Here is a 56159-nt window from a genome sequence, read left to right on the forward strand (position 1 = left end):
TTTCCGTTCGACTTGCATGTGTTAAGCACGCCGCCAGCGTTCGTCCTGAGCCAGGATCAAACTCTCCAAACAAAAACCTCGGGACAAACCCGACAGAATCCAGTTCAGAACAATCTGACCTAAACAAAAGACACCAAAAACTGGCATCAAAAAAACAACCACACCCCACAAACGGGAAAACACGAGGCATGGTCAAAAACAACAAACAAAAACCACCAAACACACTATTGAGTTCTCAAACAACACGCCCGGCCTGACCGCGCAACAAACCCGCGGCTAAAAGCCGCGGTCCGTAGTGCGGGCAGTGAGGAACTCCCAACTTAATGGGTGTTACTCTCGGATTTGGTCTTCGCTCTCCGGCGCTTGTCCGTGTCGCTCTGACCTGGAATAAGTTACGGCAGGGCTAACAGCGAGTCAAATCGCCAGGTCAGCGGAGCGTTTCCCCTGGTCAGAGGGGCCGTCATCCTTGGCCGGACCCGCCAACCCGCCGTACCCCGGCGATGTGGCGCTTGCCACGCCGCAACACCAGCCAGCGTTCACCGAGAAAGTCCGTCGGCTGTGGTACCCACTCGTCGCTTTCGACGCGCGCGTTGTTCACGTAGACGCCGCCTTCTGCCACCGTCCGGCGCGCTTCCCCACGACTCTTGGACAGCCCCGTCGCAACCAACAGGTCGGTGATCCCATCGGGACCACCTGGCGTCAGCTCGGCGACCTGGCCATTGCTGGCCTCGGTCAGCGCTGCCGAGAGCGTCGACTCGTCGAGATCCGCGAGCTCGGCGCGTCCGAACAGCGCCTGACTGGCCAGTTCGACGGCGTCGGTCGCCGCCTGGCCGTGCACCAACGTGGTCAATTCCCGGGCCAGCCGGCGTTGCGCCGCGCGCTCGTGGGGCCGCTCCGCGGTGGCGGTCGCGAGTTCACCGAGCTCATCGGCGGACAGGAAGGTGAACCAGCGCAGGTAGCCCACGACATCGGCGTCGGCCGCGTTCACGAAGTACTGGTACCAGGCATAGGGGCTGGTCAGCTCGGGGTCGAGCCACAGATTGCCGCCGCCGGTCGACTTGCCGAACTTCTTGCCGTCGGCCGAGGTGACCAGCGGAACCGTCAGCGCATGCGCGGTCGCACCCAGTTTCTGGCGCACCAGCCGGACGCCCGCGATGATGTTCCCCCACTGGTCAGAACCACCGACCTGCAGGCTGCAGCCGTGCTTCTTGTACAGCTCCACGAAGTCATTGGCCTGCAGGAGCATGTAGCTGAACTCGGTGTACGAGATCCCGTCGCCTTCGAGGCGCCGCTTGATGGTGTCGCGATCGAGCATGACGTTGACCGAGAAGTGTTTGCCCAGGTCACGAAGGAATTCGATGGCCGACATCGGCCCGGTCCAGGACAGGTTGTTCTCGACGATCGCACCATTGCCCGAATCGTTGAACTCGACGAACCGCTCGAGCTGGCCGCGGATACGTTCGGCCCAGTCCGCCACGGTGTCGGCGGTGTTCATCGTCCGCTCACCGTTGTCGCGGGGATCGCCGATCATGCCGGTGGCACCACCGGCCAGCACGATCGGCCGGTGTCCGGCCTGCTGGAATCGCCGCAGCGTGAGCAGCGGAACCAGGTGTCCCGCGTGCAGGCTGGGTGCGGTCGGGTCGAAGCCGGCATAGAGAGTGAGCGGTCCATCGGTGGTCGCGGCGGCGAGCGCTTCGCGGTCGGTCGATTGCGCGATCAGGCCGCGCCAGTCCAGTTCATCGAGAATGCCAGTACTCACGACGTCGATCTTCCCCTATCGCAGGTCACCGACCGTCATCAGTCGCTCTCCCCCGGTGCGGGCGCCCGGGGACTGCGCCGGTAGTTCGACACCTCGGGGGTACCCGGCAACCAGAATCGCCAGGCCCGGTCGGCGGCCTGACTAACCCCCACGCGCGGCCCGGCGCTGCCCTCCTGTGGCGGGTTGAGTTCGATCCGGACCGGCGATTGCCGATCAAACAGGTCAATACCGATGTCCGCCAACGTGATTCCGAGCGCCTCGCACAGGTTGCCCGGGCCCCGGGCGTATGCGAGGGGCATGATGCCGGCGCGCCGCCGGCCCGCGGCGACACCACAACCGTCGACCACGCGGGCCGCACGGAGCAACACGGCACCCGCCACCCCGTCGGTGCAACACACGACGTTGGCGCACACATGGATTCCGTGACTGCGGTACGTGTACAAGTACCCGGCCGGCCCGAACATCACCGCACTCCGGGGCGTCGGCCCGCGGTACGAGTGCGCAGCCGCATCCGGCCAGGGCCCCGACGGCGGGCCGCCATAGGCCTCGACTTCCACCACGGTGGCGACCACGTCCCGGCCGTACAACGTGGCACCGAGCAGCCGCCGAGCCGCGGTGACCGGATCGACGGCGAGTGACTCGGCGCTCATGGCCTGCCATTCTGCCCCGTCCGGCGCCGGCCATTGACATGCCCACGCCACGAGCGGATTATTCACCATATGATGAGTTCATCGAATGGTGAATTACTCGATCAGCGCTCTGACGTGGCGATTCGGATCGAGAACCTGACCGTCGTCCGCGGTAATCGGCGCGCGATCGACGACGTATCCCTGCAGGTTCGGCGCGGCAGCATCACGGGATTGCTCGGTCCGTCCGGCTGCGGCAAGACCACCCTGATGCGTGCCATCGTCGGCACCCAGATCATCACGAGCGGCACGGTCACGGTCCTCGGGAAGCCGGGCGGATCGGCAGATCTGCGTCGGCGCGTGGGATATGTGACCCAGGAGCCGACGGTGTACAACGATCTGCGCGTCATCGACAACGTGCGGTATTTCGCGGCGCTGACAGGCTCGAGCAAGACCGCGGCCGACGAGGCGATCGCTGCCGTCGGCCTGCAAGATCATCGAACGGCGTTGTGCGGCAACATGTCCGGCGGGCAGCGGACGCGCGCCTCACTGGCCTGCGCATTGGTGTCCAAACCTGACCTGCTGGTGCTCGACGAACCGACGGTCGGCCTGGACCCGGTCCTGCGGGTCGACCTCTGGGACCAGTTCGACCGACTGGCCCGCGGCGGCACCACCCTGCTGGTGTCCAGCCACGTGATGGACGAGGCCGATCACTGCGGCGAACTGCTGCTGATGCGCGACGGCCGCTTGCTCGCTCACACCACGCCCACCCAACTACGAGAGGACACCGGATGTTCATCGCTGGAGGAAGCGTTCCTGACCATCATCCGGCGCAGCACCGCGGCCAGAGCCGGTTGACGCTGCAGCCCTACCTGGCCACGACGGCCCGCATCCTGCGTCAGCTCGCCGCCGATCATCGCAGCATGGCGATGATCCTGGTGGTGCCGAGCGCCGTCATCACCTTGATGTACTTCATGTTCGACGATCTGCCGCACCGTCCTGGCACGCTGTCGCCGTTCAACAACGCCTGTCTGATCCTGCTCGGCGTCTTCCCGCTGATCGTGATGTTCCTGATCACCTCGATAACCATGCAGCGCGAAAGGGTTTCGGGCACATTGGAACGGATCCTCACCACTCCCCTGCGCCGGCTGGATCTGCTGGCCGCCTACGGATCGGCATTCTCGGTGGCCGCCGCCGCCCAGGCGACGCTGGCCTGCCTGGTGTCGTTCTGGTTCCTCGGGTTCGACACCGCGGGCAGCCCCGCCCTGGTCTTCCTGATCGCGATCATCAACGCGGTGCTGGGCGTCGGTCTGGGTCTGCTGTGCAGTGCCTTCGCACGCACCGAGTTCCAGGCCGTGCAGTTCATGCCGGTGGTGATCGTCCCGCAGTTGCTGTTGTGCGGCATCATCGTTCCCCGCGAAATGCTGCCCGACTGGTTACGGTGGATCAGTGACGCACTGCCCGCGACCTACGCGCTCGAGGCCCTCCAACAGGTGGCCGACCACGCCGACATCACCAGCACCACGATGCGCGACATCGTCATCGTGATCGCGTTCGCAGTCGTCACCATGTGCCTGGCCGCCGCGACCCTGCGCCGCCGGACCCCATGACCGCGACACAGCCGCGGCCGCGCCGCAAGCCGCCAGGCCGGCCCAGCGGAACGTCGGACACCAAGGAGACGATCCTGGCGTGTGCGCGGGACCTGTTCGCCCGCAACGGTTTCAACAACACATCGGTGCGGGCGATCGCGTCCGCCGCCGGTGTCGACGCGGCGCTGGTGCATCACTATTTCGGAACGAAGCAGCAGCTCTTCGCCGCGGCGGTGCACATTCCCATCGACCCGCAGATGGTGCTCGGTCCGTTGCGGGACACCCCTGTCGACGAACTCGGCCGCACCTTGCCGTCGCTGTTGTTCCCGATCTGGGACTCCGAGCTCGGCGTCGGGTTCATCGCGGCGCTGCGCTCGATGCTCGCGGGCGACGATGTCAACCTGATCCGCATCTTCCTGGAAGACGTCATCACCGCCGAAGTCGGTGCGCGCGTTGACAATCCACCCGGCACGGGACGAATCCGCGTGCAGTTCGTCGCTTCCCAGTTGATCGGCGTCGTGATGGCCCGCTACATCCTGCAGCTGGAACCGTTCAGATCGCTTCCGGTGCACCAGATCGCGGAGACGATCGCGCCGAACCTGCAGCGCTACCTCACCGGCGAGCTGCCGGCGCTGGACTAACGCTGGGCGGCGGCGAGCAGTCGCTGGTGCTCGGCGTCGTCAGTGACGTCAACTGCCTCGTCGATGAGCAGCACCGGTACCCCGCCGTCGATGCGGTACGCCCTGCGCAACCGCGGGTTGTACAGGCATTCGTCTCCGACCAGCAGCAACTCACCGCGGTCCTGCGGGCACACCAAAATCGCGCGCAATGCCTCGTCGATCACCGCGCGTCAGCCACCCAACGGAATCTGCGAGCCACCGGTACCCGGCACCAGGCCGGGCGGCAGGCCACCCGGGCCACCGATGACGATGGGGTTCTGCGGCTTCGCGCCGGCGGCGCGGGCCTGATTGCGCTTCTGGAACTTCACCGTGTCCTGCAGCGCGTGGATCAGCGGCACCTGGTTGGGACGCTGGTCGAGCGCCGCCTCGATATCGGCGAGGTTGCCCCGCGACGGCCCGAAGCCCTGGGCACGCAGCTTGAGCGACGTGTGCAGCAGCTTCGCGAGGTCGCCGCCACTGGCGCCGATGTCGTACTCGGCGTCGAGGTCGTCGAGGATGTCGGCGTGTGCCGCGGCAGGAGTGAGCAGCATCCCGGCAGCCACGGCTCCCGCCAGAATCGCGCCGGCAACACCACGCCGCCCGCGGCTGGTGTGTGACGTCATGCGTTCTCCATTCGATATCTGCGCCCGACGGCGTGAACCCCGACTGACAAACTGCAGCCTAACAGCGACGACCGGTACCGGCAGGCTGTCACGACAGACTGCTCGCTCCGGTCAGCTCGGCATGGGCAGCCTCGGTGAACGGCACAAACGCGTCGCTGTCGACGTCGAACTGCCACGAGTTGTCCGTCGATTCCGGCACGCCGGCGGCACGCAACTCGGCGAGCACCGGCCGGTACGAGGCGTTCAGCTTCAGCTCCGGCACCACATGGATGAGGTCCGGCTCCACCCCGACCGGCAGATCGGCCAACGCCTCACGGAGTTCGGCCGGCAGGACACTGCCACCCGGACGCAGGCTCAAGGCCGTCACCGCCAGCTCCCGATCACCGACCGGCACCCGGTAGGTGACGGCGATGTCGACGGCGTCGAGGCGGCCCAGCGCATTGCCGACCTCCTTGCCGAACACGGCGCCGCGCGGGGTGCGGATGACCGAACGGCGGTTGTCGACCATCCAGTAGTCGCCGTCGTCGTCCCGGCGGAACAGGAACTCGGTGGACACCCAGGTGTCCCCCGGCGCGAAGACACCGCGCTTGACGGCGGCAGTCGGGTCGACGGGTCCACGCGGCTTGGCCAGCAGGACGCCCACCTCGTTGGGTTCGGCGCGCACCACGAAACCGTCGTCGCCCTCGAGGATCAGGTCGTCGTCGACGTCGTAGGCGGCCAACGCGATCTGACCGCCACCCGGCAGTGGCCGGCCCTCGCTGCCGATCTTGGCGCCAGACACGTTGGCCAGCACGGCCTGACCGTCGGTGGTGGTGAAGAACTCCAGGACGTGTGCGGGCTGGAACGCCTCTTCCACGCGGCGCCACAACCCGGCCGGCATACCCGAGCCGATGAACAGGCGCACGGGGTGCGTTCCGTTGATCACGAACGACGGGTCATCGATGACGTCGCGCAGCATCGCCCAGGTGTAGGACACCACGGTGACGCCGTACTGCCGCAGTTCGTGCACGAAGCGCTCGGGCCGCAGACCCCGGGACAGCGCGATGCGCGCACCGCCGACGACCGCGCCGCCGAGCGAGACCAGCAGGCCCGACTGGTGGTGCAGCGGGGTGAGGCAGTAGACGGTGTCGCCGCGGCCCAGGTTCGCTGCCGATGCGGTGCCGAATGCCGAGAGCGCCCAGCGGAAGTTGGTGATCTGCCGGGCCACCAGCTCGCCGCCGACGTTGGCGAACGCGACGTAGGCGAGGTCCTGCGCGTAACCCGGGTTGGGCCGGTACCAGCCGGGCAGCTCGACGACGTCGGGGTCGATCTGCTCCATGTCGATGACGTCGGCGTCGTCGGACACGTGCAGGTCACGGTTCTCGCCGCCGCCGAGCACCAGGACGCGGGTCCGCAGCTGTCGCGCGGCATCCAGGTTGGCCGGGTCGGAGATGATGTCGGTGACGCCGCCGAGGCGGGCCGCGACGGCCAGGTCGGCGTCGGGCGGCATCAGCACGGCCACTGCGCCGAGGCGCGACAGCGCCGCGATGGCGACGAGCGCGCTGGGGCGGGTCTCCATCAGCACGCCGACCCGAACGCCTTGTCGGACACCGACTTCGATCAGACCGCGCACGACGTTGTTGATGCGGCGGTCCACGGCCTCATAGGTGTGCACGCGGCCGTCGAACAGCAGGAACTCACCGTCCGGCGCGCCTTGGGCCTGCTCGCAGATGATGCGGCCCAACGAGATTCGCGTGTGGTCGTTGATCTGGCCGAGACGGGCCAGCCGCGGCAGGGTCCGGACGGTCTCGATGGCCAGCGCGCGCGTCGACTTGCCGGCCGTCACCACGGCGTCGGCCGCGGTGTTGGCCAGGCTGAATGCCATCTCCGTCGCGGCGGCGGCCCCGTGGGCCACGCGGATGGCCAACGGCACCGACTCGCGCGGCAGCTCGGACTGCAACGGCATCGGGACCACGTCGGCCGGCATCGGTCCGCCGGCGTCGAGCCACTTGACCCACGACGCGACCGTCGGCCAGCTCTGGCTGGCGGCCTTGGAACCCACGACGAGACCGAAATGCCCGACACGGATGAGGTATTCGTAGACGTCGGCCTCCGGTGCGGCGCGCTTGATGCCGCGCACCGCGGCGGGCTGACCGATGTCGTCGACCTCGCCGACCACGGCGAGGACCGGGCAGGTGATGTCGGACAGCGTCACCAGATTGCCGTGGATGGCGAACCCGCCGGTCATCATGCGGTTGTGCGCGATGAACTGCTTGAGCAGCTCTGCGATGGCCGGGCCGGACCAGGCGATCCAGCCCTCGCTGGCCAGGAACCGGCGCTGCTGCTCGCGCGGCAACAGCGCTTCACGATCATGCAGCTGGCGCAGGAAGTCGAGGCGCGACTGCGCGGTCTTGATCGGGTCCAGCATCTGGAAACCGTTGCGCGCCAACCACCCCGGGATGTTCAGTCGGCTGAAGACATGGTCGGCCATGAAGTCGGCGACGCCGGATGCCAGGTTGGCCGGCATGTTCATCGGCAGTGCGGCCAGGGTGTCCACGGGAGACCCGAACGCGATGATGCTGGCCAGATCACGGGACTGCCGGTACGCGGCGGTCTGGTAGGCGAACATGCCGCCCTGCGAATAGCCGGCCAGATGGACGTCTTTGCCCGTGGTCGCCTTGACGGTGTCGATGGCCGCGCTGAGCCCCACCACGTGGTCGGCGAGGTTGCGGTCCATGCCACCCTCGACCTGATCCGGCGAGCCGAAGTCGATGACCCACGGGTCCAGGCCCGCGGCGTGCAGGATGCCGACCGCGCCGTCGTCGCGCGTCACGTCCCACATGTCGGCGGACATCATCATCGGATGCACCATCAGTACCGGCGAGCCGGCCGGCGCCGCACCCGGACGGGCGTCGGGCGGGAAGTAGCGCCGCAGGCGGTACATCGGCACGCTCTCGACGATCTGGAACGGCGACGGCACGGCGCCGGTCTCCAGCCCGCCGTAGCGCAGCACTTCCAGGCCGTTTTGCGCGGTAGCTACCAACCGCTCCACCGGCCCGGTGATCACCGAAAAATCCACCACCGGGTACTCCCTTTTGGTCAAATAAGTACAAATCCCCCTGATTACGACGCCATCATGGCACAACGCGCTGGTTACCTCGTGGTTACGGCGTGGCAGGGGCACCCGCGACCGACGCCTAGAATCTGCGCCTGATGGCGCATCTATTGGGGGCCGAAGCCCTGCATCTGGAATTTCCGACCCGTGTGGTTTTCGATTCGCTGACGGTCGGGATCGAGGAGGGCGACCGAATCGGCATCGTCGGCCGTAACGGCGACGGCAAATCCAGTTTGCTGGCAATGCTGGGCGGCCGGCTCAAGCCCGACTCCGGGCGGGTGACGGTACGCGGCGGCGTCCGGATCGGGATGCTCGACCAGGCCGACACCCTCGACCACACCGACACCGTCGGGCACGCCGTCGTCGGCGACGTTCCCGAGCACGAGTGGGCGGGTGATCCCCGCGGCCGCGACGTCATCGCCGGGTTGCTCGGCGACCTCGACTGGAATGCGGTGATCGGCACGCTGTCGGGCGGACAGCGCCGCCGCGTGGCCCTGGCCCGTCTGCTCGCCGGCGACCACGACGTCCTGATCCTCGACGAGCCGACCAACCACCTCGACGTCGAGGCGATCACGTGGCTGGCGGCGCATCTGAAGAAGCGGTGGGCCGCCAACGCCGGCGGCCTGCTCGTCGTCACCCACGACCGGTGGTTCCTCGACGAGGTCTGCACGGCGACGTGGGAGGTGCACGACCGCATCGTCGAGCCGTTCGAGGGCGGCTACGCGGCGTACATCCTGCAGCGCGTCGAACGGGACCGGCAGGCGGCCGCCAGTGAGGCACGGCGGCAGAACCTGGCCCGCAAGGAGCTCGCGTGGCTGCGCCGCGGTGCACCCGCGCGGACGTCGAAGCCGAAGTTCCGCATCGACGCCGCCAACGCGCTGATCGCCGACGTGCCCGAGATCCGCGACAAGGTGGCGCTGCAGTCGCTGGCGGTGACCCGGCTGGGCAAGCAGGTCGTCGACATCCTGGACGCGTCGGTGACCTACGGCGACCGGCAGGTGCTGCAGGACGTCGAGTGGCGGATCGCCCCCGGCGAGCGCACGGGCATCCTCGGCGTCAACGGCGCCGGCAAGTCGACGCTGCTCGGATTGATCGACGGCTCGGTCGAGCCGACCGAGGGCCGGGTCAAGCACGGCAAGACGGTGCAGATCGCCACGCTGACCCAGGGTGTGGACAAGCTGGCCGAGCATCTCGACGAACCCGTACGTGTGGTGCTCAGTCGGCTGGCCACGACGTACACCTTCGGATCCGGTTCCAAGGCACAGGAACTCAGCCCGAGTCAGCTGCTGGAGCGCCTCGGCTTCGCCAGCGCGCAGCTGTCCACGCCGGTGCAGGATCTGTCCGGTGGGCAGCAGCGCCGGCTGCAGCTGCTCCTGATCCTGCTCGAACAGCCCAACGTGCTGATCCTCGACGAGCCGACCAACGACCTGGACACCGACATGCTGGCGGCCATGGAGGACCTGCTGGACTCGTGGCCCGGCACGCTGATCGTCGTCAGCCACGACCGGTACTTCCTCGAGCGCGTCACCGATCAGCAGTTCGGCATCCTCGGTGGCCGGTTGCGGCACCTGCCCGGCGGGGTCGACGAGTACCTGCGCCTGCGAGCGACGCACGCGGCCCAAACCGGTACCGCCGCAGCCAAACCGGCCGCGGCGGCGCCTGAGGGGCTGTCCGGTGCCGAGCTGCGCGCGGCGCAGAAGGAACTGTCCGCCATCGAACGGCGGCTGGAGAAGCTCGCCGGCCAGATCGACACCGCACACCAGCGTCTGGCCGAGCACGACCAGGGCGACTACGAAGGGCTGCAACGTCTTACCGGCTCGCTGCGCGAGCTCGAAGGCGAAGTGACCGAGCTGGAGGAACGCTGGATGGAACTCTCCGAGGAAGTTCAGTAGCTGAACGTGGTGGCCGGCTCGTCGCCGATCCACTGCCACAGCGGGACGGTGCCGCCGAGGTCGGCGTTGGTCAGAATATTCTCTGCGTCAAGGGCTTTGGCGTTGAAGCAGATCGGGCAGATGAGGAACCTGCCGCCGGCGGCTTCGTAACGGGCCATGAGATCCGGCAGCGGCGGGCAGCCGTCGCAGGCGACGCCGAGCGCGAATCCGGGCTGGCCCAGCCGCACGGCTTCCTTCGCCAGGAACATCATGGTCGGGTGTCCCTGTTCGGCCGCGCCGACCGCCATCAGCAGGGCGATGGTGACCTTCTCGGCGTCCTCGAGACCGGTGGTGAGGCTGATCGCCACTTTCGAGCTCATGAGCGGTTCTCCTTCGATTCGGACTGAAATCCTGAGCACAGCAAGTCGATTGAATGGATGCGGTCATCGGCGGCGGCGAACATGCGTTGCTCGACGATCTTGACGGCGGTCGGGTCTCCGGGCGGCGACGTAAGGACCCGCCAGCTCAGCGCGATGCGGTCGCCGACGCGGCCGACGGAAGCGTCGACCAGTTCGAAGGTTCCGGCACCGAACCAGTGCCGGAAGCGGCCGACGGTGTCGCCGGCCCCGGTCACGTCGACGAGGCCGGGCGGAATCAGGGCGCGGAAATGTACGTCGGGATCAAGGCATTCGGCCAGCGCGGTGAAATCCTGGCCGGCGAAGGCCTCCAGGAAGGCGCCCGCCACCGCCCATCCTGTGCCGGTGTCGTTGTTCATGTATCGGTTCTACGGCCCGCCGACACCCGGGCACATCGGGTGAATACCCGATCTATTCGGCCGCGCTGACCAGCCCGTGGCGCATGGCGAACATCGCGGCGGCGCCGCGGGTCGACACCCCGATCTTGGTGTAGATGTGTTCGACATGGGTGCCGACGGTGCGTGGGGTGATCGAAAGATGTTGGGCGATCTGCCGATTGGACGAACCACGGACCAGTAGCTCGAGGACTTCGAGTTCGCGGCCGGTCAGGCCGGCGACGAGTGGGGTACGGCGGCCGGGCCGGCAGCCCGCGGCGGTCAGCACCGCTCCGACCGCGGCGCCGTCGAGCCGCCCTGCGGTGACCTCCGCGCGCAGGGCCTCGGCGCGGTCGGCGAGTGCCAACGCGGTCCGGTGCGGGCGATCCTCGCCGAGTGCCTGGTAGACCGCCGCGGCAGCCAGCAGCCGGGCCGGCGCCGGGATCGCCGTGCCGGTGAGCCCGCGTGGGTACCCGCTGCCGTCCATGCGTTCGTGGCCGGCCGCGGCGACCGCGCCGATCTCGCACAGCCGCGGCTGCCGGCACAGCACCCGTTCGGTGAGATACGGGACGGTGCGAACGCGCTCGCGTTCGGCAATGGTCAAGGGACCCGGCTTGTTCCAGATGCCCGTCGAGACACCGATGGCCCCGATCCGGTGTACCAACGCCGCGCGCTCGGCGAGAGCGACGTCGTCGGTACTGAGTCCGGCAACTGTGGCCGCTGCCGTGGCGAGTTCGGCGACGCGGCGTGAATAGCCCAGGAACCAAGGCGATTTCAGGTCGGCGTAGTCGGCGAAGACCCGCAGCACCGCGGTCAATTCGGCGTCGGGGATGGTGCAATCGAGCGACGCACAGCCCCCGATCACCGAGCCCCAGGCGTCGACGGTGTCGAGTCCCCCGAAAATCTCGTCGGACCGGGCACAGCACACGTCCACCAGCTCGGGGTCGAACTCGGTCCCCTGGCGGCTGCGCAGCATCGCCAGCGCGCCGTCGACGCCGCCGCTGCGGTGGTGCACCTCGGCGTCGTCGGCGATGTGCACGACGCGCATCACCGGCTGGATCTGCGTACCCTGGGCCCGGCCCGGCACACCCTTGCCGTCCCAGCGCTCGAAGGCGTCGAGCAGTGCGTCGCGCACCTCGGGCGGCAGGTCCAAGCGGTCCGCGATGTCGCTGGCCGTCTGACAGTGGCTGACAAACAGTTTCGGCATATCGGCGACGCCCTGGGCCAGGAACCGGCCGACCATGGTGATGCGCTGCAACGCCGGCTGCCCTTGCGCGAGGTGTCCCAGCAGAAAGCGGGCCATGCCGGGTCCGGCCTTGTCCACCTGGTAGCTGTCGGCCCGCATCTGCAGGTCGTCACCGAACCAGTGCGCCAGCTCGTGCGAGTCGGCAACACATCCCATCCAGGCCAGTAGCGACACGTAGAAGGCAGCGGCCTGATGCTCGGGCGCCATGCCCGCGGCGGCGGCCAGGCGCGTCGCGAGGACCGTCTGGCGCAAAACATGCTCCTGCGGCTGTCCCAGACCGAGATCGGTGGCCAGCGAGAGCGAGGCGATGAGCTCCGCCAGGCGCACTTCGGGCGTCTGGGTACCGGCCATCGGCTCAGTATTGCGCCAGTTCCCTGGCGATGGTGGCCTTCCGGAGCAGAAACCCGCCCTCGTCCAACTTCTTTCGGCGCAACCAGCCGGTGACTTCGGCATTGCACTTGCTGGCGTTGCACGACCGGCACGCCGGCACCACATTGTCGAGCGTGTACCGCCCGCCGCGGGAGATGGGCTGCACGCAATCCTTCTGCAGGTCGGCGTCGTCGGCGCCGCAGTAGGCGCAGCCGCCCCAGATCTCTTGCAGGACAGCCCACTGCTGCGTCGTCAGGTCATGCTCGACCTTCGCCATCCGACGTTTGCGTCGTCTGGCGTAGACCGCGGCGCGGCTGCGAGCTGGCACCGCCCGAGCCTACGGCCGCCGACGGCCTCAGCCCTGCAGGCGGGCCCGCAGACGGCCGGCGGTGTCGGCTGCTTCAGCGGCTGGGCGCCGGCACCGTGAAGGTCGGTATGGGTGGCAATGGGCTGAACGTCGGCACCTGAATGTTGCCGGGTGACAACGGCCCCGGCTGATACGTGAAATCGACACTCGCTGCCCGGTGACCACACAACAGCACGAGCCACGCACAACCGGCGAGGAACAGCGCCGCCATGACATACCCCGACCATCGCAGACCCCGGCCGGCCAGGGCCACGACGTACTCCACACAGCGGACCCCGAACACGATCGGCAGCACCATCAGTGCAAACCACAGCGCGCCGGGCTGCGCCGCCAATCGGTAGCACGCCCATCCCAGGCCGACCGGCAGTCCCAAGCCGAGCAGCCACACCAACCAGTAGCCCGATTGCTCGGTCAGATGGTCGCCCAAGCTCACGTCGCGGTCGCTGCGAAGGCGCCCGATGGTCACCATGACGTGAGCGAGACCGGCCAGCAGGCACGCGACGATCAGTGCCTGATACCCGAGGCGTACACCATTTGGGCTCCATCCAACGATGATCAGCACAGGTGCGACCGTGGCGATGAATGCGGCCAATGCGGCCAACCCGATGCCGGCCAACGCAATCGGACCGCGCCACAGCCGCCGGGCCAGGTAACCGCGCGGAAGCTGCTTGCGCACTCGAGAGAAGGTGCGAATCCAGTGCACCAGCAGCGGCGCCATCAACACCGGGGCCAGATGACGCAACACCGACGGCGGCACCCACGCGGAGAAGAGGACCACCGCCAACGTGTAGATCCAGACGCCGCCGGCAAGCCGAGCGATGGTGCCCCACACGGTCTGCGCGAGAGTGTGCCGTGCTGCGCCGTGGGTGGGTTCGTCGACGAGAACCGCGGACAGACCCGCCACGCGCCCTCCGGCGAAAGGCCGAGCCGCGGCGGCCTCGGTCTGTAGATCAGCACTTGATGGATCGAGGCTCAATCCGGTGGCGATGAATTGCGCAGCGCGGTCGTCGCCACACCGGCGGGCCACGCGTGCTGCGGCCAAAAACAGCTCAGCGTCATGGGATTCGAGTTCCAACGCCCGATCCAGGGCCGTCCTCGCGGCACGTCGATCCGGCACCTCCGCCAGGCAGGTTGCGAGGAGCATGTGCGCGTCGGCGTCATGGGGATTCGCTTCTACAGCCTTACGGGCATATCGGACCGCGTCTGCGGTGCGGCTCGCCGAAAGGCTGACGCGCGCCAGCACCTGCAACGCCAACAGCGACGTGCCGTCTTGCGCTATCGCCGCATCTGCGGCGGCGCGCGCACGGTCCAGATCTCCGACGTTGTAGACCGCGACGGCGAATGCTTCGAGCAGCTGTCCCCCGTGCGGGTGCTCGGCAAGGGCGGACGACAGCAGGTCCGCGGCGGCTTGCCACTGGCCGACGTCGCCGAGCAGTTGGGCTCGCAGCACCACCGCCTCGACGTCCACCGGCGCCTACCCCAGCTGTGACCGCAGTTGCGCCGCCCGATCCCGCACGATGGTGAGCTGCTCGGCAACCCTCGCCGGCGACGTGCCGCCGCGGGCATCACGCGACTTGACCGAACCGGCGATGGTCAGGACGTCGCGCACTTCCTCGGTGAGTCCCGGGTGGATACCGGCCAGCTCGTCGGCGGCGAGTTCTTCCAGCCCGACTCCCCTGGCCTCTGCGGCCTTGACCGCCGCACCTGCTGCCTCGTGCGCGACGCGGAACGGAATACCTTGGCGCACCATCCATTCCGCGATGTCGGTGGCAAGGGTGTAGCCGAGCGGCGCCAGCGCGGCCATCCGGTCGGTGTCGAAGGTCAGGGTGCCGACCAGGCCGGCCATCGCGGGCAGCAGCAGCTCGAGCTGAGCGACGGAGTCGAAGACCGGCTCCTTGTCCTCCTGCAGATCCCGGTTGTAGGCCAGCGGCTGCGCCTTGAGCGTCGCCAGTAGACCGGCCAGGTTGCCGATGAGGCGGCCGGACTTGCCACGGGCCAGTTCGGCGATGTCGGGGTTCTTCTTCTGCGGCATGATCGAGCTGCCGGTCGACCAGGAGTCGTGCAGCTTGACGTAGCCGAATTCCGTTGTGCTCCAGAGGATGATGTCCTCGGACAGGCGGGACAGATCCACGGCGATCATGGCGAACACGAAAGCCGCCTCGGCGGCGAAGTCGCGCGAAGAAGTGGCGTCGATCGAATTGTCCGCAGCCGCATTGAATCCCAGATCCGCCGCGATGGCGTCGGGGCTAAGGCCGAGCGAGCTACCGGCGAGCGCACCGGAACCGTAGGGCGACACCGCCGCCCGCTTGTCCAGATCGAGCAGCCGGTCGGCGTCGCGCAGCAGTGGGTGCGCGTGCGCGAGAAGGTGGTGGGCCAACAGCACGGGCTGCGCCGATTGCAGATGCGTCTTGCCGGGCATGATCGCCGTGGGGTGCGCCTCGGCCTGGCCGGCCAGCGCGGCCGCCACGTCGAGCACGCCGTTGCCGACGGTCTTGATGGCGTCGCGCAGCCACATGCGGAACAGCGTCGCCACCTGGTCGTTGCGGGACCGGCCGGCGCGCAGCCGGCCACCGAGGTCCTCACCGACGCGGTCGATCAGGCCGCGCTCCAGCGCGCCGTGCACGTCCTCGTCCGTCGGCAGCGGCCCGAAGGAACCGTCTGCGACGTCGTTCCCGAGGCTGTCCAGCCCGGCCAGCAGCCCGTCGCGCTGCTCGTCGGTGAGCAACCCGGCGTTGTGCAGCACGCGGGCGTGCGCCTTGGACGCGGTGACGTCATATGGCGCCAGCGCCCAGTCGAAGTGCGTCGACTTGCTCAGTGCGGCAAGCGCATCAGACGGGCCGGAGGCGAACCGGCCACCCCACAGCGAACCCTCGTTGGTCCCACCGGTGCTCATTAACGTGCCCCTCGTCGAGTGCGAGCGGCCGCTTTTGTACAGCTGAACACGGTGTGTCGATGTACAAACACGGCCGCTCGCGGGAGATTTACAAACCCAGATCGCGCTTGGCGGAGATCTTGGAACTCAGGCCGTGCAGCTGGACGAAGCCCTTGGCGGCGCTCTGGTCGAAGCTGTCGCCCTCGTCGTACGTGGCGAGGTTGAAGTCGTAGAGCGACTCACCCGAGCGACGGCCGTTGACGGTGATGTGACCGCCGTGCAGGACCAGGCGGATGTCGCCGGAGACGTGCTGCTGGGTGTGCTCGACGAACGCCTCCAGCGAGGCCTTCAGCGGGCTGTACCAGAGACCGTCGTAGGTCAGCTCGCCCCACTTGCGGTCGACGCCGCGCTTGTAGCGGCCCAGCTCGCGCTCCAGGGTGACGTGCTCGAGCTCGGTGTGTGCGGTGATCAGCACCATGGCGCCCGGGGCCTCGTAGATCTCGCGGGACTTGATGCCGACGAGGCGGTCCTCGACGACGTCGAGGCGGCCGACACCCTGCGCACCGGCGCGGGAGTTCAGCTCCTGGATGATCTGCAGCACGCTCAGCGGGCGGCCGTCGATCGCGACGGGGCGGCCCTTGTCGAAGCTGATGATCAGCTCGTCGGGGGTGTTGAAGTGGACCGTCGGGTCCTCGGTGTAGTCGTAGACGTCCTTGGTCGGGGCGTTCCACAGGTCCTCGAGGAAACCGGTCTCGACGGCGCGGCCCCACACGTTCTGGTCGATGGAGAACGGCGACTTCTTGGTGACGTTGATCGGGATGTCGTTCTCCTGCGCGAAGGCGATGGCCTTCTCGCGGGTCCAGGCGTAGTCGCGGACCGGGGCGATGACCTCCAGCTCGGGCGCCAGGGTGTTGAAGCCGACCTCGAAGCGGACCTGGTCATTGCCCTTGCCGGTGCAGCCGTGCGCGACGACAGTGCCGCCGTGGCTGCGGGCGGCCTCGACGAGATGCTTGACGATCAGCGGCCGCGAGATGGCCGACACCAGCGGGTACCGGTCCATGTACAGCGCGTTGGCCTTGATGGTCGGCAGGCAGTACTCGTCGGCGAACTCGTCACGCGCGTCGACCACGACGGCCTCGACGGCGCCGCAGTCGATGGCACGCTGACGCACCACCTCCATGTCCTCGCCGCCCTGGCCCAGGTCGATGGCCACGGCAACGACCTCTTTGCCGGTCTCCTTGCCGATCCAGCTGATCGCGACCGAAGTGTCCAGACCGCCGGAATACGCCAGGATGACGCGCTCGGACATGTGTCAATCTCCTTGTTCTCGTACTGCTACAGGTTCTCGAAGGTGGCGGCGAGCTCGGCGCCGCTCATCGGTTCGCGGGCGACAACCAAAAGGGTGTCATCACCGGCGATCGTGCCCACAACATAAGGCAGAGCCGCCCGATCTATTGCACTGGCCAGGTACTGCGCGGCCCCAGGTGGCGTACGTAACACCGCCAGGTTGGCGCTGGCGTCCGTGGACACGAGCAGCTCGCCGAGCAGACGGGACAGCCGCTCGGTGCCGCCCGAGACGCCTTTGACGGGGCTGCCGTCCTCGGGGACGACGTAGACGCCGGTGCCGCCGTCGGCGCCGCGCAGCTTGACCGCACCGAGTTCCTCCAGGTCCCGCGACAGCGTGGCCTGGGTGACGTCGATGCCTTCCGCGGCGAGCAGGGCCGCGAGTTCGGTCTGACTGCGCACCGGGTTCGACGACAGCAGCGCCACGATGCGCGACTGCCGTCCGGCCCGGGTCGATGCTGTCATCGCGCGTTGCGCTCCAGCAGCCAGACCAGCATCGCCTTCTGCGCGTGCAGACGGTTCTCGGCCTCGTCGAACACCGCGCTCTGCGGGCCGTCGATCACCTCGTCGGTGATCTCGTCGCCACGGTGCGCCGGCAGGCAGTGCAGCACGACGGCGTCGGCTGCCGCCCGGCCGAGCAGCGCGGTGTTGATCTGGAACGGACGGAACGGCCGCACGCGGTCCAGGCCGTCGTTCTCCTGGCCCATCGAGGTCCAGGTGTCGGTGACGAGGACGTCGGCGCCGTCGGCGGCGGCCTGCGGGTCGGTGGTGACGGTGACGGTCGCGCCAGTCTCCGCCGCGCGCTTCTTGGCGGCCTCGACGAACTGCGGGTCGGGTTCGAAGCCCTTCGGCGCGGCGATGGTCACGTTGAGGCCGGCCGTGACGCCGCCGACCATCAGCGAGTGCGCCATGTTGTTGGCGCCGTCGCCGAGGTAGCTCATGTTGAGCCCGGCGAGCTTGCCCTTGCGCTCGGCGATGGTCTGCAGATCGGCCAGCACCTGGCAGGGGTGGAACTCGTCGGACAGCGCGTTGACGATGGGGACGGTCGCGCCCGACGCCATGGCCGTCAGGCGTTCCTGCGCGAACGTGCGCCAGACGATGCCGTCGACGTAGCGCGACAGCACGGCGCCGGTGTCCTCGAGGGTCTCCTCGCGGCCCAGCTGCGTGCTGCGACCGTCGACGACGACCGCATGCCCGCCGAGCTGGGCGATGCCCATCTCGAACGAGAAGCGGGTGCGGGTGGAGTTCTTCTCGAAGATGACGGCGATGCCCCGCGGGCCCTCGAGCGGACGACGGCTGAACGGCGCCTTCTTGAGTTCGGCGGCCAGCGCGAGGACCTCGGCCTGCTCTTCAGGCGTCAGATCGTCGTCACGGAGAAAATGGCGGATCACTGGGACTCCCCTGCTGCGGTGTCGAGAACGGTGGGTAGGGCGGTCAGGAACGCGTCGATCTGCGCGTCGGTGATGACCAGCGGCGGCGCGAGCCGCACGACGTCCGCGGCCGCGGCGTTGACGAGGAAACCCGCGTCGCGCGCGGCGTTTTCGACGGCCTTGGCCTGCGGCGCGGTCAGGACGACGCCGAGCAGCAGCCCGCGGCCACGGACGTGGTCGACCAGCGGGTGGTTCAGCTCCTCGATGCCATGTGCCAGCGTCTTTCCGGCGGCGTCGGCGCGGTGCACGAGGTCGTCATCGGCGAGGGTCTTGACGACCGCCAGGCCCGCGGCGGTGCACACCGGGTTGCCGCCGAAAGTGCTGCCGTGCATGCCCGGCTGCAGCAGTTCGGCAGCATCACCGATGGCGATGCAGGCACCGATGGGCAGCCCGCCGCCGAGGCCCTTGGCCAGCGTGATGACGTCGGGGGTGATGCCGTCGTGCTGATGCGCGTAGAACGCGCCCGTGCGGCCGATGCCGGTCTGCACCTCGTCGAGCACCAGCAGCGCACCGTGTTTCGCGGTGAGCTCTCGTGCCTTGACGAGGTAGCCGGCCGGCGGGGTGACGACGCCGCCCTCGCCCATGATCGGTTCGAGGAACACCGCCGCGGTCTCGTCGGTCACGGCCGCTTCGAGCGCGTCGGCGTCGCCGTAGGGGACGTGGGTGACGTCGCCGGGCAACGGCAGGAACGGCTCCTGCTTGCCGGGCTGGCCGGTCAGGGCCAGCGAGCCCATGGTGCGGCCGTGGAACGCCCCTTGGGCCGCAACGATTTTGGTGCGGCCGGTGAGCCGGCCGATCTTGAACGCGGCTTCGTTGGCTTCGGCGCCGGAGTTGCAGAAGAAGACTCGCGCCGGCGCGTCGAGCTGGGCCACCAAGGCTTCGGCCAGCGCGATACCCGGTTCGGTGGCATACAGATTCGAGGTGTGGCCCAGCGTGTTCAGCTGAGTGGTGACGGCCTCGATCACCGCCGGATGACGATGTCCCAGCACGTTCACCGCGATGCCGGCCAGGAAGTCGACGTAGTTCTTGCCGTCGGCGTCGGTGACCACGGCGCCGTCGCCGCTGACCAGCGCGACGGGCGGCGTGCCGTAGTTGTTGGTCATCACCGCTTGCCAACGGGCTTGCATTGCTTCGGTTCCCTTCATGCGGGTGACACGACCTTGGTTCCGGTGCCCTCGTCGGTGAACAGCTCGACGAGGACACAGTGTTCGACCCGGCCGTCGATGACGTGCGCGCTCGGGACACCGTTCTCCACGGCCCGCAGGCAGGCCTCGATCTTGGGCACCATGCCGGATTCGAGCTTCGGCAACAGTTGTGCCAATGCGGCCGTATCGATTTCGGTGACCAGCGAGTTGCGGTCCGGCCAGTCGGTGTACAGGCCCTCGACGTCGGTGAGCATCAACAACTTCTCGGCGCCGAGCGCCTCGGCGACCGCGGCCGCGGCGGTGTCGGCGTTGATGTTGTGCACCACACCGTCGGCGTCGGGAGCGATGGTGGACACCACCGGAATCCGGCCCGCGTCGATGAGATCCAGGATGGCTTCGGCGTTGACGTGTTCGACGTCGCCGACCAGACCGATGTCGGTGGGCACACCGTCGACCGTCACGCTGCGCCGCACCGCGGTGAACAACTGCGCGTCCTCACCGGTGATGCCGACCGCGTACGGGCCGTGGGCGTTGATCAGCCCGACGAGCTCGCGGCCGACCTGCCCGAACAGCACCATCCGCGCGACGTCGAGGACCTCGGGCGTGGTGACGCGGAAGCCGCCCTTGAAATCACCTTCGATGCCAAGGCGTTTGAGCATCGCGCTGATCTGCGGACCACCGCCGTGCACGACCACGGGCTGGATGCCGCAGTTGCGCAGGAACGCCATGTCGGCGGCGAAAGCCGCCTTGAGGGTGTCGTCGGTCATGGCGTTGCCGCCATACTTGACCACGACGATCTTGCCGTGCAGCTGCTTGAGCCACGGCAGCGCCTCGGCGAGGACCGCCGCCTTCACCGCGGTCGAAAGCCCGGCCGTGCTCATGAGCTGTACGCCGAGTTCTCTTCGACGTACGCGTGCGACAGGTCGGTGGTCCGGATGGTGGCCTCGTGTTCGCCGATCTGCAGATCGACGACGACCTCGATGTCGGCGCCCGACAGGTCGACGTCCCGGGCTCCCGGCGCGCCGGCACCGTCGATGCACACCGCAGAACCGTTGAACGACACGCTGATCCGGTCGGCCACGAGTTCGATGGGCGCGATGCCGATGGCGGCCAGGACCCGGCCCCAGTTGGGGTCGGACCCGAACAGCGCGGTCTTCACGAGGCTGTCGCGCGCCAGGGCCCGGGCGCCCACGAGGGCGTCGTCCTCACTGGCCGCGCCCTTGACGGTGATCGCGATGCGCTTGGTGACACCTTCGGCGTCGGCCTGCAGTTGCGCGCACAGGTCGTCGCAGACGGCCAGGACGGCCTCGTCCAATTCGCTTTGGCTGGGCCGGATTTCGCTGGCGCCGGAGCTCAGCAGCAGGACGGTGTCGTTGGTGGAGCAGCTGCCGTCGATGTCGAGCCGGTCGAACGTCTTGCCGGCGGCGTTCTTCAGCGCCAGCTTGAGGGCCTCGGCGTCCGCGACGGCGTCGGTGGTGATGACCACCAGCATGGTCGCGAGTGACGGCGCCATCATGCCGGCGCCCTTGGCCATGGCGCCGACGGTCCACTTGCCCGGATGGTGCAGCGCAACCTGTTTCGGCACCGTGTCGGTGGTCATGATGGCCCGCGCGGCCTCGTCACCGCCGGAGAGGCCACCGGCCATCTCGTGCACGATCTCGGTGACACCGGCGAGCACCTTGTCCATCGGCAGCCGGTCACCGATCAGGCCCGTCGAGCACACCGCGACCTCGATGGCCCCGGTCTCGGTGCCCCAGTCGCTCAGCGCGGCGGCGACGGCCTCGGCGGTCTGGTGGGTGTCCTGGAATCCGCCCGGACCGGTACATGCGTTGGCGCCACCGGAATTCAGGATCACGGTCCGCAGCCGGCCGGATTTGAGTACCTGCTCGCTCCACTGCACGGGAGCGGCCCGCACCTTGTTGCGGGTGAACACGCCCGCGGCCGACAGATCGGGTCCCTCGTTGAACACCAGCGCCAGGTCCGGTTTCCCGGACGCCTTGATACCGGCGGCGATTCCGGCGGCCCGGAAGCCTTCCGGCGCGGTGACGCCCTGGTTGCGATGCAGGGACGGGGTGTCGGTCACGGTGCTACTCCCACGGTGGATAGTCCTTCGGTTTCCGGCCAGCCGAGCGCGATGTTCATGGACTGTACTGCCGCGCCGCCGGTGCCCTTGGTCAGGTTGTCGATGACGCACAGCGCCACCAGGGTCTTGGCATCCTCGTCGACCGCGACCGCGATCTGCGCGGCGTTGCTGCCCACCACCGAACCCGTCTTGGGCAGTTGACCTTCCGGCAACAGGTGGATGAACGGCTCACTGGCGTAGGCCTTTTCGTACGCCGCCCGGATTTCCTCGACAGATGCGGTGGTGCGTGCGGTGCAGGTCGCCAGGATGCCGCGCGACGTCGGGATCAGCACCGGGGTGAACGACACCGTCACGTCCTTGTCGGTGACGGCCCGCAGGCCCTGGGCGATCTCCGGGGTGTGCCGGTGCGCACCGCCGACGTTGTAGGCACGGGCCGAGCCGATGACCTCGGCGGCCGACAGGTCGACCTTGCCCGACTTGCCCGCGCCCGAGGTACCGCTCACCGCGACAACGGTGACGTTGGGCTCGACGAGCCCAGCGGCGACGGCGGGGACGAGCGCCAGCAGCGCCGACGTCGGGTAGCAGCCCGGTACCGCGACGCGTTTGGTGCCCAGGAGCTTGTCGCGGCCGCCGGGCAGCTCGGGCAGACCGTAGGGCCAGCTGCCGGCGTGCTCGGAGCCGTAGAACTTCTCCCACGCGGCGGCGTCGGTGAGCCGGAAGTCGGCGCCACAGTCGACGATCAGGGTGTCGGGGCCGAGTTGCTGTGCGAGCGCGGCCGAATGACCGTGCGGCAGGCCCAGGAACACGACGTCGTGCCCGGCGAGGACGTCGACCTCGGTGGGCTGCAGCACCTGCTGCGCGATCGGCAGCAGGTGCGGGTGGTGGTCACCGACCGTGGTGCCGGCATTGCCCGCGGCGGTCAGCGCGCCGATGGTGAGGCGACCATCGGCATAGGCCGGATGGCCCAGCAGAAGCCGCAGAATCTCGCCGCCGGCATACCCACTGGCGCCGGCCACCGCCACAGAAGTCATACGAGCGATTCTGCATGTTTATGCATCAACTTGCAAACCAATTACTGCGCCTTCTGGAGTCACGCAACGTGTTGTCGCGGATGACGCCCGGTGAAAGCGACCAAGCGATCAAGAGCCTCGGCATCGGTGGTTACCGGTACCTGAGGGTCGAACCCCGCAGTACGCCGACTGTCCGGGGTGATGATGCGCTGTGCAAGCGAGAGCACGAAGTCGGCGTGTGCGGCGGCGACAGCCAGCGGGCGTGCCAGTGCCTGCGCGAAGTCCCAACCGTGCACCACCAACTCGACCGACAGCACTCCCAACGCCAGGTGCGCAGGCATGACCCTGCCGGCGAACATCGCGTCGCCTTCCGTGCCCCGAGCGCGCCAGGCGTCGATCACCGAATTCGTGGTCTGCGAGATGCGTGTCCCGATGCCCGCGTTCTGCGTGACGAAAACCTGCGCCCCAGCCGCCTCGCCCACCATTGTCACAGTTCCCGCCAGATGATCCGCCAGCGCGGCCACATCGAATCCCGGGCAGGGCGTCGGCAATCGCACACTCTCGCCGACGGCGGCGGCCAGCACCGGGAGAATCGCAGCCAATGCCATTTCAGCGCTCGACAATTCGTTCATGCCGGTGATTCTCGCCGTGCATCGCGAAGCGCGGCATAAGTAATCTGACTGCCGGCCGCGGCGGACAACGCTTGCCAACCTGGCCAGATCACTTGGAAGACCGTCACGCCCGCCGCACGCCAAACGACGGTCACCGTGCGGATACCGCGATTCGGTCCGGGTTGATGTCCTGACGTGGTGACGGCATATCGGGCGTATCAGGTGACCGGACAGCGGCAATTCACCCTCGTGGAACGGGAACTTCGGGAGCCGGACCATGGGCAGGTCCGCATCCGCGTGTTGGCCTGCGGGGTGTGCCACAGCGACGTGCTCGCCGTGGAGGGGCAGCGAACCGACCCGCAGGAACCGGTGGTGCCGGGACATGAGGTGATCGGCATCATCGACGCTGTCGGCACCGGCGTCGATCCACGCTGGCAGGCCGGTGACCGCGTCGGAGTGGGGTTTCTCGGCGGGCAGTGCGGGCAGTGCGACTTCTGCCGCCGCGGAGACTTCGTCAACTGCAGTGATCAACCACAGCCGGGTACCACCACAGACGGCGGCTATGCCGAGATCATGTACGCCCGGTCCACCGGATTGGTCCGTGTCCCAGACGGTTTCGACGCGCTCACCGCAGCCCCGCTGCTCTGCGCGGGTGTCACAGTGTTCAACGCGATACGCGCCGCTGGGCCACCGCTGAACAGCTTGGTGGCGATCCAAGGCATCGGCGGGCTCGGCCATCTCGGCATCCAGTACGCAAAGAAGATGGGATTCCAGGTCGCCGCCGTCGCGCGCGGCACCGGGAAGGAGGAGCTGGCAAAGACATTGGGCGCCGACCATTTCATCGACAGCTCGACCGAACATGTCGCATCGACGCTCAACGCACTCGGCGGTGCCGCCGCCGTCATCGCGACGGCGTCGAGCGGACCGTCGATGGCCGGGTTGGTCGCCGGACTGCGGCCCCGCGGACGTTTGGTCGTTGTCGGGGCATCCCCCGAGCCGCTGCCTGTTCACACATCCGACCTGATCTTCGGGGGCCGCAGCATCCTCGGCAGTCTGACCGGTTCTGCGATCGACAACGAAGACAACCTGGCGTTCAGCCTCACGCACCAGATCGCGCCGCTCGTGGAGCCCATGCCTTTCACCGAAGCACCCCGTGCGTATGACCGGATGATGTCCGGCCGCGCCCGGTTCCGCGTGGTGCTCGACGTCGCCACCCCCGCCTGATCCGTTTCTGTCGCAAAAGGAGTCACATTCATGGTCGCCACATACCGCAGCGTCGAGGTCACCGAACCCGGTGGTGCAATCACACTCACGGACCGGCCGGTGCACGAACCCGGCGACGGCGAGGTGTTGGTCCGCGTCGAAGCCTGCGGCGTGTGCCATTCGGACTCTCAGATCGCCGCGGGCCACCTGCCCGGCACGGTTTTTCCGGTGACGCCCGGTCATGAGGTCGCCGGTCACATCGTGGCGGTCGGGCCCGGAGTGCTCGACTGGCAGATCGGCGACCGCGTCGCGGTCGGCTGGTTCGGGTATTACTGCGGGAGCTGTTCCCGCTGTCGCCGCGGTGATTTTGTGCACTGCACGCGCTCGAAGGTGACCGGGGCCGGGTTTCCGGGCGGCTATGCCGAGATGCTGCTCGTGCACCAGTCCGGACTGGCACGGATCCCCGACGCCCTCACCGCCGTCGAAGCCGCACCACTCGCGTGCGCCGGAGTGACGATGTTCAATTCGCTGCGCCACAGTGGTGCACGCCCAGGCGACGTGGTCGCCGTCTTGGGCATCGGCGGACTGGGTCACCTGGGCGTGCAGTTCGCCGCACGCATGGGATTCCGGACCGTGGCCATCGCACGCGGCGCCGGAAAGGCCGATATGGCTTATCAATTGGGCGCTCACCATTACATCGATTCGACCGCCGCCGACGTGGCCGCCGAACTGCGCAAGCTCGGTGGCGCGCGGGTGGTGGCGGCGACGGCCACCAATCGGACCGCGATCAGCGTTGCGGGCGACGGCCTCGCGCCACACGGTGAGGTACTCACGCTTGCCGTGCTCGCCGAACCACTCGACATCACTCCGCTACAACTGATCAACGCCTCAGGCACCATTCATGGGCATCCTGCCGGTACCGCAGCGGATACCGAAGACACCCTGGAATTCGCTGCCCTGCATGGCATTCGGCCGTGGGTTGAACCGATGCCGCTGCGGGATGCGGCCGCCGGTTACGACCGGATGATGCGCAATGAAGCGCGCTTTCGGGTGGTCCTGACGATGACCGACGCCGGGTAGTCGGTAGCGGCGGTGCCTCGCGTGGTTGCGCGGGCACCGCCCGCACCGGGCAATGCGCTCAGGCCAATAGTCCCAGTAGCTGGTTGAAGCACTCCGACATCGAAGGGTGCGTGTAGATCTCGTCGCGCAGTGCACGCGCGGTGATACCGTGCCGCATCGCCAGTGCGACGATGTTGATCACTTCGTGGGCGTCATGACACCACAGTGTGGCGCCGAGAATCTTGCCGGTGGTGGCATCGACGACGACCTTCATCATTCCTTCGGTCTGTTCGACGATACGTGCACGGGCCACGGTTGCGAGATTTGCGACCGGACTTGCGGCGACGAGGACGTCGTGACCCGCATTGCGCGCCTGCGACTCGGTCAATCCCACCCGGGCCAGCGGCGGGGTGAGGAAGAGACACGTAGGTACTGCCGTTCGCTGCGACGCCCGCCGAGGTTCATCGACCCCGGATAGCTGGTCGGCGACGATGCGGTAGTCATCGAGTGAGATATAGGTGAATTGGGGTCCCCCGGTGACGTCACCGACCGCAAAGATGTGTGGCACGCTGGTGCGACGGTAGTCGTCGACGACGACTGCACCCCTGTCGGTCGTCTCGACTCCCGCCCGGTCGAGGCGCAATGCAGCCGTGTTCGGGATGCGCCCGAGCGCGACGAGAACAGAGTCTGCGTCGACACTGACCGGTCGTCCATCGCTCAGGTACCGAACACGAGCCATCGGCGCGGCGCCGGGACGGAGGATCGTCTGCACGTCGACGACATCGGCGCCGGTTTGGATATCTACGCCGCGCGCGGCCAGCAGTGAACGCGCCATGTCCGCGATCTCAGGCTCCTCGCTTGCGAGCACTGCCGGATTCCTCTCGAGGACCGTGACCGAGCAGCCGAACGCGGCATACATCGACGCGAATTCGAGGCCGATGAATCCACCACCGAGAACGACGAGGCGTTCCGGGCGAGCCGCCTGATGCAACAGCTCGACGTTGGTGACGGCCACCGGACAAGCAGCCAGGCCGGGTATGTCCGCGGTGCCGGCGCGCGCCCCGGTTCCGATGACGATCTGACGAGCGCTCACCGTCACGGCACCTGCATCACAACTGACCTGCACCGTGTTGGCATCTACGAACATGGCGGTGCCGATCAGCACCGTGACCGACGGAATACTTTCCAGTGCAGCGAGGTTGGCCGCACGAAGCCCCGCGGTCAACCGCTCCGTTGCGGCAACCGCTGCGGCATAAGCCAGTTCACCCGGGAGGTTTGTCGCGGCGTTCTTCTCGCCCTGATGGACCATCGACTTCGTCGGCACGCAACCGGTGTTGATGCAGGTGCCGCCGAACATCTGCGCCGCCTGCTCGACCAGGACCACCCGTTGGCCTGTCCGGCCAACGTCACCGGCCAGCGTCTTGCCACCCTTACCGAAACCGATGACGAGCAGATCGGCTTCGATCGCCGTGCTCTCCACGACGTCGGTTCCAGCTTCGTTCGCCATCACAGGGTCAACACCACCTTGCCGGTCCTGACGCGGTAGGACTGCGCCTGCCCGACCTGTTCCAGCGGGAAGGTGGCCGCGATCGTCGGGACCAGCGCCCCGCGGCCGGCAAGCTCTGCCAGCGCAGTCATGCCCAGCCGGTCGGCCTCGACGAACAGTCCGGCCGGCCGGATACCTCGCGCGACAGCGTCGGCGACGACCTCCGGCAGAGACTGCGGCAGCGACGAGACCAGCGTGCCGCCGGGTTTGAGCACCTGCAGCGCCTTGCTCTGATAGTCGTTACCAACGAGGTCGAACACCACATCCACATCGCTGAGCACCGTCGCGAAATCGGTTGTGGTGTAGTCGATCACCTCGTCGGCGCCGAGGCCGGTCACTATCTCGACGTTATCGGGTGACGCCAGTCCGATGACATACGCGCCGAATGCCTTGGCGATCTGCACCGCCAGATGTCCCACCCCGCCGGCCGGGGCGGTGATCAGCACCCGGGTGCCGTCGCCGATGCCGGCGGTGTCCACCAGTGCCTGGTAGGCCGTCAACCCGGCCAGCGGCAACGCGGCGGCCTGAACATGGTCGAGGTTCGCCGGTTTCGGCACGAACACCCGAGTCGGAGCGACGACATAGTCGGCATAGGCGCCGTGCCCCAGAGGGAATGGCAACAGGCCGAACACCTCGTCACCGGGCCGGTAGAGGGTGACGCCGAAACCCACGGCTTCGACAGTGCCGGACACATCCCAGCCCAGGACGAACGGTGTCGCCCCGACGAGTACCCCGCTCTGACGGTTCATCCCGTCAACCGGGTTCACACCGGCGGCGTGCACCCGGACCAGAATCTGCCCAATTCCTGGTGTAGGACGGTCGATCTCGACCACGTGTAGCACCTCGGGCCCGCCGAGTTCGTCCTGGCTGACAGCTCTCATGGCGCTCATCCCAGGAACCGGTTGACGTCGTGCGCGAAATCCGCGATGTGCTGGAACAGGAATCCGTGGCCGGCGTCGCTGTAGAGCACCACCTTGGCATCCGGCAGTTGCTGCGACATCGCGTAGGTCGCATAGGAATTGATCATCACGTCATGGGCACCGTTGACGACCAGCACCGGCAGCTTCAGCTCCGCCAGCCGCCGGTAGTAACCACCGAATGCGGCGATGGCACCCAACTGTGCCCGATAGGTGTCCCCCTGCACCGCGGCCTGGGACTGCACCAACCGAGTGTCCAAGCGCCGCAATGAAGCCAGTCCGGCGGCACGACCCTGATCGGTTTCCGGGAAGAACAGGTACAGGTAGTCCTCATCGTCGTTGACGGGGTGGCCGAGAATCTCCCCGACCCGGGGCCCCGGGGCCGGCTGGTCCGGCACGCCTGCCGGCGTGCTACCCGCGACAACCAGTCGACGCACCAGTTCCGGCGCACGCAATGCAATACCTTGGGCGACAATGCCGCCCAGCGACCAGCCGAGCACGTCGACCTGGGTCAGTCCGAGCGCCCGGATGAACGCGATGGCACCGTCGGCAAGGCCGTCGATGGTGGTCGGCGCGTCGCCGCTGGAGAGGCTGGTCCCACGATTGTCGAAGACGATCACCTCGCGTTCGGCGGCCAGCGCGTCGAGCAGTTGTGGATCCCAGTGGTCGACCGTGCCGCGCAGGCGCATGCACAGCACCAACGGGACTCCGCCGGTCCTCCCGAATCGGCGGTAGTGGAAACGTTCGCCGTCAGGGCCCCCGACGAAGCGATCCTCTGCTTGATCGGACAAATATGTCATGGGCATTCCCTTCAGTTGACGGTGATATCGGTCAGTTCGATGGACACCACGAGTTGCTCCGGTAGCGGGTGGTTGTCGGCGTCGCGGACGTAGATCATCCGGGTGCGTGGGATGACCAGACCGCCGATCTCATCGAAATCCGAAACGTAGTGAGCGCCCGGGGATCCCCCGGCAATGTCGACCTGGTAGTCGCGACGTCGAATCAGTCCGTCGGAATCGATGTACAGGATCTGGTGGGGACTGTGGGTGGCGATCGCGTCGGGGTAGTCGACGTGCAGGGTGCGCCATTGCTGGCCGTCCTCGGTCCAGGATTCGCCCTCTGCGGTACGCACACCGGGAAAGGTGAGATTGAACGGCTCGGCCGTGTAGGTCCACATGGCGTACCCGGTGAAGTACGCCAATTGCAATGTGCTCCAAGGTGTTTCGAGAGTATGCCCGGCGAACGATGCTCTGGGATCGTCGAGCATCTCGACGATGTCCCCGGCTGTTGTCTCGATACCGACCCGTTGCGGCGTGTAGGCGGTCTTCAAATCGGGCGCAGTGAAAGGCGACAGCGAGGTGCGTTGGTCTTTGATCCAGACCGTGATCTCACCGTCGTCGACGATGCCGGGTACGGCCTTGATGTCCCAGATGGCGCCCCCGAACCGTTTGCGCGCGGTGACCGAGGTCAACTCCCGCCAACGGTCGACGCCGCCGTAGGCATTCAGCACAGAGGTGAGCAGGTCGGTCATGAATTCTCCTTAGCGGCCGAGGAATTGGCGGACGTGCTGGCCGAACTCGACCGGATACTGGTCGAGGAATCCGTGGTCTGCATCGGGATAGATGCGCAGTTGGGCGCCGCGGATCCTCTCGGCCAACAAGTAACTGTTCTTGGTCGACATCATGGTGTCGTTGTCGCCGTTGGCGACAAGCGTCGGTTGGGTGATGGCCGAAAGCCGTTCCAGCTTCGACGATTCCGGTATGCCCCAAGTCATCAGCGCCTGGTACTGCGCGTCACGACAGGCCAGAGTGGTTTCGGCGTCACGGTCGGTGTCTCGAGCGTGGGTGCGCGCCAGGTACTCCCAACCGCGCTGGACGCTCTTCTCGGAGCCGGAAAAGAAGAGCGCGATGAATCCTTCGGCGGTGATCTCGTCGGCACAGGCGTAGGCGTAGACGTCCTCGGACCACCTGTGCAGATCGGGAGCACCCTGCGGCGCCGTGCCGGCGAGCACCAGCCGGCGCGGCAATCGCGGACGCACCAGCGCGATCTCCTGGGCGATGTGACCGCCGAGTGAAAAACCGAGCAGATCAACGGATTTCAGGCCGAGCGCGTCGATGAACCGGAGGGCGTCGCGCGCCATGTCCGCGATGTTGTCGGGTGTGGCGCCAGTGGAGCCTCCGACGCCGCGCAGGTCGACGGTGATCACCTCACGGTCGGCCGCGAGCACGTCCAGGAATGCTGGGTCCCAGTAATCGAGATTGCCGCGAAAATGCTGAAGCAGCACCAGTGGCGGCACCGTGGCCGAAGGACCACCGAAGCGCCGGTAGGCGAACCGTTCACCGTCGACCTCGATGTCCAGGTTGGCGGCGTGCGCAGCGCCCACCGCGGTGGAGGCTTCCGTCATGTGGTGTCTCCCTGCTGTCGTCGTTGTCACCAGCCTGCGTTCTCGGCCCGGCTCCCGGTATCCGTCAATTGACTACGGGGGTATGCGGACGAGGGCCCGCGTGTCGCGATGGTCGTTTGACTGATGGCCGCGTCTGACAGCTGAGGCCAGACTGGCACCCATGCCATTCATCGAGGGCTCCGACGGGGCGCAGCTGTACTACAAGGACTGGGGATCCGGGCCGGCGGTGGTCTTCAGTCATGGCTGGCCGCTCAGCGCCGACGCGTGGGATGTGGAACTGAAACTCCTCGCCGACAACGGTTTCCGTGCCATCGCCCACGACCGTCGGGGGCACGGCCGGTCCGAGCAGACGTGGTCTGGCAACGATATGGACACCTACGCCGCAGACCTGGCGGCGCTGATCAACGGACTCCGATTGTCCGACGTCGTCGTTGTGGGGCATTCCACCGGAGGTGGCGAGGTGGTGCGGTACGCGGCACGCCACGGCGCCGGTCGGGTGCGCAAGGTGATCACGGTCGGCGCGGTGCCACCGGTGATGGTGGCATCAGCAGAAAACCCCGAGGGCACACCGCTGTCGGTGTTCGACGACATCCGGGCCCGCGTACTGGACAACCGATCCGGGTACTGGCGGGAACTCGCGGTGGCGTTCTACGGTTTGAACCGAGACGGTGCCACCGTCTCCCAGGGACTGATCGACCATTTCTGGCTCCAGGGCATGCAGGCGGGACTCGCATCGGCGTACGACTGCGTCAAGGCGTTCTCGGAAACCGACCTGACCGCGGATCTGCGGGCCCTCGAAGCGCCGATCCTGATCGCCCACGGCGACGACGATCAGATCGTCCCGATCCACGATGCGGCGTCGAAATCGATCGAGCTGGTGCGGTACGGCACCCTACGGGTGTATCCGGGCGCCCCCCACGGTATTCACGGCGACTACCAGCAACAGCTGAATCGCGATCTGCTGGACTTCATTCGGAGTTGAGCGAGTCGATGAGTGCCACGCCACGGGTAGGTACAGCGATGCCGTCGTGCCGACGGAAGACCACCAGTGCATGCTCGCCGGTGGATTTCTCGATGAACCGGTAGCCGCTGCGCTTGGTGGTGACCCGGTGTTTGCGACCCCACTGCCCCATCGCGGCGAGCACTGTCACCAGATCATGTCCGGCGTCGGTGAGCACGTAGCGACTGCGCGTGCGCTCGCCGGGCTCCCGATAATCCTCGACCTCCAGGATGCCGGCGGCCACCAACTCGGCCAGCCGCGCGCTGAGTACATCGGAGGCCACCCCGAGCTGCTCGCGGAATTCGGAGAACCGGGACCGCCCCAGCAATGCCTCGCGGGCGATCAGGATGGCCCACCGCTGCCCCAGCACCGCCATCGTGCGGGCTATCGGGCAGGCGTCGTCGGACCACGGGTCGGTGCGCATCCTCACACCATACCTAGGTTGGCAATGCCAATTCAGGCTGCTAGCTTGGCAACGGTGATAATCGGTCGGTCAACCGAGTTGTCAAGCGTCACCGACACGCTCGCCGCGATCTCCACAAGTGGCGCAGCGCTTGTCGTCGACGGTGAGGCCGGTATCGGCAAGTCCACGTTGCTATCGGCGATCGCCGACTGGGCGGTGGCCAACGGCTACAGCAGGCTGGGCTGTTCGGGCCTGCAGAGCCAGAGCGAAGTGGGTTTCGCCGGCATCCACGAACTCATCCACCCGGTGCTCGACCACACCCCGGCATTACCACCCCGCCAGCGCACGGCCCTGCTGACCGCTTTTGGCCTGGCCGAAGGCCCGACGCCAGATCGGCTGATGGTCAGCCTGGCGGTACTCGGACTCCTCGAAGAATCGGCGAGCCGACGCCGAATCGTCCTGATCATCGATGACGTCCAGTGGCTGGACCAGTCTTCGCTGGAGGTTCTGGCGTTCGTGGCGCGCCGGCTCAGTAATGCACCGCTGATGATGTTGTGCGCCGAACGTACGGGGCTCGATGGCGCCACCGCATATCTGGACGGTCTGCCTCGATTGTCATTGGGTCCCTTGGCTCCCGAACATGCCCGTCAACTGTTGAGCACCACCGCCCAGGACGCAGACGCCCTGCTCCAGCAACGGGTACTCGAGCAGGCAGGCGGCAACCCGCTGGCAGTCATCGAACTGTCCGGCGCCCTGAGCGAGCGCGGCAGCAGCGCCACCTTCTCCGGTGAGCCGCTGCCCACGACCCGCCGGGTCGAACGAGCTTTCCTGTCCCAGCTCGACGACCTGACCGACAACGGCCGCCTGCTGCTGCTATTGATCTCGGCCAGTGATGGCCAGCTACGTGACATCGACGTCGCAGCTGATCTTCTCGGCCTGGTACTCACCGATGAATTGGCCCCGCTGGAGCGGGCGGGCCTGATCAGGGCGGGCGGCGACCGGATCCACGTCCGCCATCCGTTGATCCGATCGACGGTCTATGGCGCAGCTCCGCTGTCCACGAGGACAGTCGTCCACCGGGCACTCGCCGACGCGACGGTGGACCTGGTCCGCGCGGCATGGCACCGCGCGGAAGCCACATTCGGCACCGATGAGCAAGTTGCCACAGCTTTGGAAGGCGCCGCGCGGCACGCCCATGCGCGCGGCGCCGGCGCCGAATCCGCCGCGGCCCTGCGCCGGGCGGCCGTGCTGTCCCCAGAACCGTCTTCTCGGGTGCGCCGGTTGACCGAAGCGGCCGAGATCGCCCGCAGCTCCGGACTGACCGCCGAGTCCATCAGCATTCTCGGCGAAGCCGAGAATCTCGGTGCCAAGCATTGCAGCGCAGAGCAATTGGCCATCACCCGATTCGTCCTCAATGCGACCGCTGCGCTATCGGGCCAGTCGGCGACCGAACTCGTGGCGCTCGCCGGCAAGTTCACGGACGGCGACGCCGCACAGCGTCGGTTGCTGTGGGCTGCAGCCATCGAGTGCCGCATGCACGGCCTCGCCGAGGAGCCCCGTCGCGACATCGTCGCGGCCATCAGCCGCCTCGATCGCGGCGCGGACGATCCGGCGGTATGCATGGCAATGGCGTTGCTGGACGACACCGGCGCGGGTCAGGCCCTACGCACCCGTCTGCCCCGGTTCGTAAACGAGGTTGCCGACGACCCCTTGCTGTTGATGGCGCTCGGGTTCGCCGCCGAGGCGGTCGCCGACCGCACGCATGCCATGCAGTGCTGGAAGCTGGTCCAGAGCAGGTCCAGGACCTCAGGGTCAGCCGCCGACGAATGCGAGAGTCAGCGCGGCGCGTCGCACCTGCTGTTGCAAGAGGGCCGAATCCAGGCCGCGGCCATCGCGGCCGAGAATGCGCTGCGGCTGGCCCGGGACATCAAGCTACCGATGACCGCGGCCTCGGCGGCGGCCACCCTGGCCCGGGTGCAGGTATGGCAGGGCCGGTTCGACCAGGCCCACGAGACCATAGCCACCGCGCGTCGACTGCTGGCTCCCGATCCCGCGATCCTGTGGCATGACGACGCGCACTGGGCAGCGGGCCTGTTGTCACTGTTTACCGCCGATCCGGCCGAGGCATTGGGACACCTGCTGAAAATGACCGGCCACAGGACATCCCAGCGGTGGGCCGTCGCCGATCTCGCCGAGGCCGCGGCCGGCAGCGACCGAGCCGAACTGGTGCGACCGCTGCTCGCGGAGATCGAGGATCAGGCGCGACAGCTGGGGACCGGCCTGGAGTTGATGCTCGCGCATCGGGCACACGCGCTGTTGGCCCAGACCGATGATGCGGCACAGGACCATTTTCTGGCAGCTCTGGCCGCCGGAGATGACGCGGACGCCGAACTCGAAACGGCCCGAACGCATCTGGCATATGGGCAATGGCTGCGCAGACAGCGCCGGATCACCGAGGCGCGCACCCATCTGTCGTCGGCGCTGGCCGTATTCGACGCCGCCGGCGCGGCACCGTTCGTCGATCGGGCCGCCGCCGAGCTGCGTGCGGCAGGCGTGGCCACCCCTGCCGGGACTCCGCGTCAGGGCCCGGCTTCCGACCTGACCTCCCAAGAACTTCAGATCGCTCAGTTGGCCGCCGCAGGGCTGACCAACAGGGAGATCGCCGACCGCATCTACGTTTCACACCGAACCGTTGCGGCCCACCTTTACAAGATGTTCCCCAAGCTCGGCATCACCAACCGCAATCAACTGCACACCGTGTTGGGCCAACAACAATGATCTGACAGATGCCTACGATGCGCACGCAGCTCCGGCGAGCGGCCCCAAAATGCACGCCGCAGGCGGCGTGTCTGCGTACAAACACGCCCGCTCGCGGGAAGTTGAACTAGCGGCGGTGCTCGGCGCCGAGGCGCTCGGTGGCCAGGGCCACCGCGGCGTCGCGGGCCGCGCTGGCCTCGTCCTCGGTCAGCGTCCGGTCGGGCGCCCGGAACCGCAGGGCCACGGTCAGGGACTTGCGCCCCTCCCCGATCTGCGGGCCGGTGTAGACGTCGAACAACCGCGCGTCATCGAGGAGATCGCCGGCGCCCTCGCGCACGACATCGACCACGGCCTGCGCCGCCACGTCGTCGGCGACAATGAGGCTGACGTCCTGGAACACCGCCGGGTACGGCGACACCGACGGCACGATGGCGCGCTCGATGACCGGGATGGCGTCCAGGTTCAGCTCCACGGCGCAGGTGCCCTTCGGCAGGCCCGTGCGTTCGATGACGGCCGGGTGCAGCTGGCCGGCGTGGCCCACGACGGTGTCGCCGACAAGCACCTCTGCGCAGCGGCCGGGATGCCACGGCAGTTCCTGAGCCGCGCGCAGCGTCAGCTCGACGCCGCAGGCCCGGGCGATGATCTGCACGGTCTCCAGGGCGTCGGTGGCCTCGACCGCACGACCCGGGCCCCACGGGCCCGCCGGCTCACGCAGGCCCGTCAGGACGGCGGCGACGTGCAGCGGCTGGTACGGCAGCGCCTCGTCGATCGCGGCCAGTTCGGCGTCGGTCGGACGCCGGTCCACCGGGATGGGCGCGAGCGCCTTGGTGTGCGGCGTGGCCTGGACGACCTGCTCGATACCGAACAGGGCGACGTCGGCCGCACCGCGAGACACGTTGCGTACCAACGCCTCCAGCAGGCCGGGCAGCAGCGTGGTGGCCAGCGCGGGCCGGTCGGCCTCGAGCGGGTTGAGCACCGAGATGGTGGCGCGGCGCGGGTCGTCGGCCGGCAGGCCCCAGGCGTCCAGCACGCCGGCGGGCAGGAACGGTGTCGGCAACACCTCGACGAAACCGCCCAGCGCCAACGACTTACCGATGGCACGACGGCGCTGCTGCGCCGCCGTCAGACCGCGGCCGGCGGGCGCCTGCGGCAGCACCGACGGGATGGCATCGAGCCCTTCGAGCCGCAGCACCTCCTCGACCAGATCGGCGGGCTGCTTCATATCGGGCCGCCAGCTCGGCGGCACGACGGTGGCGGTCGCGCCGGACACCGTGACGTGCGCGCCGATCTGCATGAGGCGGCGGGCCGTGGTGCCGTCCGGGTAGCTGACGCCGGCGACGCGGTCGGGCAGGTCGACGGAGATGGTCACCGGCGGCTGCGACCAGTCCGGCGCGGTGTGCTCGGCACGCCAGTCGGTGAGCGTGGGTTCGACGGTGCCACCGGCGATCTCGGCCAGCAGCGCGGCGCAACGGTCCAGCGCGGCGCGGGAGATCGCCGGGTCGACGCTGCGCTCGTAGCGGCGGCTGGCCTCGCTCACGAGGTGCAGGCGGCGCTGGGTGCGCGACACCGCGGCCGGGTCCCAGACCGCCGCTTCCAGCAGCACGTCGGTGGTGGTGTCGCGGACCTCGGTGGTACCGGCGCCCATCACGCCGCCGATGGCCGCGGTGGCCACGTCGTCGACGATCAGCACGTCGCCCGGATCCAGTTTGCGCTCGACATCATCGAGGGTGACGACGGTCTCCCCCGGCTTCGCGAAGCGCACGTCGAAGCCACCGGTGATCAGCTTGCGATCGTGGGCGTGCATCGGGTGGCCGAGCTCGAGCATCACGTAGTTGGTGACGTCGACGGCCGGTGAGATGGCGCGGATGCCGGACAGCAGCAGGCGGCGCTGCAGCCACCACGGCGACACCGCGGCCGGGTCGATGCCGACGACCGGACGCAGCCCGAAACGCTGCACGCCGGTGCCCGGCTGGACCGTCAGCGGCCAGGCCTCGCCCTCGGCGGGCAGGGGCGGCACGTCGGCGGGGTCGACGAAATCCAGGTCGAAGGCGCAGGCGATCTCGCGTGCCATGCCGCGGATGGAGAGGCAGTAGCCGCGGTCCGGGGTGATGGCGAGGTCGAACACCACGTCGTCCAGCCCCAGCACCTCGGCGCCCGACGCACCGGGCTCGGCGGTGCCCGGGGGCAGCACGATGATGCCGGAATGGTCGGAGCCGAAGTTCAATTCGGCCGCCGAGCAGATCATGCCGTCGGACACCCGGCCGTAGGTCTTGCGCGTGGCGATCTTGAAGTCACCGGGCAGCACGGTGCCCGGGAGCGCCGCGACCACGAGGTCGCCGACAGCGAAGTTCCGTGCCCCGCAGACGATGTCGCGCGGCTCGGCTTCACCCACGTCGACCTTGCAGGCGCGGATGGGCTTCTTGAACTCGGTCAGTTCCTCGATCTCGACGACGCGGCCGACCGTCAGCGGACCGGTGACCGGCCCGGCGGCGATGACGTCCTCGACCTCGTGGCCGATCCGGATGAAGGCCTGTTCCAGTTCCTCCGGCGACACGTCCCAGCCGGGAGCCCCGGCCTGGACCGCTTCCCGCAGCCAGCTGTAGGGAATACGCATCAGGCACCCACCCCGAACGGCAGGGAGAAGCGCACGTCGCCCTCCACCATGTCGCGCATGTCGGGAATTCCGTTGCGGAACTGCAGGGTTCGCTCCAATCCCATGCCGAAGGCGAATCCGGAGTATTCGTCGGGGTCGATGCCGCAGGCCCGCAGCACGTTCGGGTTGACCATGCCGCAGCCGCCCCACTCCACCCAACCGGGGCCGCCCTTCTTGTCCGGGAACCAGACGTCGACCTCGGCCGACGGCTCGGTGAACGGGAAGAAGTGCGGACGGAACCGGGTGCGGCCCTCGGGGCCGAACTGGGCGCGCGCGAGGGCATCCAGGGTCCCGCGCAGGTTGGCCATGGTCAGGCCCTTGTCGACGGCCAGCCCCTCGACCTGGTGGAACACCGGGGTGTGGGTGGCGTCGAGTTCGTCGGTGCGGAAGGTGCGGCCGATCGACACGATGTAGACGGGCAGTTCGCGTTCCAGCAGGGCCCGGATCTGCACCGGCGACGTGTGGGTGCGCAGCACCTGTCGCGAGCCGTCGGGCGCGATGTGGAAGGTGTCCTGCTCGCTGCGCGCGGGGTGGTCCGGCGGGAAGTTCAGCGCGTCGAAGTTGAACTGTTCGGTCTCGACCTCGGGACCTTCGGCCAGTTCCCAGCCCATCGCCACGAAGGTGTCGGCGACGTTCTCGGCCAGGATCGTGATGGGGTGCCGGGCACCGATGGGCTGCCGCGTCGTCGGCAGCGTCACGTCGATGCGCTCGGCCACCAGGGCGGCGGCATCGCGCTCGGCGCGCAGCACCACGATGCGGTCGTCGTACGCCTGCTGCGCGGCGCTGCGCGCGACGTTGACGCGCTTGCCGGCGTCGGCCCGGTCCTCCTTGGCCAAACTGCCCAGTGCCTGACGGGCCAGCGCGATGGGCGATTTGTCGCCGAGGTGCTCGGTCTTGGCGCGAGCCAGAGCGTCCAGGTCAGCGGCCTGGTCGAAGGCGAGACGAGCGGCCTCGACCGCCGCGGTCAATGCTGCTTCCGATAGTTCTTCACCCTGCTCAGCCACCCGGAGATCATAGCGACGAGCGTCGCGCCCACCGCACTCGCCGGGACCGGCAGACCCTAGGCTTCGGCGAGCTCCCCGTCATCGGGTTCGGTTCCGGCGTCCTTGCGCGGCCTGATCCAGTACATCGCGAGGTCCTCGGGCACGCCCGATGTCTTCGGGCCGAACAGCTGCTTGCGCACCTTCTTGGGCGTCACGCCGAGGGCGTCCAGGTACTGCTGGTCGATCCGGTCGAGCGTGGACTGCGAGATGATCAGCCCGCCCTTGGTGGCCCGCTCCATGACGCGCGCCGCGATGTTGACGTCGACACCGAGCAGGTCCGACCCGATGCGCTGCGGCCGCCCGGTGTGAATGCCGGCCCGCATCTTGGGGTGATAGCCGTCGATCTCGACTTCCTTCAGGGCATCGAGCGCGCGGATGACCGACCGCAGCGCGGTCACCGGATTGCTGAACACGGCCATGGACCCGTCGCCCATGCGTTTGACGATGTGGCCGCCCGATTCCAGCAGCGGCGGTTCGAACACCTGGGCCACGCGACGCAGCAGCCGGAGCGTGGTCTCGTCGCCGACGCTCAGCGACCATTTGGAGAAGCCGACGAGATCGGTGAAGACGATGGTCACCTCGGGGTTCGCGGGCCGGCCCGACACACGTTCGGTCAGGGCCTGCCACACCTGCAGGCCGGCGAGACTCACCTCGTGGGACGCCCCGCCGCGTGGCAGAAGCCGATCGGCGGCGCGGGCCGCGGCGCTGGGGCCACCGACACCGGCCACCGACAGCGGATCACCGAAATCGGGGTCGCCGGGCAGGGCACGACGTGCCCGCCTGATGAATCCGATTACAGCCGGACTGTGATTGGTGTTCTGCAACCACCCCAACGGTCCACTTGATCCTGGCCCCGCGTGTGACGCCGGGCCGATCTCTCCCACACCGTCGGATCGTTCTTCGAACGATTCGACTTCCACGACGCCACCCTAGGTGGCGGCCCGCGGCACCGGCAACGACCGTGGCCGCGCGTCGGAAAACTGGCTGGTCACTGAGTTATGGCGACCCGATGGACGCTCTGTAACGGTCCCGGCAACACCATCGTCAAATCGTGGACAACATACGTTGTCACGATTATCGTGGCGACACAGAACCCTCGGTATCAACGTTGAGCGAGGACACCATGACCCCACGGACGACACCCGCCGCCGAACCCCTCGGGCCGGATTCGCTGACCTGGAAGTACTTCGGCGACTTGCGCACCGGCATCCTCGGCGTGTGGATCGGCGCGATCCAGAATATGTATCCCGAACTGGGGGCCGGCGTGGAGGATCATTCGATCCTGCTGCGGGAGCCGTTGCAGCGGGTCGCGCGCTCGGTGTACCCGATCATGGGAGTGGTCTACGACGGTGACCGCGCCGCCGACACGGGCGCCCAGATCCGCGGCTATCACGAGACCATCAAGGGCGTCGACCACGACGGCCGCCGCTACCACGCGCTCAATCCCGAGACGTTCTACTGGGCGCACGCGACGTTCTTCATGCTGATCCTCAAGACCGCCGAGTACTTCTGCGGCGGGTTGACCGAGGCCGAGAAACGCCAGCTGTTCGACGAGCACGTGCAGTGGTACCGCATGTACGGCATGAGCATGCGGCCGGTCCCGGAGACCTGGGAGGACTTCCAAACCTATTGGGAACACAAGTGTTCCGAAGAGCTGGAGATCAACCGGGCCACGCTCGACATCTTCACCATCCGAATCCCCAAGCCGTGGTTCGTGCTGATGCCCACCCCGGTGTGGGACCAGATGTTCAGGCCTCTCGTGGCCGGGCAGCGCTGGGTTGCGGCCGGTGTGTTCGACCCCGCCGTCCGGGAACGGGCCGGCATGCGCTGGACACCCGGCGATGAAGTGGTGCTGCGGCTGCTGGGCAAGGCCGTCGAGCTCGCCTTCCTCGCCGTCCCCGATGAAATCCGTTTGCACCCAAGAGCATTGGCGGCGTATCGCCGGGCCGCCGGGCGCGTGCCGGCCGACGCGCCACTGGTCGAGGCGCCGGGATTCATGGCCCCGCCGAAAGACCGCTGGGGCCTGCCGATGCATTATGTCCCACGTCACAAGTCGTTGATGGAGCGCGCCGGGTCACTGGTGCACACCACGTTCTCGTTGGCCGGTCTGCGTCCCGCGCGGAACCGTTCAGTGTCCGGAAAGGCTGCCTGAATAGATGCTTGATTGGTCCGACGTCGATATTGCCGTGCGCGACGCCGTTCGCGAGTTCGTGGACAAGGAAATCCGGCCGCACCTCGACGAACTCGAGGGCGGCGACATGGAGCCCTACCCGATCATCCGAAAACTGTTCGCCACCTTCGGAATCGACGTCATGGCACGGGAGGCGCTGGAGCGACGGCTGTCCCGGCTGCGGTCCGGTGAGGCCTCGGACGGCAAGCCCCGGGCGTCCGGCGGGATGTTCGGCGGCGGACCCGACCAGGCCGGCATGGGCATGGTGCTGATCAGCGAATTGTGCCGGGTCAGTTCGGGTCTGGTGACGGGCGTGGGCGTCAGCCTGGGTCTGACGGTGCCCACCATCCAGAGCCGCGGCACGTTGGCCCAGCAGGAGCGTTGGCTGCCCGGACTGGTGACCTACGAGAAGGTCGGCGCCTGGGCCATCACCGAACCCGATTCGGGCTCAGATGCTTTCGGTGGCATGAAGTCCTACGTCGTGCGTGACGGCGACGACTACATCCTCAACGGCCAGAAGACCTTCATCACCAACGGTCCCGACGCCGACGTCGTCGTCGTCTACGCCAAGCTGGACGAGGGTGACGGGGCCGACAAGCGCGACCGCAAGGTACTGACCTTCGTGCTCGACCGCGGCATGGAGGGCTTCGTCCAGTCGAAGCCGTTCCGCAAGATGGGTATTCACTCCTCGCGTACCGGCGAGCTGTTCTTCAACAACGTGCGGCTGGGCCGCGACCGGCTGCTCGGCGAGACCGAGGAGAACAAGGCCGGCGACGGCCGCGACAGCGCCCGGTCGAGCTTCTCGGCCGAACGCGTCGGCGTGGTGTCCATGTCGCTGGGCATCATCGAGGAATGTCTGCGGCTGTGCATCGACTACGCCAAGACCCGCACGTTGTGGGGCAAGGAGATCGGGCAGTTCCAGCTGATCCAGCTCAAGCTGGCCAGCATGGAGGTGGCGCGAATGAACGTGCGCAACATGCTGTTCCGCGTCATCGAGTCCGGCCAGGCCGGCCGCCAGATTCCGCTGGCCGAGGCGTCGGCGATGAAGTGGTACTGCTCGCAGGCCGCCACCGACGTCGCGATGGACGCGATCCAGTTGTTCGGTGGCAACGGCTACATGACCGAGTACCGCGTCGAGCAGCTGGCGCGTGACGCCAAGTCGCTGATGATCTACGCCGGCAGCAACGAGGTGCAGATCACGCACGTCGCCAAGGGGCTGCTCGCCTGAGGCCGGATCAGGAGTGGGCCCGGGAGCTCTCGTACAGGCAGATCGACGCTGCGGCTGCCACGTTGAGGCTCTCGGCGCTCCCCCGCATCGGGATGTGCACCCGCTGCGATGCCAGCGCCATGACCTCGTCGGGCAGGCCGTGCGCCTCGGGTCCGAACAGCCACGCGGTACGTGCCGACAGGTCGGCGGAGCGGATGTCGACGGAGGCGTCCAGCGCCGTCGCGAGCACCTCGATGCCGCCGGCCCGAATCGCTGAAACCACCGCGGCCGCATCGGGATCCACCACGACCGGCAGCGAGAAGATACTGCCCGCCGAGGACCGCAGGCATTTCCCGTTGTAGGGGTCGACGCTGTGTCCGGCGAACACCACGGCGTCGGCACCCATGGCGTCGGCGATGCGGATCAGGGTGCCGGCGTTGCCGGGCTCCGACATGCCGACCGGCACCGCCAACAAGCGCGGCCCGGACGCCAGCACATCGTCGAGCGTCACCGAAGGCAGCGCGCACACCGCGATGAGCCCGACGGGAGTGACGGTCTCCGACAACGCCTTTGCAGCCTTGTCGGTGATCACCGAGACCGGGGCGCCGTCGAGCAGCGCGCCGAAGCGTTCCAGCGCGGCCGCGGTCGCGAAGACCTCGGAAACAAGACCGCGCCGAAGCGCCGCCTCGACGAGGTTGGGTCCCTCGGCAAGGAAGCGCCCGGCGCGTTTGCGCCCGACGTGGCGCTGCAGCTTGGCCGCAGCGACCACCCGGGCAGATCGCTCGGTGAGCGCTGAGTCTGTAGTCAGACTCAGGCAGCCTCTCCGGACGGGGCGTTGACGTCGGCGGGCAGAGCGGCCTTGGCCACCTCAACCAGCGCGGTGAACGCGGCGGGGTCGCTGATCGCGATCTCCGACAGGTTCTTACGGTCGACCTCGACGCCGGCCAGCTTCAAGCCCTGGATCAGGCGGTTGTAGGTGACGCCGTTCTCGCGAGCGGCGGCGTTGATACGCGTGATCCACAGCTTCCGGAAGTCAACCTTGCGGGCACGACGGTCGCGGTAGGCGTAGGTCAACGAGTGGAGCTGCTGCTCCTTGGCCTTGCGGTAGAGCCGCGAGCGCTGCCCGCGGTAACCCTTCGAGGCCTTCAGTACTGTGCGCCGCTTCTTCTGAGCGTTCAGTGCGCGCTTCACGCGTGCCATGAGATTTCCTATCCTTCGGTGTTCAGAGGGGAGCGGGCGGTACTAGCCGGCCAGCATCTTGGCGACACGCGCGGTGTCGTTGGCAGCAACCACGGCGCGACCGTCGAGACGACGGGTGCGCTTGGTGGCCTTGTGCTCCATCAGGTGGCGGCGGTTGGCCTTCTGGCGCACGATCTTGCCGGTTCCGGTCTTGCGGAACCGCTTCGATGCGCCACTGTGGGTCTTGGCCTTGGGCATGTGTCCTCAGTTTCTTTCCATGCGGTTGCTCGCGGCGGCTGGAACCGCTGCGGGCAATCGCGACTGCTGTTACGCGGTTGCGTCAGATTCAGGTGCCGCGGGGGCCGGCCGTCCGGCCGGCGCGTCGGCGTCGTGCGCCGCCTTGGCGCGAGTCTTCGCGCCGCGGTGCGGAGCCAGCACCATCGTCATGTTGCGGCCGTCCTGCTTGGCGGACGTCTCGATGAAGCCGTATTCGGCGACGTCGGCGCCCAGCCGCTGCAGGAGTCGGTAGCCCAGTTCGGGCCGCGACTGCTCACGTCCGCGGAACATGATGGTCACCTTGACCTTCGACCCTGCTTCGAGGAAGCGGACGACGTGACCCTTCTTGGTCTCGTAGTCGTGGTCGTCGATCTTGGGACGCAGCTTCTGTTCCTTGACGACGGTCTGCTGCTGGTTCTTGCGAGACTCACGTGCCTTCTGAGCCGTCTCGTACTTGTACTTGCCGTAGTCCATGATCTTGCAGACCGGCGGCTTTGCGCCTGGCGCAACTTCGACAAGGTCGAGATCGGCGTCCTGGGCGACGCGGAGGGCATCTTCGATGCGCACGATCCCTACCTGCTCGCCGTTCGGTCCGATCAACCGAACTTCAGGTACTCGAATGCGCTCGTTGACGCGTGTCTCAGTGCTGATGGGGCCTCCCGGGTTGTTCCATTACTTGTTCAGTAGAGGTCACACCCGGCTCAGCCATCTGTTCGCATGAACAGAAAAGCCCTGCACATAGCAGGGCCCATTGCCGACCGATCACGGCTCACGCCGCCTGCGCACAACGCAGAACAGGCACAATGTGCCTGTGACCGGACCGCCAAGCCGTGAGGCCGACGGTGGGAGGTGGGACTCCACTTGCTGTCCTGACGTAAGCCAGGACGGTCGCGCATGACACTCTAGCAGTCATGACCGACCCGAACATAATGCGTGACGCCGACGAAGCCCAGGTACGGGAGCTGGCCGAGATCCCCGCCGTCGAGGTGATCACCCGCGCCGCCGTCATGCTCATGAGCGCGGCCGCCGAGAAGCTCGGGCTGGCCGACGCCGACCCCGACGAGAGCCCGCACCGCGACCTCGACGAGGCCCGGCGCCTGATCACCGCGCTGGCCGGCCTGGTGCAGGCCTCGGCCGAGTATCTGGGACTGCACGCCGGCCCGGTCCGGGACGGCCTCAAGAGCCTGCAGCTGGCGTTCCGGGAGGCGAGCGCGGCGCCCGACGAGCCCGGCCACGGTCCGGGCGAGAAGTACACCGGCCCGGTCTGGTAGCTCAGGGGCCCTGCAGACACTTCCCGGTTTCACCGCATATTGTCCGAACTTATGACGTTGACGCCGAGCAGACAGCAGCAGCGCCCGACGACATTGGGGTGGGTTCCGGCCGCGGCCGGCTGGGCCGTCGGTGTCGTCGCGACGCTGTCGCTGTTCGCCAGTCTGTCGCCGCTGATCCGGTGGATGATCCACATCCCCCGCGAGTTCGTCAACGACTACCTGTTCAACTTCCCGGACACCAGCTTCGCCTGGTCGTTCGTGCTGATCCTGCTGGCCGCGGCACTCGCCGCACGTAAGCGGATCGCCTGGTGGGTCCTGCTGATCTACATGGTCGGCCACATCGGCTGGAACGTCTACGGACTGCTGTCCGACAACTTCCCCGACGGCGACCTGACCTTCGTGGAGGACTTCGGCGAGGCGCTGGGTCTCGTGTTCCACATCGGCGTCATCGTCGTCCTGCTGCTGTCGCGGAATCAGTTCTGGGCCAAGGTCCGCCGCGGGGCGCTGCTCAAGGCGGCCCTGACCCTGGTCGCCGGCATGGCTGTCGGCATCCTGGCGGCCTGGGGACTGCTGGAGATGTTCCCCGGCCGGCCGCCGCTGGACCCCGACTACCGACTGGCGTACGCGGTGAACCGGGTCAGCGGTTTCGCCGCGGTCGGCAAGGAGGCGTTCGAGGGCGGCCATCCGCACGCGTTCCTCAACGCGCTGTTCGGCCTGTTCGGCGCCGTGGCGCTGATCGTGGCGGCGATCGTGCTGTTCCAGTCCCAGCGCGCCGAGAACGCCCTCACCGGCGAGGACGAGTCCGCGATCCGCGGCCTGCTCGAGCTGTGGGGCAAGAACGACTCGCTGGGTTACTTCGCCACCCGCCGCGACAAGGCCGTGGTCTTCGCACCCAATGGCCGTGCGGCCATCACCTATCGGGTCGAGGTGGGCGTGTGCCTCGCCAGCGGTGATCCCGTCGGCGACCCGCGGGCCTGGCCGGCGGCCATCGACGCGTGGCTGGCGCTGTGCCAGACCTACGGTTGGGCACCGGGCGTCATGGGCGCCAGCTCGACCGGCGCGGAGGCTTACCGTCAGGGTGGTTTGAACGCCCTGCAACTCGGCGACGAGGCCATCCTGCATCCGCAGAACTTCCGGCTGTCGGGCCCCGACATGCGGGCCGTCCGCCAGGCCGTCACCCGCGCCCGCCGCGCCGGGCTGACGGTACGGATGCGTCGGCACCGCGACATCAGCGCCGACGAGATGGCTCAGGTGATCGCGCATGCCGACGCCTGGCGCGACACCGAGACCGAACGCGGCTTCTCGATGGCGCTGGGCCGGCTCGGCGACGCCGCCGACGGGGACTGCCTGCTGGTGGAGGCCGTGCAGGGTGACGGCCAGGTGGTGGCGATGCTGTCGCTGGTGCCGTGGGGCAACAACGGGGTGTCGCTGGACCTGATGCGCCGCTCCCCCGCCTCCCCCAACGGCACCATCGAGTTGATGGTCAGCGAGTTGTGCCAGCGCTCGGAAGAGATTGGCGTGACCCGGATTTCGCTGAACTTCGCGATGTTCCGCTCGGCGTTCGAGCAGGGTTCGCAGCTGGGCGCGGGCCCGATCCTGCGGCTGTGGCGCGCGCTGCTGATCTTCTTCTCGCGGTGGTGGCAGCTGGAGACGCTGTACCGCTCCAACATGAAGTACCTGCCCGAGTGGGTACCGCGCTATGCCTGCTACGAAGACGCGCGCCTGATCCCGCGTGTGGGCGTCGCGTCGGTGATCGCCGAGGGCTTCCTCGTGCTGCCGTTCTCCCGCCGCGACGAACAGCCCCACACCGGCCACCACACCGCGGCCCCCAAGAACCTGATCGATTCGGGACGGCTGCATCCCGACGGCAGCGCACCCGATGTCGCTGATCTGGCGGCCGGCGCATCCGACACCGCCGAGGCCCGGCGCCTGCCCGACCAGGTCCGGGTCCGGATGGCCAAGCTGCAGGCGTTGCAGGCGGAAGGCATCGACGCCTACCCGGTGGGACAGGCGCCCAGCCACACGGTCGCCGAGGCGCTGGGGTCGGCCGCCGACACCGCGGTCTGCGTCGCGGGCCGCGTGCTGCGGTTGCGCGACTACGGCGGCGTGCTGTTCGCCCAACTGCGCGACTGGTCCGGCGAAGTCCAACTGCTACTGGACAATTCGCTGCTGACCGGCAGTACCGTGGCCGAATTCACCGGCGCCATCGACCTGGGTGACCTGATCGAGGTCTCCGGCGTCATGGGCACCAGCCGCAACGGCACTGTGTCGGTGCTGGTGCACAACTGGCGCCTGATCGGCAAGTGCCTGCGCCCGCTACCCGACAAGTGGAAGGGCCTGACCGACCCCGAGGCCCGCGTCCGCACCAGGTACCTGGACCTGGCGATCAACACCGAGTCGCGGGAGTTGATCACCGCGCGCAGCCGGGTGCTGCACGCCATCCGGGAAACGTTGGTGGGCAAGGGTTTCCTGGAAGTCGAGACCCCCATCCTGCAGCAGATTCACGGCGGCGCGAACGCGCGGCCGTTCGAGACCCACATCAACGCCTACGACCTTGACCTGTACCTGCGCATCGCGCCCGAGCTGTACCTGAAGCGGCTGTGCGTGGGCGGTGTCGAGCGCGTCTTCGAGCTGGGCCGCGCGTTCCGCAACGAGGGTGTGGACTTCAGCCACAACCCCGAGTTCACCCTGCTGGAGGCGTACCAGGCGCACGCCGACTACAACGTCTGGATCGACGGCTGCCGCGAGATCATCCAGAACGCCGCGGCGGCCGCCAACGGCGCGCAGGTGGTCATGCGCCCCGGACCCGACGGCAGCCTTACGCCCGTTGACATCTCGGGCCACTGGCCCGTCAAGACGGTGCACGACGCGGTGTCCGAGGCGCTGGGCGAGCACGTCACCCCGGAGACCGATGTGGCGACGCTGCGCAAGCTGTGCGACGGCGCGACGATCCCGTACCGGACCCACTGGGACGCCGGCGCGATCGTGCTGGAGCTGTACGAGCACCTCGTCGAAGACCGCACCGAGGCACCGACGTTCTACAAGGACTTCCCGACCTCCGTGTCGCCGCTGACCCGGCCGCACCGCAGCATCCCCGGCGTTGCCGAACGGTGGGACCTGGTGGCCTGGGGTGTCGAGCTCGGCACCGCCTACAGCGAGCTGACCGATCCGGTGGAACAGCGCCGGCGGCTCGAGGAACAGTCGCTACTGGCCTCCGGCGGCGATCCCGAGGCCATGGAGCTGGACGAGGACTTCCTGCAGGCGATGGAATACGCCATGCCGCCGACCGGCGGTCTCGGCATGGGCGTCGACCGCGTGGTCATGCTGATCACCGGGCGCAGCATCCGCGAGACGCTGCCATTCCCGCTCGCGAAGCCGCGGTAAGCACAGGAGCCTCCCAGCTTCGCGCGGCACCCTGACGTCGTGACGATCGGGGCGACGAACGCCGGGCTCTATGGCGAGCAACATGTTTCGTTGACGCACGGCTGGCTGCCCGGCACCGTCCAGGCCCTCGCGGTGACAGTGCTGATCTTCGCGGTCGGCTGGCGTAACAGCCGGTGGCGCGCCGTCTGGCTGCCCGTCGCCGCCGCGTCCGGCTTGCTGGTGACGGCCACCGCCCGCTGGATCGTGGCATCGCAGGGCTGGTCCGACGAACCCGCGCCGACCCGGCTGTGGGTCTGGACCGCGGTGACCGGCGCCGCGGTGGTTCTGCTGATCGTCGGCTGGCAGGCCACCCGCTGGTGGCGCCGCGGGCTGGCGATGCTGGCGGTACCGCTGTGCGTGCTGTCCACGGGGCTGACGCTCAACGCCTGGGTCGGATACTTCCCGAATCTCGACACCGCGTGGGAACAGGTCAACTCGGCGCCGCTGCCCAACCAGACGCGACCCGAGACCGTGGTCGCGATGCAGAAGGCACGGCAGATACCGAGCAAGGGCAGTGTCGTGGAGATCCAAACCGGCTCGGCCGCATCGGGATTCAAGCACCGCGACGAATACGTGTACCTGCCGCCGGCCTGGTTCGCCAGCAACCCGCCGCCGCGACTGCCGATGGTGATGATGATCGGCGGCGAATTCAACACGCCCGCCGACTGGCTGCGGGCGGGTAACGCGATCACGACGGTCGACGCCTTCGCCGCCGCTCATCAGGGCAACGCCCCGGTGCTGGTGTTCGTCGACCCCGGCGGTTCTTTCAACAACGACACCGAGTGCGTCAACGGGCCGCGCGGCAACTCCGCCGACCATCTGATCAAGGACGTGCTGCCATTCATGACCGCCAACTACGGCGTGAGCACCGACCGCCGGCACCGCGGCATCGTCGGCTGGTCCATGGGCGGCACCTGCGCGGTGGACCTGACGGTGATGCATCCGGATCTGTTCAGCGCGTTCCAGGACATCGCCGGGGACATCGCGCCGAACGCCGGTGACCGGCCGCAGACCGTGCAACGACTGTTCGGTGGCAGCACCGCCAAATACGCCGACTGGGACCCCATGACGGTGATGTCCCGTCACACCTACGACGACATCGCGGCCTGGTACGACATCAACGGACCGGAGCTCTCGCGCGGCCCGCTGCCCGCGCAAACCGTTGCGGCGCACTCGCTCTGCGGCGTCGGCAGCACCCGTGGCATCCGGTGCGCGGTCGTCGAACGGCCGGGCAAGCACGACTGGCCGTTCGCGGCGCAGGCGTTCAGCGCGGCGCTGCCGTGGCTGGCCGGCCAGCTCGGGACACCGGGCGTGCCGCGGCTGCCCTTGCCCGCCGCGACGGCACCCGCCATGCCGGTCGAAGCCGCTCGCCGGTGACCTAGTAGTCGGCTTCGGCGGCCAGGATCTCGGCGAGGAACGCGTCGGCACCGGGCGCCGCCAGCCGGGCCCGCACGTAGCGCCGGACCCGGTCCCGAACCGCTGCCGTCTCGCCGGTCCCGGCACCCACCGTCACGGCGGTGTCCGTCCAATCGTGGCCCCACGCTTGGTTTTCGGTGGCCGACAGCGGCACGGTCGCGTTTCCGTCGATGTCGAGCGTGCCGCCGCCGCCGATCGAACCCGAGTCCAGCCGCACCGGGATGCCGTCCGCGGGACCGATGGTGGCCACGCGGATGTCGGCGACCACCGCACCGTCACGGGCCCACACGGACCAGTCGATGGTGTGCTCGGCAGCGTCGAACGTCCGCGGTGGCACTGCGGTCCACGAGACCGACGCGATGCCGTCGGCGATGGCCCCGTCGCCGACGGCACCGGGTTGCCCGGCGGCGAGCGCATAGTCGTCCTGCCGCGGTGGCCCCTGGGCCGCAAGGACTTCCGACCAGTCCCCCAGTCCGGCATCGTCGGCGAGGTCGACACAGCTGCGGACGAGGCCGAGAATCCGGGGGTCCCCGGATGCCGCCGTACTCGCCAACGCCTGTCGGTGCGGCGCCAGCAGCCCGGCGATGTCCGAATCCAGGGTGTCCTCGGTGAAGTAGTCCTGCAGCGCCGCCGTCGACAGCGCCACCTCGGCGTCCAGCACCGCGGGGTCCAGTGGGTTGATGCCGTCGCGGGCGCTGGCCGGCCACCACCGCCGTAGCCAGTGCCCGACGGCCAGACGGCGAAGTGCGGCAAGGGGTTCGGGTAGCAGCAGCACGTCGGCAGTCTCGGCGGCGGCGACCACCGCGACGTGTCCGGCCTCGCCGACCAGCCGCCACAACCAGTCGGCCGCGGACAGATCGGTGAACGTGATCCGGACCGCCTGCGCCGGATCGTGGATCGTCCAGGCGAGGACCGCACCGCTCACCTCGAGCACCGCCACCTCCGGCGGTGCCGCAACCTCGGATCCCAAAGCCCACAATCCGGAATCGACAGTGAGTTTCATCCTGCCGCCTCCAATTCCAGCATCGCCTTGATGCGCTGGCGATGATCGAGACTGACCGACCGGGCGACCCCGTCCAGCAGTCCGCGCACCTCGCCGGCGTCGTCACAGGGTTCCTGCCAGACGTCACGTCCGTGCAGGCGGGCCCACAGCCGCGAGACATAGGGACGGACGAACGCGCCGAGGTCGTCCACCACCTGCTGCTGCCGCGGGTGCACCGGTCCGCCGTCGGTCAAATAGCGACGGGCGTGCAGCACGTACGCCTCTTTGCGGAGCCGCGCCTGAATCTGGCCCGAAAGGTGGTAGCGCGTCCGGTGATTCACCTCGAGCGGCGCCAGGTCCACCCCGATCTCGATGCCGGCGACGAGCGTGGCCTGGTTGTCCTCGGCCAGTAGCCCCCACGGCGAGGCCGCACGGTCGGCCTCTTCGGCGCACAGGGTCGGCAGGTCGGGCAACTCGTCGCGGTCGAGGGCACGGCGCAGCGTCGCCCGGACCCGGTCGACGATGCTGCGGTCGAGGGGACGTTCGGCGGCGCGGGAGCCGGCGACCGTCGGCTTGGCTTGCGGTGCGGCACCGCACAAACCGATCTGGTCGACCGACCACGGCGCGGCCGGCGCGGCGTCCCGCATCCGGGCGCCGAAGTTGTACGGGGTGCTGTCGGCGATCAGCGTGGTCCAGACCCGTTGCCGCGCAGCATCGGCGTTGTGACCACCGTCCGGGCCGAGCACCGTCGTCAGGCCGGCGAGAAACGGTTCGTACGGCGCGTCACCCGCCCTGACATCGTCCCAGCCGGCATCGAGCTGACGTGACAACGTCTCCAGCACCGCAGGATCGGCGAGGTACTCGTGCAGCCGCTCGACCGCGGTGCGGTCCCGATCGCCGTGCACGTCGCGCAGCGCCTCCACGACGATGCGCGAATCATCCTGTCCTGGAGCGCCTCTGGTCGCGGCCAGTTCGAAACACACCGGGAAGTAGAGCTCTTGGGCATTGCCGGTGGTGATCCGGTCGCGCCGGCGCTGCGCCTTCAACAACGCGAACCACTGTGCCGCGGCCCGCAACTGAACCGCGTGGTCGACGATCACCCGGCGCATCTCGTCGGCGACGTCGGCGGCGACGACGGGCGCGGAGTATTCGGGGTGCGCCCGCAGCCGGAGCACCAACGGATCGATGATGCGCTTCACCGCGCGGCTCAGCGGACCGCCGTCGGGACTGCTCAGCAGTTCGAGACCGGGCCCGATCTCGCGCCACGCGGCGTCAATGACGGCACGACGTGGTTGTGGCCCAACGGTCATCAGCGTGCCCCGTCGACGGAGAAGGTCATCAGCGCGGCCCAGTACACGGGGCTGAGTGTGGCGTCTCCGGTTCGCCAGCGCTGCAGGCAGTCTCGTTGCCAGCGGTTCACGGCACGAGCCGGTGTCGTCGCCTGGTGCGCGGCGTCGACGGCGATGATCGCCTCCGCCATCGGGTCGGCGGCGCCGGCCGTGGCCGTCCGGTATCCGGCGGTGGTGGGCAGCGACCAGAGAGTCGCGGTGACCACCTGTGCGCCACCGAGGATCATCGCCGCGACCAGTCCGGTGGCCTCGTCGAACCGGTAGTCGGCGCCGGATGCGCAGGCCAGCAGCGCGACCCGGGGCGGGATCGGCAATCCCATCACCATGATGTCGGCGGCCGTCAGTGGCTCGGGCTCCGCCAGATGCAGCGCCGCCTGGTCGGCCGAGCCGTCGCGGTCGGGAGCGGCACTGGCATGCCCGACGTACACGAGCCGTGCCGGGCGCAGCGCCAGCTGCTCCGCCAGCCAGTGCCGGTCGGCGTCGCCGCGGCGGAAGAGCTCCACGGGGGTGCTGACCGCCGGGAGGGCCGGCCGCTCGCCGAAGTGCCGGGCCAGCACGGTGTCCGGCGCGGGCCGGCCGAGCACCGAGCCGAGCGCTGAATCCGGCCGCTGGCCGGGCACTTTCGGGTCCAGCACCAGCAGCGGCGGCCCGTCCGCTGGTTGGAGCTGCCTGCGTGGCGCGTTCGCGATGTTGGGCGGCACCGCCAGCAGGAGGTCGGCGACTTCGATCAGGCGCTCGTCGCCAGTTCCGCCGGACTGCGCGAGCAGGCCCCACGGCACCCGGCTCAGGCGGGCGCTCGGCGAGACAAAGAGCACCGGCAGCTCCGGGTCAGCGGTGCACTGCCGCAGCAGATCCCACGCTTCGTCAGGGAGCAGGGCCCCGAGCAGCCGGGCGAGCTCCCGCTCGCGTGCCACAGCAGCGAACGGACCGGTCACCAATGACCGGGTCAATGCCTCGGAAAGTTGTTCCCCGTCAAGCGGATCCGGCAAGGCCTCGGCCAGTGCGGAGGTCACCGCCAGCAGAACATCCTCGGCCACCACCCAGGTGACCAGCCGCTCCGGTGCGCCGACGACCCGGAGGCTGACGTACGTCGCGATACCGATGTCGGCGAAGCGGAGCACCAACGTCGTTGCGGTGTCCTGGGTTACGGGCATGTCGACCACGCCTCCTGGTCCGCGGTGACGGCGCGGCCATAGCGCGTCTGGGCCAGCTCGCGGTAGCGCGCCAGCACCGGCGCACCGTCGGGCTCCATCTGCAGCGGCGGCAGCGGCCCGAGCCGAATGAGACCGGCGGCGCCGACGGCGACCGGGCCCGACGCGACCGACGCCAGTTCGTCGACGTCGAGAACCGGTGCGGCTGTCGTGGTGGCGCGGGCCCACTCCATCGTGGCGCCCGTCGCGGCGTCGACGCTGAATGCCCCTCGGGCGCTGTGGTATTCGATCAGTTCGCCGACCAGCGCCGGATCCTGCGATTCCCAGGCGACCGCGAACGCACCGGCAAGGAGGGGTGCCGCCACCCCGGCAGCCCATCGCGACCGGGCATCGGCGTCGGTGATCGAATAGCGCACCGAGTCGACAGCCAGCGCCGCGGGCAACTTCAGGTCGGCAGCAGCGGCCAGTTTGTCCATGCCGGAACGGTATTGGTCGGTGCCGGGTTCGGTGGACCACGTCCCGAGCCCACCGCGGTAGCGGGCTTCGGCCTGTGCCCAGGTGTCGGCGGGATCACCCGCGGCATCGAAGCCGAGATCCGCCAGTCCCTCGGCACGCCAGACGGTGCCGAGTTGGTCATCCAGCCGGGCGTACTGCAACCAGCTGCTGCGCGGTGAGGAATCCAGGCAGGTCCGGGCCTGATCGATCAGAGCCCGGGCGTCGTCGTAGCGGCCCCGGAAGATGGCGATCCAGCTGCGTTGCAACAAGATGCGGTGCACGTGCAGCGGCTTGCCCAGCTCGCGCCAGTGCCGTTCGGCGTGTCCCCAGCATTCGTCGGCGGCCTGCAGGGCACCGGCGGCCAGTCGGGTGAGTCCGAAGTACAGCCAGCAGCGCGACACCTCGTGGGCCCGCGCCTGGCGAGCGATCTCCGGATACGCGGCGGTGAGCAGCGCCTCCGTACCCTCCTGGTCGCCGGCCAGCCAGCTCACCGCCGCCCGCTCCAATTTCGCTCGGGCCGCGGCCAATTCCCAGCCCCGAGCCTGCGCCCGGGCCTCGGCGCGGCGCAGCCACGGCAACGCCTCGTCCACCTTGCCGGTGTCGATGCAGAACCGTGCGTAGCCGAGCGCCCCGGCGAGCCAGAGGTATTCCCGCTCCGGGGTGGTGGCCGGCGGAGCGATCGCGGCGAGCACGTCCTCCCACAGCGGCACCGAACGGACGTGCAGATCGTCGTCGCAGAGCGCGAGCGCGCACAGGATGCGGGCGTGGGTCAGCAGATAGGTGTGTTCGTCGTCCAGATCGGAGTATGGGGACGGGCCGTCCAGCGCGGTCAGGGACGCGGCCGCCCCTTCGTGGTCGCCGATCGCGGCGGACAGGCCGGTCCGCAGGAAGGTGGCCCGGCGGCGGTAGCGGCTGAGCATGTGATCCGCGTCCTCCGGGGTCATGGTCATCTGCGCCACGATCTCGGCCGGCGCGCGGCCGGCCAGGATCGATGCGTAGATGTCGAGGCAGTCGTCGATACGACGGATGCATTCGCGCACCCCGTCCAGGGCGCTGCGGATCAGATAGATCTCGCCGAGTTGGGCGAAGACCTCGAGCATCTGGTCATCGCGGTCGGCGGCTTCGATGGCGGGCATCAGCGACAGCAGCAGTTCTTTGGCTGTCTGCTCGTCGGCGGCGAACATCAGCGCGCGGGCGCGGGCGAGTTCGCCGGTGATCGACACGGCCGAATCATAGGTCGAGCGGCGGATGCATGGTCTGCACCCGCCGCTCGGGCAGCCCCGGGCATGTCAGCCGCAGGACACCTTGATCTCGAAGTTCTTCGAGATCATCCCCGCCATGGGGTTCTTCATGTCGGCACCGGCGGCCTGCCCGGTGATGGTGTACGTGCTGCCGTCGACCTTGACGTCAGCCGAGCCGGTCTTCATGCCGCCCATCTCCGACACCGCGAGCGCGTTGCCGTCGACCACCAGGCCCAGGGACTGCACCTTCGGCGGCGAAGCGTCCGTCATGACGACGCCGAGGCCCTGCGCGCCACCACCGATGGGTGCGCTGGCAATGTTGATGCTGCCGCCCTGCTTCACGCAGGTCACCGACTTCAGGTCCAGGCCGGCCAGGTCCTGGCCCTCGACCTTGACGACCGTGTTGCCGCCGCCGTTGCTCACCGAACCCGGACCGGACGCCTTCGGGCCGTCCGCCTTGTCGGTGGAGCAGCCGATGAGGGTGGCGCCCACGGCCAGCATGCCGATACCAGCGGCCAGAGTGCGATTGATGTTCATGTCAGAGGGTTTCCCTTCTTCGTTACGCCGCCCCAGTGGCGTCGTCGTGCGGTAAGTACACGCGGGCGCCGCGGCTACCGATCCCAACTTTGTGGCGCGGTACGGTGAAGCCATGGCCGACGAAACCGAGCCCATCGACGCCGAGATCGTGCCATTGGATGCGGCGCCCGCCCCGGTGCCGGTGTCCCCGCCTGTCGATCCGGGCTACACCCCCGACGGTGTCCCGACCTTCGAGTCGGTGCGCGAGAAGATCGAGAACCGGTACGGCACCGCGATCGGCTCGGCCGAGCTGGCCGCGGACACCCCCGAGGGCCGTTCGGTCGAGGAACAGTACGAAGCGCGCCAGAAAGCTGCCGCGGAACGCCTCGAGCAGATCCGTCGCTCGATGCACGACGGCTGACTTGCGTACCTTCACCATCGCCGAGCGCCGCAAACGCTTGGCGCAACGCCATTTCCTGAGCGATTCGGCCTCGAGCCCCGCCGAGGTGACCCGGGCGCTGGTCGGCCTGCACGGCACCGATCCGGCAACTCCGTACCTCTCCCTGTGGGCCCGACTGCCCGGTTTCGTCGTGGACGATCTCGATGCGGCGTTGTACCGGGACCGGCAGTTGGTCAAGCACATGGCCATGCGCCGGACGCTGTGGGTCGTGCACACCGCGGACCTGCCTGCGGTCCAGGCGGCGGCCAGCGACCGCGTGGCCACCACCGAGCGCAAGCGGCTGATCGGTGACATCGAGAAGTCCGGTATCGCGGCCGACGGCGCGGCGTGGCTCGAGCTGGCATCGGCTGCGGTGCGTCAGCACCTGGAAGCGGGTTTGACGGCCGGCACTGCCGCGCTGCGGGCCGCGCTGCCCGAGTTGGCGGGCAGCTGGGATCCGGCGCCCGGAAAGACCTGGGGCGGAAGCACTCCCGTCGCCCCGCGGGTGATGACGGTGCTGTCCGCGCAGGGGCACATCCTGCGCGGCCCCAACGACGGCATGTGGACGACA

At 68.3% G+C, this 56159-nt stretch carries 52 protein-coding genes and 1 rRNA gene (1 of these 53 running past the window's edge); 15 read left to right on the forward strand and 38 right to left on the reverse strand.

What is annotated here, in order from left to right:
- The 3 genes from ACJH6H_RS22450 to ACJH6H_RS22460 all read right to left on the reverse strand — a co-directional run.
- Window positions 1–72, reverse strand: a 16S ribosomal RNA gene (locus ACJH6H_RS22450); the annotation flags it as partial.
- A 388-nt stretch (window positions 73–460) separates the two neighbouring features.
- Entirely contained in the window at window positions 461–1759 is a 1299-nt protein-coding gene (gene tyrS / locus ACJH6H_RS22455) for a tyrosine--tRNA ligase (protein ID WP_318987244.1), read from the reverse strand.
- Window positions 1760–1797: 38 nt separating this feature from the next.
- Window positions 1798–2409: a DNA-3-methyladenine glycosylase gene (locus tag ACJH6H_RS22460; protein WP_318987245.1), complete on the reverse strand. Its 612-nt coding sequence runs from the start codon at window positions 2407–2409 to the stop codon at window positions 1798–1800.
- Between the two features lie 69 nt (window positions 2410–2478).
- Here ACJH6H_RS22460 and ACJH6H_RS22465 point away from each other — a divergent pair, with 69 nt between their 5' ends.
- Genes ACJH6H_RS22465 through ACJH6H_RS22475 form a run of 3 tightly spaced genes read left to right on the forward strand, consistent with a single transcriptional unit; the run spans window position 2479 to window position 4615 of the window.
- Complete coding sequence (locus ACJH6H_RS22465; protein WP_318987246.1) at window positions 2479–3243, forward strand: ABC transporter ATP-binding protein; 765 nt, start codon at window positions 2479–2481, stop codon at window positions 3241–3243.
- Window positions 3177–3995 (forward strand): ABC transporter permease, encoded by an 819-nt coding sequence (locus tag ACJH6H_RS22470; protein ID WP_244872874.1) that lies wholly within the window; start codon window positions 3177–3179, stop codon window positions 3993–3995. The genes ACJH6H_RS22465 and ACJH6H_RS22470 overlap by 67 nt, the downstream gene beginning before the upstream one ends.
- Window positions 3992–4615: a TetR family transcriptional regulator gene (locus ACJH6H_RS22475; RefSeq protein WP_212814158.1), complete on the forward strand. Its 624-nt coding sequence runs from the start codon at window positions 3992–3994 to the stop codon at window positions 4613–4615. Before ACJH6H_RS22470 ends, ACJH6H_RS22475 begins: the two co-directional genes overlap by 4 nt.
- On the opposite strand, the gene ACJH6H_RS22480 is transcribed toward ACJH6H_RS22475, so the two are convergent.
- From ACJH6H_RS22480 to ACJH6H_RS22490, 3 genes are all read right to left on the reverse strand, one after another.
- Window positions 4612–4818 (reverse strand): Trm112 family protein, encoded by a 207-nt coding sequence (locus ACJH6H_RS22480; protein ID WP_318987247.1) that lies wholly within the window; start codon window positions 4816–4818, stop codon window positions 4612–4614. The two genes, ACJH6H_RS22475 and ACJH6H_RS22480, sit on opposite strands and share 4 nt — an antisense overlap.
- 6 nt (window positions 4819–4824) lie before the next feature.
- Entirely contained in the window at window positions 4825–5256 is a 432-nt protein-coding gene (locus ACJH6H_RS22485; protein WP_212814154.1) for a hypothetical protein, read from the reverse strand.
- Between the two features lie 88 nt (window positions 5257–5344).
- Entirely contained in the window at window positions 5345–8317 is a 2973-nt protein-coding gene (locus tag ACJH6H_RS22490; RefSeq protein WP_318987248.1) for an acyl-CoA synthetase, read from the reverse strand.
- Window positions 8318–8448: 131 nt separating this feature from the next.
- Here ACJH6H_RS22490 and ACJH6H_RS22495 point away from each other — a divergent pair, with 131 nt between their 5' ends.
- Window positions 8449–10242 carry an ABC-F family ATP-binding cassette domain-containing protein gene (locus ACJH6H_RS22495; RefSeq protein ID WP_318987249.1) on the forward strand — a complete coding sequence of 598 codons (1794 nt, stop codon included), beginning with the start codon at window positions 8449–8451 and terminating at the stop codon, window positions 10240–10242.
- Here the strand turns inward: ACJH6H_RS22495 and ACJH6H_RS22500 are convergent.
- The 14 genes from ACJH6H_RS22500 to ACJH6H_RS22565 all read right to left on the reverse strand — a co-directional run bounded on the left by ACJH6H_RS22500 (window position 10236) and on the right by ACJH6H_RS22565 (window position 23509).
- Window positions 10236–10601, reverse strand: coding sequence for a DsrE family protein (locus tag ACJH6H_RS22500; RefSeq protein ID WP_318987250.1), 366 nt, complete (start codon window positions 10599–10601; stop codon window positions 10236–10238). The two genes, ACJH6H_RS22495 and ACJH6H_RS22500, sit on opposite strands and share 7 nt — an antisense overlap.
- A complete protein-coding gene (locus tag ACJH6H_RS22505; protein WP_318987251.1) occupies window positions 10598–10996 on the reverse strand; it encodes a nuclear transport factor 2 family protein in 399 nt (132 codons plus the stop codon). Before ACJH6H_RS22505 ends, ACJH6H_RS22500 begins: the two co-directional genes overlap by 4 nt.
- Before the next feature lie 52 nt (window positions 10997–11048).
- Window positions 11049–12608, reverse strand: a complete 1560-nt coding sequence (locus ACJH6H_RS22510) for an HD domain-containing phosphohydrolase (RefSeq protein WP_406775849.1) — start codon at window positions 12606–12608, stop codon at window positions 11049–11051.
- Between the two features lie 4 nt (window positions 12609–12612).
- Entirely contained in the window at window positions 12613–12903 is a 291-nt protein-coding gene (locus ACJH6H_RS22515; RefSeq protein WP_318987273.1) for an HNH endonuclease, read from the reverse strand.
- 124 nt (window positions 12904–13027) lie between these two features.
- Window positions 13028–14461, reverse strand: a complete 1434-nt coding sequence (locus ACJH6H_RS22520) for a tetratricopeptide repeat protein (RefSeq protein ID WP_406775850.1) — start codon at window positions 14459–14461, stop codon at window positions 13028–13030.
- Between the two features lie 6 nt (window positions 14462–14467).
- Entirely contained in the window at window positions 14468–15886 is a 1419-nt protein-coding gene (gene argH, locus ACJH6H_RS22525; protein WP_212814138.1) for an argininosuccinate lyase, read from the reverse strand.
- An 88-nt stretch (window positions 15887–15974) separates the two neighbouring features.
- Window positions 15975–17174, reverse strand: coding sequence for an argininosuccinate synthase (locus ACJH6H_RS22530; RefSeq protein ID WP_053856149.1), 1200 nt, complete (start codon window positions 17172–17174; stop codon window positions 15975–15977).
- Between the two features lie 26 nt (window positions 17175–17200).
- On the reverse strand, window positions 17201–17674 hold the full coding sequence (locus ACJH6H_RS22535; protein WP_212814136.1) for an arginine repressor: 474 nt from the start codon (window positions 17672–17674) through the stop codon (window positions 17201–17203).
- Window positions 17671–18600: an ornithine carbamoyltransferase gene (gene argF / locus ACJH6H_RS22540; RefSeq protein WP_406775851.1), complete on the reverse strand. Its 930-nt coding sequence runs from the start codon at window positions 18598–18600 to the stop codon at window positions 17671–17673. The genes ACJH6H_RS22535 and argF overlap by 4 nt, the downstream gene beginning before the upstream one ends.
- Window positions 18597–19784 carry an acetylornithine transaminase gene (locus ACJH6H_RS22545; RefSeq protein WP_406775852.1) on the reverse strand — a complete coding sequence of 396 codons (1188 nt, stop codon included), beginning with the start codon at window positions 19782–19784 and terminating at the stop codon, window positions 18597–18599. Before ACJH6H_RS22545 ends, argF begins: the two co-directional genes overlap by 4 nt.
- The gene (gene argB, locus ACJH6H_RS22550; RefSeq protein ID WP_020103334.1) at window positions 19781–20665 is read right to left on the reverse strand and encodes an acetylglutamate kinase; all 885 of its coding nucleotides are present in this window, start codon (window positions 20663–20665) and stop codon (window positions 19781–19783) included. The genes ACJH6H_RS22545 and argB overlap by 4 nt, the downstream gene beginning before the upstream one ends.
- The gene (argJ, locus tag ACJH6H_RS22555) at window positions 20662–21867 is read right to left on the reverse strand and encodes a bifunctional glutamate N-acetyltransferase/amino-acid acetyltransferase ArgJ (RefSeq protein WP_406775853.1); all 1206 of its coding nucleotides are present in this window, start codon (window positions 21865–21867) and stop codon (window positions 20662–20664) included. The genes argB and argJ overlap by 4 nt, the downstream gene beginning before the upstream one ends.
- Window positions 21864–22898: an N-acetyl-gamma-glutamyl-phosphate reductase gene (gene argC / locus ACJH6H_RS22560; protein WP_212814126.1), complete on the reverse strand. Its 1035-nt coding sequence runs from the start codon at window positions 22896–22898 to the stop codon at window positions 21864–21866. The genes argJ and argC overlap by 4 nt, the downstream gene beginning before the upstream one ends.
- A gap of 59 nt (window positions 22899–22957) precedes the next feature.
- Window positions 22958–23509, reverse strand: a complete 552-nt coding sequence (locus ACJH6H_RS22565; protein WP_020103331.1) for a TIGR03086 family metal-binding protein — start codon at window positions 23507–23509, stop codon at window positions 22958–22960.
- 174 nt (window positions 23510–23683) lie between these two features.
- Between ACJH6H_RS22565 and ACJH6H_RS22570 the strand changes: the two genes are divergently transcribed.
- Window positions 23684–24712: a zinc-binding dehydrogenase gene (locus ACJH6H_RS22570; RefSeq protein ID WP_061010623.1), complete on the forward strand. Its 1029-nt coding sequence runs from the start codon at window positions 23684–23686 to the stop codon at window positions 24710–24712.
- Between the two features lie 30 nt (window positions 24713–24742).
- Window positions 24743–25771 carry an alcohol dehydrogenase gene (locus ACJH6H_RS22575; RefSeq protein WP_064857962.1) on the forward strand — a complete coding sequence of 343 codons (1029 nt, stop codon included), beginning with the start codon at window positions 24743–24745 and terminating at the stop codon, window positions 25769–25771.
- A gap of 58 nt (window positions 25772–25829) precedes the next feature.
- Here ACJH6H_RS22575 and ACJH6H_RS22580 read toward each other — a convergent pair whose 3' ends face one another.
- The 5 genes from ACJH6H_RS22580 to ACJH6H_RS22600 are packed head-to-tail and all read right to left on the reverse strand — an operon-like array spanning window position 25830 to window position 30617.
- A complete protein-coding gene (locus ACJH6H_RS22580) occupies window positions 25830–27257 on the reverse strand; it encodes a dihydrolipoyl dehydrogenase family protein (protein WP_406775854.1) in 1428 nt (475 codons plus the stop codon).
- Complete coding sequence (locus ACJH6H_RS22585) at window positions 27257–28177, reverse strand: NADP-dependent oxidoreductase (protein ID WP_064857981.1); 921 nt, start codon at window positions 28175–28177, stop codon at window positions 27257–27259. The genes ACJH6H_RS22580 and ACJH6H_RS22585 overlap by 1 nt, the downstream gene beginning before the upstream one ends.
- 5 nt (window positions 28178–28182) lie before the next feature.
- On the reverse strand, window positions 28183–29013 hold the full coding sequence (locus ACJH6H_RS22590) for an alpha/beta fold hydrolase (RefSeq protein ID WP_064857982.1): 831 nt from the start codon (window positions 29011–29013) through the stop codon (window positions 28183–28185).
- A gap of 11 nt (window positions 29014–29024) precedes the next feature.
- On the reverse strand, window positions 29025–29744 hold the full coding sequence (locus ACJH6H_RS22595) for a hypothetical protein (protein ID WP_061007335.1): 720 nt from the start codon (window positions 29742–29744) through the stop codon (window positions 29025–29027).
- 9 nt (window positions 29745–29753) lie between these two features.
- Window positions 29754–30617: an alpha/beta fold hydrolase gene (locus tag ACJH6H_RS22600; RefSeq protein ID WP_061007336.1), complete on the reverse strand. Its 864-nt coding sequence runs from the start codon at window positions 30615–30617 to the stop codon at window positions 29754–29756.
- Window positions 30618–30777: 160 nt separating this feature from the next.
- Between ACJH6H_RS22600 and ACJH6H_RS22605 the strand changes: the two genes are divergently transcribed.
- The gene (locus ACJH6H_RS22605) at window positions 30778–31599 is read left to right on the forward strand and encodes an alpha/beta hydrolase (RefSeq protein ID WP_346415124.1); all 822 of its coding nucleotides are present in this window, start codon (window positions 30778–30780) and stop codon (window positions 31597–31599) included.
- Here the strand turns inward: ACJH6H_RS22605 and ACJH6H_RS22610 are convergent.
- A complete protein-coding gene (locus tag ACJH6H_RS22610; RefSeq protein ID WP_406775855.1) occupies window positions 31586–32041 on the reverse strand; it encodes a winged helix-turn-helix transcriptional regulator in 456 nt (151 codons plus the stop codon). The two genes, ACJH6H_RS22605 and ACJH6H_RS22610, sit on opposite strands and share 14 nt — an antisense overlap.
- A gap of 54 nt (window positions 32042–32095) precedes the next feature.
- Between ACJH6H_RS22610 and ACJH6H_RS22615 the strand changes: the two genes are divergently transcribed.
- Window positions 32096–34798 (forward strand): AAA family ATPase, encoded by a 2703-nt coding sequence (locus tag ACJH6H_RS22615; RefSeq protein WP_346415125.1) that lies wholly within the window; start codon window positions 32096–32098, stop codon window positions 34796–34798.
- A gap of 106 nt (window positions 34799–34904) precedes the next feature.
- Here ACJH6H_RS22615 and pheT read toward each other — a convergent pair whose 3' ends face one another.
- The 3 genes from pheT to ACJH6H_RS22630 are packed head-to-tail and all read right to left on the reverse strand — an operon-like array spanning window position 34905 to window position 39393.
- Complete coding sequence (gene pheT, locus ACJH6H_RS22620; RefSeq protein WP_406775856.1) at window positions 34905–37391, reverse strand: phenylalanine--tRNA ligase subunit beta; 2487 nt, start codon at window positions 37389–37391, stop codon at window positions 34905–34907.
- Window positions 37391–38434, reverse strand: a complete 1044-nt coding sequence (gene pheS, locus ACJH6H_RS22625) for a phenylalanine--tRNA ligase subunit alpha (RefSeq protein WP_212814116.1) — start codon at window positions 38432–38434, stop codon at window positions 37391–37393. Before pheS ends, pheT begins: the two co-directional genes overlap by 1 nt.
- A 56-nt stretch (window positions 38435–38490) precedes the next feature.
- On the reverse strand, window positions 38491–39393 hold the full coding sequence (locus ACJH6H_RS22630; protein ID WP_212814114.1) for an adenylate/guanylate cyclase domain-containing protein: 903 nt from the start codon (window positions 39391–39393) through the stop codon (window positions 38491–38493).
- A 203-nt stretch (window positions 39394–39596) separates the two neighbouring features.
- Between ACJH6H_RS22630 and ACJH6H_RS22635 the strand changes: the two genes are divergently transcribed.
- Window positions 39597–40625, forward strand: a complete 1029-nt coding sequence (locus ACJH6H_RS22635; RefSeq protein ID WP_212814112.1) for an oxygenase MpaB family protein — start codon at window positions 39597–39599, stop codon at window positions 40623–40625.
- Between the two features lie 4 nt (window positions 40626–40629).
- Window positions 40630–41871, forward strand: a complete 1242-nt coding sequence (locus ACJH6H_RS22640; protein ID WP_212814110.1) for an acyl-CoA dehydrogenase family protein — start codon at window positions 40630–40632, stop codon at window positions 41869–41871.
- Window positions 41872–41878: 7 nt separating this feature from the next.
- Here ACJH6H_RS22640 and ACJH6H_RS22645 read toward each other — a convergent pair whose 3' ends face one another.
- The 4 genes from ACJH6H_RS22645 to infC all read right to left on the reverse strand — a co-directional run bounded on the left by ACJH6H_RS22645 (window position 41879) and on the right by infC (window position 43956).
- Entirely contained in the window at window positions 41879–42619 is a 741-nt protein-coding gene (locus ACJH6H_RS22645; RefSeq protein ID WP_212814108.1) for an RNA methyltransferase, read from the reverse strand.
- A gap of 41 nt (window positions 42620–42660) precedes the next feature.
- Window positions 42661–43050 (reverse strand): 50S ribosomal protein L20, encoded by a 390-nt coding sequence (gene rplT / locus ACJH6H_RS22650; RefSeq protein WP_406775857.1) that lies wholly within the window; start codon window positions 43048–43050, stop codon window positions 42661–42663.
- A gap of 42 nt (window positions 43051–43092) precedes the next feature.
- On the reverse strand, window positions 43093–43287 hold the full coding sequence (rpmI, locus tag ACJH6H_RS22655; protein ID WP_020103309.1) for a 50S ribosomal protein L35: 195 nt from the start codon (window positions 43285–43287) through the stop codon (window positions 43093–43095).
- 69 nt (window positions 43288–43356) lie between these two features.
- On the reverse strand, window positions 43357–43956 hold the full coding sequence (infC, locus tag ACJH6H_RS22660; protein WP_082981636.1) for a translation initiation factor IF-3: 600 nt from the start codon (window positions 43954–43956) through the stop codon (window positions 43357–43359).
- A 260-nt stretch (window positions 43957–44216) separates the two neighbouring features.
- Between infC and ACJH6H_RS22665 the strand changes: the two genes are divergently transcribed.
- Genes ACJH6H_RS22665 through ACJH6H_RS22675 form a run of 3 tightly spaced genes read left to right on the forward strand, consistent with a single transcriptional unit; the run spans window position 44217 to window position 49376 of the window.
- On the forward strand, window positions 44217–44576 hold the full coding sequence (locus tag ACJH6H_RS22665; RefSeq protein WP_212814105.1) for a DUF1844 domain-containing protein: 360 nt from the start codon (window positions 44217–44219) through the stop codon (window positions 44574–44576).
- A 51-nt stretch (window positions 44577–44627) separates the two neighbouring features.
- A complete protein-coding gene (lysX, locus tag ACJH6H_RS22670; RefSeq protein ID WP_212814103.1) occupies window positions 44628–47960 on the forward strand; it encodes a bifunctional lysylphosphatidylglycerol synthetase/lysine--tRNA ligase LysX in 3333 nt (1110 codons plus the stop codon).
- Window positions 47961–47999: 39 nt separating this feature from the next.
- Window positions 48000–49376: an alpha/beta hydrolase-fold protein gene (locus ACJH6H_RS22675; protein ID WP_212814100.1), complete on the forward strand. Its 1377-nt coding sequence runs from the start codon at window positions 48000–48002 to the stop codon at window positions 49374–49376.
- Between the two features lies 1 nt (window position 49377).
- Here the strand turns inward: ACJH6H_RS22675 and ACJH6H_RS22680 are convergent, their stop codons facing one another.
- From ACJH6H_RS22680 to ACJH6H_RS22700, 5 genes are all read right to left on the reverse strand, one after another.
- Window positions 49378–50418, reverse strand: a complete 1041-nt coding sequence (locus tag ACJH6H_RS22680) for a hypothetical protein (RefSeq protein ID WP_212814098.1) — start codon at window positions 50416–50418, stop codon at window positions 49378–49380.
- On the reverse strand, window positions 50415–51707 hold the full coding sequence (locus ACJH6H_RS22685; RefSeq protein ID WP_212814095.1) for a hypothetical protein: 1293 nt from the start codon (window positions 51705–51707) through the stop codon (window positions 50415–50417). The genes ACJH6H_RS22680 and ACJH6H_RS22685 overlap by 4 nt, the downstream gene beginning before the upstream one ends.
- The gene (locus tag ACJH6H_RS22690; RefSeq protein ID WP_371824552.1) at window positions 51707–52909 is read right to left on the reverse strand and encodes a CHAT domain-containing protein; all 1203 of its coding nucleotides are present in this window, start codon (window positions 52907–52909) and stop codon (window positions 51707–51709) included. The genes ACJH6H_RS22685 and ACJH6H_RS22690 overlap by 1 nt, the downstream gene beginning before the upstream one ends.
- Window positions 52891–54615 carry a hypothetical protein gene (locus ACJH6H_RS22695; RefSeq protein WP_212814089.1) on the reverse strand — a complete coding sequence of 575 codons (1725 nt, stop codon included), beginning with the start codon at window positions 54613–54615 and terminating at the stop codon, window positions 52891–52893. The genes ACJH6H_RS22690 and ACJH6H_RS22695 overlap by 19 nt, the downstream gene beginning before the upstream one ends.
- Window positions 54616–54681: 66 nt before the next feature.
- Window positions 54682–55170, reverse strand: coding sequence for a lipoprotein LpqH (locus tag ACJH6H_RS22700; protein WP_371824553.1), 489 nt, complete (start codon window positions 55168–55170; stop codon window positions 54682–54684).
- A gap of 112 nt (window positions 55171–55282) precedes the next feature.
- Here ACJH6H_RS22700 and ACJH6H_RS22705 point away from each other — a divergent pair, with 112 nt between their 5' ends.
- Both ACJH6H_RS22705 and ACJH6H_RS22710 read left to right on the forward strand, forming a co-directional pair.
- Window positions 55283–55570, forward strand: a complete 288-nt coding sequence (locus ACJH6H_RS22705) for a hypothetical protein (RefSeq protein WP_212814087.1) — start codon at window positions 55283–55285, stop codon at window positions 55568–55570.
- 1 nt (window position 55571) lies between these two features.
- Window positions 55572–56159, forward strand: the 5' portion of a protein-coding gene (locus ACJH6H_RS22710) for a winged helix DNA-binding domain-containing protein (RefSeq protein ID WP_212814085.1). It continues 591 nt past the right edge of the window; the window shows 588 of its 1179 coding nt (coding positions 1–588); it begins with the start codon at window positions 55572–55574; its stop codon lies off the right edge, out of view.

This window comes from Mycobacterium sp. SMC-21 (assembly GCF_045310825.1).
Taxonomy (GTDB): Bacteria; Actinomycetota; Actinomycetes; order Mycobacteriales; family Mycobacteriaceae; genus Mycobacterium.

Excerpts from the sequence above, each read along its gene's own strand:
- ACJH6H_RS22465 (WP_318987246.1), top strand. The coding sequence starts at position 2,479 with ATGATGAGTTCATCGAATGGTGAATTACTCGATCAGCGCTCTGACGTG.
- ACJH6H_RS22610 (WP_406775855.1), bottom strand. The coding sequence starts at position 32,041 with ATGCGCACCGACCCGTGGTCCGACGACGCCTGCCCGATAGCCCGCACG.
- ACJH6H_RS22580 (WP_406775854.1), bottom strand. The coding sequence starts at position 27,257 with ATGGCGAACGAAGCTGGAACCGACGTCGTGGAGAGCACGGCGATCGAA.
- ACJH6H_RS22535 (WP_212814136.1), bottom strand. The coding sequence starts at position 17,674 with ATGACAGCATCGACCCGGGCCGGACGGCAGTCGCGCATCGTGGCGCTG.
- ACJH6H_RS22635 (WP_212814112.1), top strand. The coding sequence starts at position 39,597 with ATGACCCCACGGACGACACCCGCCGCCGAACCCCTCGGGCCGGATTCG.
- ACJH6H_RS22700 (WP_371824553.1), bottom strand. The coding sequence starts at position 55,170 with ATGAACATCAATCGCACTCTGGCCGCTGGTATCGGCATGCTGGCCGTG.
- ACJH6H_RS22680 (WP_212814098.1), bottom strand. The coding sequence starts at position 50,418 with ATGAAACTCACTGTCGATTCCGGATTGTGGGCTTTGGGATCCGAGGTT.
- lysX (WP_212814103.1), top strand. The coding sequence starts at position 44,628 with ATGACGTTGACGCCGAGCAGACAGCAGCAGCGCCCGACGACATTGGGG.
- ACJH6H_RS22575 (WP_064857962.1), top strand. The coding sequence starts at position 24,743 with ATGGTCGCCACATACCGCAGCGTCGAGGTCACCGAACCCGGTGGTGCA.
- rpmI (WP_020103309.1), bottom strand. The coding sequence starts at position 43,287 with ATGCCCAAGGCCAAGACCCACAGTGGCGCATCGAAGCGGTTCCGCAAG.
- ACJH6H_RS22505 (WP_318987251.1), bottom strand. The coding sequence starts at position 10,996 with ATGAACAACGACACCGGCACAGGATGGGCGGTGGCGGGCGCCTTCCTG.
- ACJH6H_RS22600 (WP_061007336.1), bottom strand. The coding sequence starts at position 30,617 with ATGACGGAAGCCTCCACCGCGGTGGGCGCTGCGCACGCCGCCAACCTG.
- ACJH6H_RS22545 (WP_406775852.1), bottom strand. The coding sequence starts at position 19,784 with ATGAAGGGAACCGAAGCAATGCAAGCCCGTTGGCAAGCGGTGATGACC.
- argB (WP_020103334.1), bottom strand. The coding sequence starts at position 20,665 with ATGAGCACGGCCGGGCTTTCGACCGCGGTGAAGGCGGCGGTCCTCGCC.
- ACJH6H_RS22510 (WP_406775849.1), bottom strand. The coding sequence starts at position 12,608 with ATGGCCGGTACCCAGACGCCCGAAGTGCGCCTGGCGGAGCTCATCGCC.
- ACJH6H_RS22475 (WP_212814158.1), top strand. The coding sequence starts at position 3,992 with ATGACCGCGACACAGCCGCGGCCGCGCCGCAAGCCGCCAGGCCGGCCC.
- ACJH6H_RS22485 (WP_212814154.1), bottom strand. The coding sequence starts at position 5,256 with ATGACGTCACACACCAGCCGCGGGCGGCGTGGTGTTGCCGGCGCGATT.
- ACJH6H_RS22500 (WP_318987250.1), bottom strand. The coding sequence starts at position 10,601 with ATGAGCTCGAAAGTGGCGATCAGCCTCACCACCGGTCTCGAGGACGCC.
- ACJH6H_RS22595 (WP_061007335.1), bottom strand. The coding sequence starts at position 29,744 with ATGACCGACCTGCTCACCTCTGTGCTGAATGCCTACGGCGGCGTCGAC.
- ACJH6H_RS22705 (WP_212814087.1), top strand. The coding sequence starts at position 55,283 with ATGGCCGACGAAACCGAGCCCATCGACGCCGAGATCGTGCCATTGGAT.
- argH (WP_212814138.1), bottom strand. The coding sequence starts at position 15,886 with ATGAGCACCGGTGGGACCAACGAGGGTTCGCTGTGGGGTGGCCGGTTC.
- ACJH6H_RS22460 (WP_318987245.1), bottom strand. The coding sequence starts at position 2,409 with ATGAGCGCCGAGTCACTCGCCGTCGATCCGGTCACCGCGGCTCGGCGG.
- ACJH6H_RS22585 (WP_064857981.1), bottom strand. The coding sequence starts at position 28,177 with ATGAGAGCTGTCAGCCAGGACGAACTCGGCGGGCCCGAGGTGCTACAC.
- ACJH6H_RS22565 (WP_020103331.1), bottom strand. The coding sequence starts at position 23,509 with ATGAACGAATTGTCGAGCGCTGAAATGGCATTGGCTGCGATTCTCCCG.
- pheT (WP_406775856.1), bottom strand. The coding sequence starts at position 37,391 with ATGCGTATTCCCTACAGCTGGCTGCGGGAAGCGGTCCAGGCCGGGGCT.
- ACJH6H_RS22470 (WP_244872874.1), top strand. The coding sequence starts at position 3,177 with ATGTTCATCGCTGGAGGAAGCGTTCCTGACCATCATCCGGCGCAGCAC.
- ACJH6H_RS22495 (WP_318987249.1), top strand. The coding sequence starts at position 8,449 with ATGGCGCATCTATTGGGGGCCGAAGCCCTGCATCTGGAATTTCCGACC.
- rplT (WP_406775857.1), bottom strand. The coding sequence starts at position 43,050 with ATGGCACGCGTGAAGCGCGCACTGAACGCTCAGAAGAAGCGGCGCACA.
- ACJH6H_RS22590 (WP_064857982.1), bottom strand. The coding sequence starts at position 29,013 with ATGACATATTTGTCCGATCAAGCAGAGGATCGCTTCGTCGGGGGCCCT.
- ACJH6H_RS22685 (WP_212814095.1), bottom strand. The coding sequence starts at position 51,707 with ATGACCGTTGGGCCACAACCACGTCGTGCCGTCATTGACGCCGCGTGG.
- ACJH6H_RS22605 (WP_346415124.1), top strand. The coding sequence starts at position 30,778 with ATGCCATTCATCGAGGGCTCCGACGGGGCGCAGCTGTACTACAAGGAC.
- ACJH6H_RS22515 (WP_318987273.1), bottom strand. The coding sequence starts at position 12,903 with ATGGCGAAGGTCGAGCATGACCTGACGACGCAGCAGTGGGCTGTCCTG.
- ACJH6H_RS22665 (WP_212814105.1), top strand. The coding sequence starts at position 44,217 with ATGACCGACCCGAACATAATGCGTGACGCCGACGAAGCCCAGGTACGG.
- ACJH6H_RS22530 (WP_053856149.1), bottom strand. The coding sequence starts at position 17,174 with ATGTCCGAGCGCGTCATCCTGGCGTATTCCGGCGGTCTGGACACTTCG.
- argC (WP_212814126.1), bottom strand. The coding sequence starts at position 22,898 with ATGACTTCTGTGGCGGTGGCCGGCGCCAGTGGGTATGCCGGCGGCGAG.
- ACJH6H_RS22640 (WP_212814110.1), top strand. The coding sequence starts at position 40,630 with ATGCTTGATTGGTCCGACGTCGATATTGCCGTGCGCGACGCCGTTCGC.